The sequence below is a fragment of the Streptomyces sp. NPDC048718 genome (assembly GCF_043198875.1).
Lineage (GTDB): Bacteria > Actinomycetota > Actinomycetes > Streptomycetales > Streptomycetaceae > Streptomyces.
The window spans coordinates 1-56,787 of record NZ_JBICVG010000025.1 but is presented as its reverse complement, the minus strand read 5'-3'; the positions used below and the strand labels follow the sequence as shown (position 1 = coordinate 56,787).

Sequence of the window (56,787 nt, the reverse complement as noted above, 5' to 3'; positions counted from 1 at the left end):
TCCACGAGTTCGCGTTCCCGCTGCCGATCTACGCGATCTGCGACCTGCTCGGCGTACCGGCCGAGGACCAGGACGACTTCCGCGACTGGGCCGGGATGATGATCCGGCACGGCGGCGGGCCGCGCGGCGGCGTCGCGCGCTCGGTGAAGAAGATGCGCGGCTACCTCGCCGAACTCATCCACAAGAAGAGGGAGGAGCCGGGAGACGACCTGATCTCCGGACTCATCCGCGCCTCGGACCACGGCGAGCACCTGACCGAGAACGAGGCCGCCGCCATGGCCTTCATCCTTCTCTTCGCCGGCTTCGAGACCACCGTCAACCTCATCGGCAACGGCGTCTACGCGCTGCTGCGCGACCCCGGGCAGCGCACCCGCCTCCAGGACTCGCTCGCCGCGGGGGAGATTGGCCTGCTGGAGACCGGGATCGAGGAGCTGCTCCGGTACGACGGGCCGGTCGAGCTCGCGACCTGGCGCTTCGCGACCCAGCCGCTGACCATCGGCGGGCAGGAGATCCCGGCCGGCGACCCGGTCCTCGTCGTTCTCGCCGCCGCCGACCGCGACCCGGCCCGTTTCGACCAGCCGGACACCCTGGACCTCGCGCGGCGCGACAACCAGCACCTGGGATACGGCCACGGCATCCACTACTGCCTGGGCGCGCCGCTGGCCCGGCTGGAGGGCCAGACGGCGCTCGCGACGCTCCTGACCCGGCTGCCCGACCTGCGGCTCGGCGCCGATCCGGCCGAGTTGCGGTGGCGCGGCGGGCTCATCATGCGCGGCCTGCGGACCCTTCCCGTGGAGTTCACCCCGGCCCCTCGGAGCCACGAAAGCTGACGGCAGGTCAAAAATGTGATGTTCGCGTGATCTGCGGTGCATCGACTTGTGACGCCCGTTCGAATGCGGCTACGTTCACCCGCAGTCCACACCGTCACGCGAAAGGCACTCCGCATGCGCTCCGGGAACGGACGTCACCGTCGACCTCGCCAGGCCCCCGCTATCGTCGTCGCCGCGGGAGTGACCGGATCGGCCCTGGCCCTGCCCCTGCTCGCCACCGGGTCCGCTTCCGCCGCCGATGCCCAGACCTGGGACCGGGTCGCCGAGTGCGAGTCGGGTGGCGCGTGGAGCGCCAACTTCGGCAACGGTCTCTACGGCGGGCTCCAGTTCACCCAGGACGGCTGGGAGCGGCACGGCGGTCTCGCCTACGCGCCCAGCGCCGACCTGGCCAGCCGGGCCCAGCAGATAGCCATCGCCGAGAAGGCGTTCGCCGCCGGTGACACCCAGTGGGACACCTGCGCCCCGATCGCCGGGCTCCAGCACGACGGCAAGGCGCCCGCCGTCGACCCGGGCTCCGGCCCGCGACCCGGCGCGTCGCACTCTCCCGTCGCCGAGTCGAACCGCACCGACGGCCTGCCGTCCGAGGCCGGTCAGGGCAAGGGCAACCAGGGCAACGGCGGCCAGGGCAACCAGGGCCAGGGCAACCAGGGCGACCAGACCGGTCACGGCCAGGACGGCAACCAGGCCCACCAGGGGAACGGCCAGGACGGCCATGGCCAGAGCGGCCAGGGTGGCCCGTTCGGCCAGCCGCAGGGCAACCAGGGCGACCAAGGCGACCAGGGTGGTTACGGGCAGGGTGGCGGCCCGGCCGCCCCCGGTGGCTCCGTGGACTCGCACCCGGGCGGGACGGCCACCCCGGGCACCCCCGACGCCTCCGCCACCCCGGCTGCCCCGGCCACCCCGGCGCCGGCGGTCACCCCCTTCGCTCCGACCGCGCCGGGCGTCTCGCTCCCGCAGGCGCCGACCGGCCTCCTGGCCATCCCCGGCGTCCTCCAGCTGCCCGGCCTCCCGGGCGCCCCCGCCACCCCGAGCGTGCCCACGACCCCGGCCGCTCCGGCCGCCCCGGACACGTCCGTGACGCCGGGTCTGCCGACCGCGCCCGGGGCGACCACCCCGGGTCAGGCGAAGGGCGAGGCGAAGGGCCAGGACAAGGGGCAGGGGCAGGGCCAGAGCGACAGCAAGGGCAAGCACCGGGGTGACGCCGCGCCGGAAGGTACGGACGGCTCGGACGCCGCGCGTGAAGCGGGACGGCACGCCGCCCCGGCCGACACCGACGCCGACGACGCCGACGATGCCGCCGAGGGCGGGAAGGGCGGCGAAGGCAGCGCCGCCAAGGGTGCGGTCGTGGCTGGAAACGCCGTCACCGCGGACAAGGCGGACGAATACACCGTCAGACCGGGAGACAGTCTGACGGAGATCGCGCGACGTACGGGTCTCGCGGGCGGCTGGTCCGCGCTCTACGACGCCAACAAGAAGAAGCTCGGCTCCGACCCCGACCTCATCGTCCCTGGTCAGAGCCTCAAGCTGGGGTCGCAGAACTCCTCGTCCGACGAGTAGTCAGGGCCTGAATGTCCGTAATGCCGCAGTGAGATATGGATCTCTCTTGTCGAACGGGCGCACGGGCGCCGTGGGCTGTGATCGAATCGCCCCTCACCTGCGCAAACACCCCCTGACGGGGAGCAAGTAGGGGCGATTTTTCCGGGTTGATGGGCTTTGATCTTCTCCCCGGTCTGTGTCTACGGTCATGACCGCTCGCCACCGCGGGCCCCGTCGGGCGGTACGCCGAATCCTGCCGCCGGCCGATGGGAACAGTCGTCGCGTCATGCGCCGAAGGCAGGAGCGGGGGACCCAAGGTAAGCGCCGGGCCCGGCCGTTGAAACAGACGGCCGACGACCGGCTTGGGGTGGAGCCGCGTGCAAGGACACGCGGCCGGACAACTCACAGGTCCGAACCCGACAGCTCACCTCGTAGGCGTCGGTGAGGAGAATCTCCATGCTGTTTTCCGGCAAGGGCAAACACCGTCGTCCCTCCAAGGCCACCCGTGTCATCACGCTGACGAGCGTCGCGGGCGTCGCCGTCGCCGCCCCGCTGATGGCCGCGGGCAACGCCTCCGCCGCCACCGCCGCCGAGTGGGACCGCGTCGCGCAGTGCGAGTCCGGTGGCAACTGGTCCATCAACACCGGCAACGGTTACTTCGGCGGCCTCCAGTTCTCCGCGTCCACCTGGGCGGCGTACGGCGGCACCTCCTACGCCTCGCGTGCCGACCTGGCCTCGAAGACCCAGCAGATAGCCGTCGCCGAGAAGGTCCTGGCGGGCCAGGGCAAGGGCGCGTGGCCGAGCTGTGGCGTGGGCCTCTCCGGCGCCGCGTACTCGGGCTCCGCCTCGTCGTCTTCGTCGTCTTCTTCCTCGTCGTCGTCCTCGTCGTCCTCGGCGGGCACTTCCTCCTCTTCCTCGTCCTCGGCGAGCAAGAGCACCGGCTCCTCCGCCGGCTCGGCCACCGGTTCCATGACCGCGCCGCAGCGCTCCACCGAGCAGCCGACCACCCGCGGCACGCAGCGCCAGGCCCCGCAGGCCGCTCCGCAGGACGCCGCCAAGAAGACCGTCACCACCCCGACCGGCAAGAAGGTCAAGAAGGGCGACGGCGAGTACAAGGTCGTCTCCGGCGACACCCTCAGCAAGATCGCCAAGGAGAACGGCGTCAAGGGCGGCTGGCAGCAGCTGTTCAAGCTGAACAAGGACATCGTCGAGGACGCCGACCTGATCTACCCGGGCCAGCAGCTCCACCTGAAGTGAGTCGCGCGCTCGTGTGAGTCCCCACCTCTCGCGAGCGGCACCTCGCGTGGGTTCGGCGACTGTTCCCCGTGGTGACCCCGTGACCGTCCCCGATCGGCCCGGAGCGCGTGCTCCGGGCCGATCGCGGTTCGCCGTCGCGGTTCGCGGTTGCGGTTCATGGCCGCGGTTCATCGTCGCCGTTCACGGTTCGGGCTCCCCGAGCCGGCCGTCATCGGTCCGATTCCGGGTTCGCCCGCCGCTTTCCTCCGGATCAATACCGATGAGTAACCCAGGGGATTCGTCCCTATGTGCATGCCCCCGGGTCCTTTTTCGTCTTAGGGGGCGGGCGCCCGGTGGCCGTCGCCACCGCGCCGGTTAGGCTCTTGTCGCAAGGCGAACGAGACCTTGCGCATGCGTCACACTCAGCGTCACATCCCAGAAGGAGATGCTCGTGCCGTCCATCGACGTCGTCGTAGCCCGGGAAATCCTGGACTCCCGAGGCAACCCCACCGTCGAGGTCGAGGTCGGCCTCGACGACGGCAGCACGGGTCGTGCTGCCGTTCCGTCCGGCGCCTCCACCGGTGCGTTCGAGGCCCTGGAGCTTCGCGACGGTGACCCCAACCGTTACCAGGGCAAGGGTGTCGAGAAGGCCGTCCTCGCGGTCATCGAGCAGATCGGCCCGGAGCTTGTCGGCTACGACGCCACCGAGCAGCGCCTGATCGACCAGGCCATGTTCGACCTGGACGCGACCCCGGACAAGTCCTCGCTCGGCGCCAACGCCATCCTCGGCGTCTCCCTCGCCGTCGCGCACGCCGCCTCCGAGGCGTCGGACCTGCCGCTCTTCCGCTACCTCGGCGGCCCGAACGCGCACCTGCTGCCCGTTCCGATGATGAACATCCTGAACGGCGGCTCGCACGCCGACTCCAACGTGGACATCCAGGAGTTCATGATCGCGCCGATCGGCGCGGAGTCCTTCTCCGAGGCCCTGCGCTGGGGCACCGAGGTCTACCACACCCTCAAGAAGGTCCTGAAGGACAAGGGTCTGTCGACCGGCCTCGGCGACGAGGGCGGCTTCGCCCCGAACCTGGGCTCCAACCGTGAGGCCCTCGACCTCATCCTGGAGGCCATCAAGCAGGCCGGCTACGTGCCCGGCAAGGACATCGCGCTCGCGCTCGACTGCGCCGCCTCCGAGTTCTACAAGGACGGCGTGTACGAGTTCGAGGGCAAGTCCCGCTCGGCCGCCGAGATGACCGAGTACTACGAGGAGCTGGTCGCGGCCTACCCGCTGGTCTCCATCGAGGACCCGCTGTTCGAGGACGACTGGGCCGGCTGGAAGGTCATCACCGACAAGCTCGGCGCCAAGGTCCAGCTCGTGGGCGACGACCTGTTCGTCACCAACCCGGAGCGTCTGGCCCGCGGCATCGAGGAGGGCTCCGCCAACGCCCTCCTGGTCAAGGTCAACCAGATCGGTTCGCTGACCGAGACCCTGGACGCCGTCGAGCTGGCCCAGCGCAGCGGCTTCAAGTGCATGATGTCCCACCGCTCCGGCGAGACCGAGGACGTCACCATCGCCGATCTGGCCGTCGCCACCAACTGCGGCCAGATCAAGACCGGTGCCCCGGCCCGCTCCGAGCGCGTCGCCAAGTACAACCAGCTGCTGCGCATCGAGGAGATCCTCGACGACGCCGCGGTCTACGCCGGCCGCAGCGCCTTCCCGCGCTACAAGGGCTGACACCCGGGCGGGCCCGCGCCCGGCGCGGGTGATCTCCCGTCAGGGCCGATCTCCCGTCAAGGGTGATCCCCGGCAGGACCGATCCCCGGCAGGGGTGATCCTCCCGCCAGGGCCGATCCCTCGCCGGGGGCGATGTCCCGTCAGGGCCGATCTTCGGCTCGCCGCTTCCGTCCGTCCCCGCACCCGGTCCCGTACCGTGTGCGGGGACGTACGTTTGACCGGCCCGCGCCACGCCGCGCCGACACGCGCGCGCGTGAGTGCGTGCGTGCGTGCGTGTGGCCGTACCGGCGCACGGCGGACCGCGACGGATCGGTGTCGTACCGACGCGGACCGGCGCGGATCGGCGAAGGACCGCGACGGACGCGACGGGCCGCGACGTATGGCGCGACGGATGGGGAGACGCAGGACATGGCCGTGAAGGACCGGGACCGGTTCTCGACCGCGACCCGGATCAGGCTGCTCGGCGAGCAGACCGCCGCCCGTGTCTACCGTTCCCAGACCCGCCGCCAGGACCGCCGCTCCCGGCTCACGGGACGCGCCGCGTTCCTCGCGCTCGTCGTCTGTTCCATGGTGGTGGCGCTCGCCTACCCGATGCGGAGCTACGTCTCCCAGCAGGGCGAGATCGCCGACCAGCGGCAGAAGGCGGCCGAGGCCGCCCGCCGCGTCGAGCAGCTGCGCGACGAGAAGGCCCGCCTCCAGGACCCCGCGTACATCCGCCGGCTGGCTCGTGAGCACCTGCACTACGTACGGCCCGGCGAGACCGCCTTCACCGTGAACGACCCCGAGGCGGACAGCCGGCCGCGTTCGGACCGGGGGGCGGAAGACCAGCCCTGGTACGACAATCTGTGGGACGGCGTGGACAACGCCGACCGCCACTGACCCCCGCCCCCGCCCCACCTCCCGCTCCTTATTCTTTTCCCCCCACTCCCACCTACTTCAGCAAGGCAGACCGAGGCAGACATGGACACGCCCCCTCCGCAGACCGAGAGCACCGAGCCCACCGCCGCGGACATCGCCGCGTTCGAGGCCCAGCTCGGCCGGCCGCCCCGCGGCCTGCGCGCCATCGCGCACCGCTGCCCCTGCGGCAACCCGGACGTCGTCGAGACCGCGCCCCGGCTCCCCGACGGCACCCCGTTCCCGACCACGTACTACCTGACCTGCCCGCGCGCCGCCTCCGCCATCGGCACCCTGGAGGCCAACGGCGTGATGAAGGAGATGCAGGCCCGGCTCGCCACCGACCCGGAGCTGGCCGCCGCGTACCGCGCCGCGCACGAGGACTACATCGCCCGCCGTGACGCCATCGAGGTCCTGGAGGGCTTCCCGAGCGCCGGTGGCATGCCCGACCGGGTCAAGTGCCTGCACGTGCTCGTCGGCCACTCCCTGGTGGCGGGCCCGGGTGTGAACCCGTTCGGCGACGAGGCCCTGGCGATGCTGCCCGAGTGGTGGGCGAAGGGCCCGTGCGTCACCCCGTGCGCCGTCCCGCCGAAGGAAGAGGACGGCTGGACCGTCGACGCTGCCGAGGACGGCCACTTCGCCTTCAAGCCGCTGGACGGTGACAGCGGCACCGGCGCGGCCGAGGGGGACGCCAAGTGACCCGGGTCGCCGGAATCGACTGCGGTACGAACTCCATCCGCCTCCTCGTCGCGGACGTCCACCCGGAGACGGGCGAGCTGATCGAGCTGGACCGGCGGATGACCATCGTCCGGCTCGGGCAGGGCGTCGACCGGACGGGCCGGCTCGCGCCCGAGGCGCTGGAGCGGACCTTCGCCGCCTGCCGTGAGTACGCGGCGGTCATCGAGGAGCTGGGCGCCGAGCGGATCCGCTTCGTGGCCACCTCCGCCTCGCGCGACGCCGAGAACCGGGACGACTTCGTCCGCGGCGTCGTCGGGATCCTGGGCGTCGAGCCCGAGGTCATCACCGGCGACCAGGAGGCCGAGTTCTCCTTCACCGGCGCCACCGGCGAGCTGCCCGGCGACGACCGGCGGCTGGTCGTGGACATCGGCGGCGGCTCCACCGAGTTCGTGGTCGGCGTCCGGCACGTGGAGGCCGCCCGGTCCGTGGACATCGGCTGCGTACGGCTGACCGAACGCCATGTGCGCAACGACCCGCCGGCCGCCGACGAGATCGCCGCGATCCGCGCCGACGTCCGGGCCGCGATGGACCTGGCCGCCGAGAAGGTGCCGCTGGGCGAGGCCGAGACCCTGGTCGGGCTGGCCGGCTCGGTCACCACGGTGGCCGCGATCGCGCTGGGCCTGCCGGAGTACGACTCCACCAAGGTCCACCACGCCCGGATCTCCCGCGCCCAGGTCGACGAGGTGGTCACCCGGCTGCTCGGCTCGACCCACGACGAGCGGGCCGCGATCCCGGTCATCCACCCGGGTCGGGTCGACGTGATCGTCGCGGGCGCGGTCGTCCTCGCCGAGATCATGGAGCGCACGGGCGCCGCCGAGGTGGTCGTCAGCGAGCACGACATCCTCGACGGAATCGCGCTCTCGGTGGCGTAGGCGGCCTGGACGGCGGGTGGCCGGCGGGGCGGTCGGCGCGGGCGGAGCGTTACCTGTGGGCGTCCGGCTCCGGCCGCCCGCCGCTCGCGGATTTCCTGCCGTCCTTGCCGTCCTTGCCGTCCCTGCCGTCCTTGCCGTCCCTGCCGTCCCTGCGGTCCCCGTCGCGCTCGCCGTCCCCGCCGAACAGATCCGTCAGCAGTTCGGCCATCGACACGGTGGGGCCGCCTTCGGCCAGTACCGCCTCCGCTTCCCGGGCCGGAAGCGCGTCTTCGAGGGCTTCCCGCACGTTCTCGGAGTCGTCCGCTGTTTTGTCGTCGTCCATGGGCCCAGTGTGACCAGGCCGGTGACCTCCCCCGTCCCTTCCGTCCGGTTTGGGGGGTGTGCGGGGAGGCGTGCGCGAGGGGCACGTGGGGGTACGTGAGGGGCGTACGAGGTCACCCCCGCCCCACCATGTGATCCCGCTATCCGCCACATAGCGGTCGGCTATGACTGCCTGTGAGGGGCTTGCGAGGGGGTCGAAACAGGCCCGGAAGGGGCCCGTGAGGGCCCTTCGGTGACGTCCTGTCGAAAAGGTTCGTGAAGTTCTTCACAAGAGAAAGGCCCCCGAAAGGGCCCTGTAGGGGCCTCTGGAGGGACTTTGGTCCCTTTCGGGGGTTGCTCACGGCCCATTCCCAGGCGCGCGCAGGCATTCGCTCATTGATTCCATCGTGTGAACGCGCCCTGCCGTTCAGCGTGAAGGAAAGGCCTTCAGGCCAGTTCACATGGGGTGCCCAACGATCAAGCGGAGCCACCGGTTCCTTTGCTGGAACATGACATCCGTCACGTGGGCGGCGGAGTGTAGCAGAGGTACCCCGCAACCTTGTGAAGGGGCGCACGAGGTACCCCCTCCCGCGGGGTGGATACTCGATGCCATGAGCACCACGGAGCGTCCCAGGATCCTCGTAGTAGGCGGCGGGTACGTAGGACTGTACGCAGCTCGGCGCATCCTGAAGAAGATGCGCTACGGCGAGGCGACCGTCACGGTCGTCGACCCCCGGTCGTACATGACCTACCAGCCCTTCCTCCCCGAAGCCGCCGCCGGCAGCATCTCGCCGCGCCACGTCGTCGTCCCGCTGCGACGCGTCGTGCGTGGGGCCGAGGTGCTCACCGGCCGGGTCACCACCATCGACCAGGACCGCAAGGTCGCGACGATCGCGCCGCTCGTCGGCGAGGCGTACGAGCTGCCGTTCGACTACCTGGTCATCTCGATGGGTGCCGTCTCCCGTACCTTCCCGATCCCCGGCCTCGCCGAGCAGGGCATCGGTATGAAGGGCATCGAGGAGGCCATCGGCCTGCGCAACCACGTCCTCGAGCAGCTCGACAAGGCCGACTCGACGACCGACGAGGAGATCCGCCGCAAGGCGCTCACCTTCGTCTTCGTCGGTGGCGGTTTCGCCGGTGCCGAGACGATCGGCGAGGTCGAGGACATGGTCCGCGACGCGGCGAAGTACTACACCAACGTGAAGCGCGAGGACATGCGCTTCGTGCTGGTCGACGCCGCGGACAAGATCCTTCCCGAGGTCGGCCCCAAGCTCGGCCAGTACGGCAAGGAGCACCTGGAGAGCCGGGGCATCGAGATCTACCTCCAGACCTCGATGGACTCCTGCGTCGACGGTCACGTCGTGCTGAAGAACGGCCTTGAGGTCGACGCCAACACGATCGTGTGGACCGCCGGTGTGAAGCCGAACCCGGCGCTCGCCCGCTTCGGTCTGCCGCTCGGCCCCCGCGGCCACGTGGACACCACCGAGAAGCTCCAGGTCCAGGGCATGGACTACGTCTGGGCCGCCGGCGACAACGCCCAGGTTCCGGACATGGTCGGCCGTGACGCCGGCAACCCGAACGCCTGGTGCCCGCCGAACGCGCAGCACGCCCTGCGTCAGGCCAAGGTCCTCGGCGACAACGTCGTGTCCGGCATGCGCGGCTTCCCGCAGAAGGAGTACCGCCACGCCAACAAGGGCGCCGTCGCGGGTCTCGGCCTGCACAAGGGCGTCGCGATGATCGTCATGGGCAAGATGAAGATCAAGCTCAAGGGCCGTCTCGCCTGGTACATGCACCGTGGCTACCACGGCATGGCGATGCCGACCTTCAACCGCAAGATCCGCATCTTCGCCGACTGGACCCTGGGCATGTTCCTCAAGCGTGAGGTCGTCTCCCTCGGTGCCATGGAGACGCCGCGCGAGGAGTTCTACGAGGCGGCCAAGCCCGCCCCGAAGCCGGCCGCCCCGGCGCAGGAGCCCGCCAAGGCTTCCTGACCCGGGCGCTGTGCCGCGCGGGTACCGGCGTACCGGCGCGCACAGCACCTGAGCAGGGCTGAGCGGGATCCGCAGGATCCGCAGGTCCCAGCAGCACCTCGCAGTACCCCCGAAAGGGCCGTCCGCCATCCGTGGTGCGGGCGGCCCTTTCGTTTGCCCTTCGCCCTTCGCCCTTCGCCCTTCGCCCGTTGTCCTTTCGTATGTTTTTACGGACGCGTTGCGTCCGGGCGGGACTGAATCACCTACCGACGGTGTTCCTCTGGTGACAGGCATTTCTGGGGCACGGGATCACGGAGGTGTTGCATCATGGCCGACGCCGCATCGCGGCTGACCGCCCTCGCCGAGGACGTACTGGGAGCCCCGCTCCCCGTCCGGCTGCGGGCCTGGGACGGCAGCGAAGCAGGACCCGCGGGCGGCCCCGTACTGATCATCCGCGAGCGCCGCGCGCTGCGCAGGCTGCTGTGGAAACCGGGGGAGCTGGGTCTCGCACGCGCCTGGGTGGCCGGCGAGATCGACGTCGAGGGGGATCTGTACGACGTCCTGGACAAGCTGGCCACGGCGGTCTGGGAACGGGGCGATGAGGCGCGCGGCGCGCTCGACGCCGTACGCGATCCGAAGGTACGGGCCGCGGCCCGCGCCCTGCTGAAGCTGGGCGGTCCGCTGCCGCCGCCGAAGCCGCCCGTCGAGGAGATGCGCGGGCGCAGCGGCGTCCGGCACTCCAAGCGCCGCGACAAGCAGGCGATCAGTCACCACTACGACGTGGGCAACGAGTTCTACGAGCTGGTCCTCGGACCCTCGATGGTCTACTCCTGCGCCTACTGGGGCCAGAGTGACGAACGGGCCGTGGGGACGGAGGGTGCCGCCGGGGCCGCGGGCACCCTGGAGGACGCCCAGCGCGACAAGCTGGACCTGATCGCCCGCAAGCTGCGGCTGAAGGAGGGCGACCGGCTGCTCGACGTCGGCTGCGGCTGGGGTTCGATGGCCATCCACGCGGCCCGTGAGTACGGGGTCAGGGTCGTCGGCATCACCCTGTCCCGGGAGCAGGCCGCGTTCGCCCGCAAGCGGGTCGCCGACGAGGGCCTGACGGACCGGGTGGAGATCCGGGTCCAGGACTACCGGGACGTCCCCGACGGCCCGTTCGACGCGATCTCGTCCATCGGCATGGCCGAGCACGTGGGCGCGGCGCGTTATCGGGAGTACGCGGACATCCTGTACGGGCTCCTCAAGCCGGGCGGGCGGCTGCTCAACCACCAGATCGCGCGCCGACCGGAGGCGGACGAGTCCGCGTACCACGTGGACGCCTTCATCGACGCGTACGTCTTCCCGGACGGCGAACTCGCCCCGATGGGGCGCACCCTGACGACCCTTGAGGACGCGGGCTTCGAGGTGCGCGACGTCGAGGCGATCCGGGAGCACTACGCGCTGACGCTGCGTCAGTGGGTGGGCAACCTGGAGCGGGAGTGGAGCCGGGCGATCCGGCTGGTCTCGCCGGGGCGGGCCCGGATCTGGCGGCTCTACATGGCGGCGTCGGCGGTGTCGTTCGAACGCAACCGGATCGGCGTGAACCAGTTCCTCGCGGTGAAGACGCCGGAGTCGGGGGCCTCGGGGATGGCGCTACGGCCCCGGGAGTGGACCGAGACGGCTGCGGGGGCCGGGACGGCTGTCGGATCCGGGGCGAAGGAGATGGGGGCGGAGAAGGCCGGGGCGAAGGCGGTGGCCGGGACCGACGGCTGATCCGGGGCGACGAACTCGGTCCGAGTCCCAAGTCTCAAGTCTCAAGTCCCGATTCCTGATTCCCAAGCTCCGGGTCTCAAGTCCCGAGGTTTGTTAAACCCGTTCGGCCGATCGATACGTTCAGCCCTTCCGGCTCCGGGTAGGCGGGGTGCCAGTGCGAACCGGCACCCCGCTTTTCCATGGGCCCGGTTCGTCCCGACTGTCCCGACCACCGATCTGCCCGAACCGTCGCGCCTGTCTCATAGGGGGAACCGTGCGCCGTCGTCCCGTCACCCGTCCGCCGCTGGCCCTGCCCCGGGCCCTCGCCGCCGCCGGCCTCGCCACCACCACGCTGCTCGCCCTGTCCGCGGTCCCGGGCGGCGCCGCGTCCGCGGACAGCCCGGCGGACCTTTCCGCGGGCACCACCGTGAACAGCGCGGAGGCCGCGGTGACGGCCACCGCCACCTTCAACGACCCCGGGGGCGACGCCGCCGCCCAGAACCGCATCCGCGATCACGTCGTCGACCTGGTGAACCGGGCCGAGAGCGGCTCCACGATCAGCGTCGGCATGTACAACTTCACCGACGGCAATGTCTCCGCCGCGCTCGCCGCCGCCTCGGCGCGCGGGGTCGGCGTACGGATTCTGCTCGACCACACCACCCGCGTCACCACGGGCGGCGAGTACGACACCCTCGCCGCCGCGCTCGGCACCGACCGTACGAAGAACTCCTGGGTGTACGCGTGCCCGGCCGGCCGGGGCTGCCTCGGCGACCGGAAGCTTCCCGGCGACCCCGACGGGGCCATCAACCACAACAAGTTCTTCCTCTTCTCCGCCACCGGCGGGGCGAAGAACGTCGTCGTGCAGTCCTCGGCCAACCTGACCGGCGTCCAGCGCACCGATCTGTTCAACAACGCCGTCACGCTCCCCGACAGCGGCCTCTACGCCGTCTACCAGGCCTATTTCGCCGATCTGCTCGCGTACGGCACCTCGGCCAAGGGCCTCGACCACTACTACAAGACGCCGACCGCGAGCCCGTACAAGGCGTACTTCTTCCCGCGCAAGGAGGCCGCGGGCACCTCGTACGACTCCGACGCGAGCACCGACACCGTCAAGCTGATCCTCGACAACGTCGACTGCGCGGGCGGCGCCACCAAGGTCCGGATGGCCGCCAACCTCTTCACCCGCCGCGAGGTCGCGAGCAAGCTCGTCGCCCTGAAGAACGCCGGCTGCGGTGTGTACCTCGCGCACGACGGGGCGCCCGGCTCGATGGGCGCGGGCGTCGAGTCGATCGTCTCCGGCAAGCTCACGCAGCGGGTGCAGTGCTACGAGGACCGGGGCGCGAACGTCGCCAAGGCCGGGCTGCACTCCAAGTACCTGCTGGTGGAGGGGGTGTACGACGGGGTGTCCGGCCGCAAGCTGGTGTGGACCGGCAGCCACAACTACACCTACCCGGCGCTGCGGGCGAACGACGAGACGCTGCTGAAGATCGACGTACCGGCGCTCTACGACCAGTTCCGGGCGAACCACGACCGGCTGATGACGTACTGCGCGGGCAGCTGACACGTAGCCACGCACCCACGCACCCCCGCACCCACGCACCCCCGCACCCACGCACCCCCGCACCCACGCACCCCCGCACCTACGTACGCGCACACGCGCACGGGCCGGGTTCCCGAAGGAACCCGGCCCGTGCGGCGTACTGCCGGCCGCTACTACCGCCGACCGCTTACTGTGCCTTGATCGCCTGGAGCATGTTCAGCTTGGCCGCGCTGCGGGCCGGCCACAGCGAGGCCAGCACGCCGACCAGGGCGGCGAGCAGCAGGTAGATCCCGAGCCGGCCCCACGGCAGGACCAGCGCGTAGTCCGGCAGGCTGCTCTTGATCGTCTCGCCGACCGCCCAGCCCAGGAACGAGCCGAGGCCGATGCCGACGACCGCGCCGAAGAGGCTGATGACCACGGCCTCCAGGCGGACCATCCGCTTCACGCGCCGCCGGTCGAGACCGATCGCGCGCAGCATGCCGATCTCCTGCTGCCGCTCGAAGACCGACATCGCCAGGGTGTTGACGACGCCGAGGACCGCGATGAGCAGGGCCATCGCCAGCAGGCCGTACATGACGTTCAGCAGGCTGCCGATGGCGCCGCTGAAGGTGTCACGGATGTCCTGCTTGTCCATGACCGTCATCGCCGGGTTGTCGCCGAGCGACTTCATCACGGCCTTCTCGGCCGCGTCCGACGGGCCGCCGTCCATCTTGACGAAGATCTGCGGGATGTACGGCTTGGGGTCGTGGGCGTTGAGGACCTTGGTGTCCACGAGGATGTGCGACAGGAAGTCGGTCTCCTCGTAGACCGCGCCGACCTTCACGTCGCCCTTCTTCTTGTCGGCGAAGGTCACGGAGACGGTGGAGCCGACCTTCCAGCCGCGCTTCTTCGCGGTCGTGTCGTCGACCGCGATGGCGCCCTGGGCGAGCGAGCCGAGCGAGCCGTCGGTGACGTTCATCTTGACCAGCTGGTCGATGGCGTCCGGGGCCACACCGGAGACGGAGGCGAAGCCGCCCTTGGCGAAGTCGATGTAGCCGGACTGCTGGGGGGAGACGGCGACGGCGCCCGGGGTCTTCGCCACGGCGTCCAGGGCGGCCTGGTTGAGGCCGTCGCCGCTGGCCATGGCGATCATGTAGTCGGCCTTGATCTGGTCCGTGGTCGCCCGGTCGATGGCGCCGCCGGCGGAGGCGCCGATCACCGAGAGGCCGGTCACCAGGGTGAGGCCGATGGCGAGCGCGGAGGCGGTGGCGCCGGTGCGGCGCGGGTTGCGGACCGCGTTCTGGCCGGACAGCTTGCCCGCGACACCGAACGCCTTGAGCAGCGGACGGGCCAGCGCGATCACCGGCCGGGACAGCAGCGGGATCAGCACGATCACACCGAGGAGGGCGAGGAACGCGCCACCGGCGATGAAGGTGCGGCCGGCGCTGCCGCCCTTGCCCGCACCGAGGACGGCGCCGACCAGGCCGAGGGAGGCGAGGATCGCGCCGATGGTGTTGCGCACGACCAGGGACTTGGTGGAGGCGACCGCGTGGACGCTGCTCATGGCGGCGACCGGCGGGATCTTCGCGGCGCGGCGGCCCGGCAGCCAGGCGGCCAGCATGGTCACGAGGACACCGACGGCGAGCGAGGCGACGAGCGGGGTGGATCCGATGACCAGACCGCCGGCCGGGACCTTCAGGCCGAAGGCGGACATGGCGGACCGCAGCCCGGCGGCGAGCCCGATGCCGAGCGCGAAGCCGATGACCGAGGCGACCAGACCGACCAGACCGGCCTCCGCGAGCACGGAGCGGGTGATCTGCTTGCGCGAGGCACCGACGGCGCGCATCAGCGCGAGTTCCTTGGTGCGCTGGGCGACCAGCATGGTGAAGGTGTTGGAGATCAGGAAGATGCCGACGAAGAGCGCGATGCCGGCGAAGCCGAGCAGCATCTGGTTGATCGCGCTCATGCTGGACTCGATGTCCTTGGCCTGCTCGTCGGCGAGGGCCTGACCGGTCTTCGCGTCGGCGATGTCGCCGACGATCGGCTCCACGGCACCGAGGATCTTGTCCGCGTCGGCACCGGGTTCGGCGCGCACGGTGATCTCCAGGAAGTGGCCCGGCTTCAGGAACAGCTTCTGGGCGACGGGGGTGTCGAACAGGACGAGGCTGCCGCCCGCGTTCACGGCGCCGTCCTCGGTGGTGAAGACACCGGTCAGCTCGTACGTCTCGACGGGGCCGCTGGTGGCCACCCGGACCTGGTCGCCGACCCGGTAGCCGCCCTTCTCGGCGGTCTCCTTGTCGAGGGCGATCTGGTCGTCCTTCACCGGGCCGGTGCCGGAGGTGAAGGCGTACGCGGTGTCCTTGCCGTCCTTGCCGGGGGCGAAGTTGGTGCCCTTGTTGGACCAGCCGGAGCCGATCAGCTTGCCGTTCTTGTCCGGTACGCCGGCGAAGCCGTCGACCCGGCCGGTGGCGTCGGCGACTCCGTCGAGCGCGGCGATCTTCTGACGGGTCTTCTCGGACAGCGCCGGGGTCGCGTTGGGGTCGTTCCCGTTCGGTGTGGCGGTGATGGCTACGGCGACGTCGTCGTAGCTCTTCGCGGACTGGTTGCGGAAGGCGTTGGAGAGGGTGTCGGTGAAGACGAGGGTGCCGGACACGAAGGCCACGCCGAGCATCACGGCGAGCACGGTCATCAGCAGCCTGGCCTTGTGCGCGAGCACATTGCGCAGGGCGGTGCGGAACATGGGAGGTCCTGGGTCCTGATTCCTGAACGGAGGAAGGTGACGGGGCGGAGCGGGGCGGAGACCGGCGCCGGAGAGGGCGCCGGAGAAGGACGCCGGAGAAGAGGAGGGGCGGGCCCTCGGCTCAGCTCGTGCGGCCCTTGGCGTCGAACGCCTTCATGCGGTCGAGCACGCCGTCCGCCGTCGGGTGCAGCATCTCGTCGACGATCCGGCCGTCCGCGAGGAAGACCACCCGGTCCGAGTAGGAGGCGGCGACCGGGTCGTGGGTCACCATCACCACGGTCTGGCCGAGCTCGCGCACCGAGTTGCGCAGGAAGCCGAGGACCTCGGCGCCGGAGCGCGAGTCGAGGTTTCCGGTCGGCTCGTCACCGAAGATGATCTCGGGCTTGGAGGCCAGGGCGCGGGCCACGGCCACGCGCTGCTGCTGGCCGCCGGAGAGCTGCGAGGGGCGGTGGGACAGTCGGCCGGACAGACCGATCATGTCGATGACCCGCTGCACCCACTCCTTGTCCGGCTTGCGGCCGGCGATGTCCATCGGGAGGGTGATGTTCTCCAGGGCGGTCAGCGTCGGCAGCAGGTTGAACGCCTGGAAGATGAAGCCGATCTTGTCCCGGCGCAGCTGGGTGAGCTGCTTGTCCTTCAGGCTGCCCAGCTCGGTGTCGCCGATCCGGACGGAGCCGGAGCTGAAGGAGTCGAGGCCGGCGACGCAGTGCATCAGGGTCGACTTGCCGGAGCCCGAGGGGCCCATGATCGCGGTGAACTCGCCCTGCCGGAAGTCGACGCTGACACGGTCGAGCGCGACCACCTGGGTCTCGCCGTGGCCGTAGACCTTCGTCAGGTCGGTGGCGCGAGCGGCCACCGCGGTGGAGCGGGGCACGGTGGGAGTGGTGGTCACAGGGGGGACTCCTGTTCGTCAGGTCAATCCGGGTTGTTCAGGAACCACTCCATCGTGTCGAGCGTTAAGGCCGGGATCGTCCGTCCACATGCCCGTTCCCAGGGCCGTCTGGAGTCGCACGGTAACGGCCGCCTCTCCTCCTGAGGTATGACGGGAACCCTGATAGATGATCATGGTCGGCGGGTGCGGATTCCGGGCCGGGCCCGAGGGCGGAGTGATGGCGGGGGTGGCGGCACGGGCTGGTGGCGGGCCGGCGACGCGGGCTGGCGACGGGCCCGGCGGCGGGCTTCGCCGCAGGTCCTGCGGCGGTCCGACGGCGGTCCCGCGGAGGGCTGACTGGCGGTCCCGGTGGCGGTCCCGGTGGCGGCCTGACGGCCGTCCGGTGGCGTCGACTTGCCAAGGTCGTACCCGGACATGCGGCGAGTTTCCGTCAATCCGGTGATGGTGACGCCCCGGCCGCGACCGCCGTTCACCTTCGCCAAGGGGCTTCCACCAGCGCTGACGCTCCCTCAGCTGTCAATAAAATAAGACAACATCGGTTTGTGGTTCCTCTGATCGGGCGACGCCGCCCCGATAGGCTCGTGTGCCAGCGCGGGGCTTCGCGCCACGCCCGGATGGTGGAATGCAGACACGGCGAGCTTAAACCTCGCTGGCCTTCGGGTCGTACCGGTTCGAGTCCGGTTCCGGGCACATTCCCCGACCGCCGCACCAGGGGCGTCTCGGGTTTCTCGCACCTCCGTCGGAGTGCTTTCCCGGACTCCCCCTCAAAGGGGGAGTCCGGGGCTCCCCGACCGATTCGTGATGAAGATCCTCCCGCAGCACGAGGCCGTTTCCTTTGCCTTCGCATTACTCTGGTCGCAGCGCCGCGCCGTGCGGCCCATGGAGGAGTGAGATGAGGAGCAGCAACCCGGTCTTCTCGCGACGGGGGTTCAGCCGCGACAACGGCTACGCGGGCTTCGGCACGCAGCAGCCGCAGGCCGGGGGCCCCGCCGTCGGAACGGCCCAGCAGCCGAACGGCAACCCCTTTGCCGCCGGTACCGCGAACCCGTACGCGACCAACCCCTACGCGACGCAGGACGCCCAGTTCGGTGCCCCGCAGCAGGCGCGCGGCAATGTGATGACGATCGACGACGTGGTGAGCCGTACGGCCATCACGCTCGGCACGGTCGTGGTCACCGCCATCGCCGCCTGGCTGCTGCTGCCGGTCGACCCGGCGAACCTGGGCAAGTCGTACGGCATCGGCATCGGCTCCGCGCTCGTCGCGCTCGTCCTGTCGCTGATCCAGTCGTTCAAGCGCAAGCCCAGCCCGGCCCTGATCCTCGGTTACGCGGCCTTCGAGGGCGTCTTCCTCGGTGTGATCTCCGCCGCCGTCTCGACGTACATCGCCGACGGCGTGGTCACCCAGGCGGTCCTCGGCACCATGGCGGTCTTCGCCGGCGTGCTGATCGCCTACAAGATGCGCTGGATCCGCGTCACCCGCCGCTTCTACGGCTTCGTGATGGCCGCCGCGCTCGGTTTCGTGCTGCTGATGGCCGTCAACCTGCTGTTCTCCGTCTTCGGCGGCGGCGACGGCCTGGGCTTCCGCTCCGGCGGCCTCGGCATCGTCTTCGGCATCGTCGGCATCATCCTCGGCGCGTGCTTCCTCGCCCTCGACTTCAAGCAGGTCGAGGACGGCATCACCTACGGTGCGCCGCGCGAGGAGTCCTGGCTGGCCGCCTTCGGTCTGACCATGACGCTGGTGTGGATCTACCTGGAGGCGCTGCGCCTCCTGTCGATCCTCCAGGGCGACGACTGACCCTGTGTGAGAACTGACCCTGTGTGAGACACGGGGAGACATACGGGAAGGGCTCGTCCGGCAGCAGCCGGGCGGGCCCTTCCCGTATGCCGGGGCTCTCGCGTACGGGGGCGGGTGGGCCGGCGTGCGGGGTCCCGCCCGGGTCCCGCCCGGGACCCGGGCGGGGGCGTTGGCGAGGGGCCGCGCGGGGCGCATAGGGTCGCCGGGTGCGCGATACGACTGAACTGACCACCGCCGCCGAACGCTTCGCCGACCGGCTGCGGGCCGCCCCGCAGAGCCGCCTCCAGCGCGGCGCCGCCGCCGAGGGGCTCGCGCTCGCGCGGGAGCTGGCCGACCGGGCGCAGCGCCTGGAGTTCCCGGGCCGAGAACCCCGGACGATGCCCGACGCCGGCGTCTTCGCGGTCGCCGACCAGCTGGCGGTCGCCGCCGCCGATCTGGCCGAAACGCTGCGCACGGCCCCGCCCGGCGCCGAGGAGGCGCTGGACGAGGCCGTGCGGCTGGTACGGGAGGCGGAGGCACGCTCGGGGCTCTGAGGCGGCTGCGAGAGGCCGTGAGGGGCCTTGAAGGGGCCTGGGGGCCGGGCCTTGGGGCCGCGAGTCGGGCGTGGGGCCGTGGGAAACGCCGGGCAGGGGGTTGGGCGCGGGCGCGGTGGATGATGCGTAGTGGGCGCCGGCCGTCAGAGGCTGGCGATCACACGGTCCGCGAGGATGTACACGGTGTCCTCGGCGCTCTCACCGTACGAGAACGTGAGCGCGTACGCCCCCGAGACACCCGAACCGCCGAGCAGGACCGGGGTGCGTCCGGCCCGCAGCGCCTCGGCGAGCCGCTCGGCCGTCTCGCGGTGACCCGGCGTCATGCAGAGCGTGGTGCCGTCGGCGAAGACGTACACGTCCAGCGTGCCCAGCGGGCCGGGACGGACATCGGTCAGCGCCGTCGCCGTCTCGGCGAGCTCCTCCAGCCGGTCCACCGTGCGCTCGTGGTCCGTCGCCACCGGGGTCCGCACCGGCACGAAGTCCGGGTGCGAGGGGTGCCGCCGGCGGGCCGCGGCCAGCTCGGGGGAGTCCTCCGCGTAGTCGCCGGCGCCGGTCAGCTCCGGCAGGTCCTCCAGGGTGTCGAGGCCGTCGAGCGCGTCGAACGCGTCCAGCGCCTCGCGCGCCTCCCGGTTGTCGAGCGCGGCCGCCTCCGCCTCCATGGCCTCCAGGGCCATCGCCTCCAGACCCGCGAAGTCGGCCTGGCGCGGCACGTAATAGGGACCGTCCTCGGTGGGACCGGTGAGACCACCCAGCAGAGACGGCGCGTCGGCGGCGTCACGGGCCTCCTGCGCGGCCCAGAAGGCCCGCGCCTCGGCCAGCTCCCGCTCCCGCTCCTCGGCGAGGGCCTCGGCGACCGCGGCCCGTATCTCGGCGGTGTCCGACTGGCGCGGCTGCGGGACCGACAGGCCCGGCTCGGTGGCGAGTTCGCCACGCAGCGTGATGATCTGCTGACGGAGACCGTGGGCGGCGTGCAGAGCGGCGGCGCCGACAGCCGTGGCGGCGGCCGTGCTCACCAGCAGGGCAAGAGACAGTGCGCTCACTGACGTACTCCCGATTCCGAGTCGATCCCCCCGACTTCCTACATCAGCTTGCGGCGGGGGCGCTCCAGCTGTCAGTGCATTACGTCACGAAATGGACAGGTATTTCTGTCGGGTATTTGACCCCGAAACTGCTCTGACCTGCGAAAAGGACTCTCCCCCAGGATGTATGTCACATCCTGGGGGAGATTCGGTCACGGCTTGGACGCGGGAGGGTTGACGCTGTAGCCGGTTGGTTACGGGGCGTCGGCTCCGGGTGGGGCGGCCCAGTTCAGAGGGGTTGAGCGGGGCTTGACTCAGCTGCCACTTGCCAGCTGAGTCGCCGTCATCAGCTCAGCCGCCCTCTTTTTTGGTCGCGCTGGGCTTCGCCACCGCTGCGGGCAGGTGCCGCCCTCGTTCCTCGGGCGACCCCTACCCTCCGCTCCGGCTCAGCTCAGCCGCTCGATCACCATCGCCATGCCCTGGCCGCCACCCACGCACATCGTCTCCAGGCCGAACTGCTTGTCGTGGAACTGGAGGCTGTTGATGAGGGTGCCGGTGATGCGGGCGCCGGTCATGCCGAAGGGGTGGCCGACGGCGATGGCGCCACCGTTGACGTTGACCTTGTCCAGGTCGAAGCCCAGGTCGCGGTAGGACGGGATGACCTGCGCGGCGAAGGCCTCGTTGATCTCGACCAGGTCGATGTCGTTCGTGGTCAGACCGGCCCGCTTCAGGGCCTGGTTCGACGCCTCGACCGGGCCGAGGCCCATGATCTCGGGAGACAGGGCGGAGACGCCGGTGGAGACGATCCGGGCCAGCGGGGTCAGGCCCAGCTCGCGCGCCTTCGTGTCGGACATGATCACGAGCGCGGCGGCGCCGTCGTTCAGCGGGCAGCAGTTGCCGGCGGTGACCAGGCCGTCGGGGCGGAAGACCGGCTTCAGGCCGGAGACGCCCTCCAGCGTGACGCCGGCGCGCGGGCCGTCGTCCTTCGACACGACCGTGCCGTCCGGCAGCGTCACCGGGGTGATCTCGCGCTCCCAGAAGCCCTTCTTGATGGCTTCCTCGGCGAGGTTCTGCGAGCGGACGCCGAACTCGTCCATGTCCTGGCGGGTGATGCCCTTCCAGCGCGCCAGGTTCTCGGCGGTCTGGCCCATGGCGATGTACGCGTCGGGGACGATGCCGTCCTCACGCGGGTCGTGCCAGGTGGAACCCTCGGACGCGGCGACGGCGGCCGTACGGGCCTCGGCGTCGGCGAAGAGCGGGTTGTGCGTGTCCGGCAGCGAGTCCGAGTTGCCCTTCACGAAGCGGGAGACCATCTCGACACCCGCCGAGATGAAGACGTCGCCCTCGCCCGCCTTGATGGCGTGCATGGCCATCCGCGAGGTCTGGAGCGAAGAGGAGCAGTAACGGGTGATCGTGCAGCCCGGGAGGTGGTCCATGCCCATCTGCACGGCCACGATCCGGCCCAGGTTGTTGCCCTGCTCGCCACCCGGCAGGCCACAGCCCAGCATCAGGTCGTCGATGTCGCGCGGGTCCAGCTCGGGGACCTTGGCGAGCGCGGCCTGGATGATCGTGGCGGTCAGGTCGTCGGGCCGCAGATCCTTCAGGGAGCCCTTGAAGGCCCGGCCGATCGGAGAGCGGGCGGTCGAGACGATGACGGCTTCGGGCATCACAGCTCCAGAAAAATGCGGAGTGGGTGGACAGAAAGGGAAGTTACCCGTACGTACCGCGCGGGTCACCGGGCTTGGCGTGTGATGCGGGCCTCTTTTCTAAGCGCTCGCTCAGTAGTCCTGTCTCAGGAGTCCTGGGGGAGGGACGTCTCCTGTCCTGCGGACGCGCCCCCGTCCGTACCCGGTTCCCCGGGCCCGGTCCTTCCGGATCCGTCGGGCTCCTTGCCGTACTTGTCGCACTTCTTGGAACCGCCGGGGCCCTGGGATTCGTTCCCGGGACCGGTGCCGCCCGCTTCCCCGGTCCCGGTCCCACTCCCGGCCCGGTCCTCGTGCTCCGCCGCTTCGCCCTCCCCCTCCTTCTTCTCTCCCTTCCCGCTCTCGTGCCCGTGCCCGAAGCCGAGCCCGTGCCAGTGGCCCTTCCCCTTCCCGTCGCCGTGCCCATTGCCGTGCCCATGCCCATGCCAGTAGCCGTTCCCGTTCGGTACCGGGATCCGCCACCGCCTGCGGTGCTTGAGCAGGGCCCACGGCGTGCGGGTGGCCGCCACCTCCGTACCGGCCACCTCCGTGCCCGCCTCGCTCGCCGCCTCGGCCGCCGCCAGCGCCACCGGCAGCAGGGTCTCGTGCCGTGCCGTCTCGATCCGCTCCGGCTCCGGCCAGATCGACAGCGCCGCGCAGACCGTGGGCAGGACCGCCATCGCCGCCGTCGCGTAGCCCTCGGCCGACGGATGGAAGTTGTCCACGCCGAACATCTCGCGCGGATTGGCCTCGAACTCCGGCCCCAGCAGGTCGCCCAGCGACACCGTCCGCCCGCCCTGTTCCACGACCACGATCGTCTGGGCCGCCGCCAGCTGCCGGGAGGCCCGCCGGGCCAGCCAGCGCAGCGGCTGGTAGACCGGCTCGATCGTGCCGAGGTCCGGGCAGGTGCCGACGACCACCTCCGCGCCCGCGGTCCGCAGCCGCCGGACGGCCGCCGCGAGGCAGCGCACCGACTCGGTGGCGGGCACCCGGTGGGTGACGTCGTTCGCGCCGATCATGATCACGCACACATCCGGGGTGCCGGACGGTGGCCCGGACAGCAGCAGGGACACCTGCCGCTCCAGATCGTCCGAGCGCGCCCCGGGCAGGGCCACCACCCGCAGGTCCACCGGCCGCTCGGCCACCGCCGCGAGGCCGGAGGAGAGCAGGGCGCCGGGGGTCTGCCCGGTGCGCCGTACGCCCTGACCGGCCGCCGTGGAATCACCCAGAAGGGCCAGCCGCAGGGGCTCCTCGGTGTCGTATGACCGCCCGTAGCGCCCGTCCGGACCGGGGGGCAGCGGTGCCACCCCGTTGCCGACCGACCGCCGGGCCAGCGCCGCCTCGGCGAGCAGCACCCCCACCGCGGCGACCCCGAGCAGCCCGATGCCTCCGCCGCCGTACGCCGCTCCCGCGGCGATCCGCCGTGCCACCCTCGCCCTGGACATCGGGGCCGTCACCTCCCGTGCGTCGTGGTGCGGCCGTGAAGCGGCCGCCATGCCGTCGTGAAGCTGTGATGCCTGAAGCTGTGATGCCTTCGTGCCTTCGTGCCTTCGTGCCTTCGTGCCTTTGTGTCTTCGTACCGTGCGGCCGTCGTGCGGTTGTGATGCCGTACGGCGGTGAAGCCGTCTTGACGTGTACTGCCCCGGAAGCGGCTCCACCTACGCATTCCAGCGAATACGCTGGCTGCACCATTACGGAGACCCCGGAGACTACGGTGCAATTCCACGATTCGATGATCAGCCTCGTCGGCAACACCCCGCTGGTGAAGCTCAACAACGTGACCGCCGGCATCCAGGCGACCGTCCTGGCCAAGGTGGAGTACTTCAACCCCGGCGGTTCGGTCAAGGACCGCATCGCGGTCCGGATGATCGAGGCTGCCGAGCAGAGCGGTGCCCTTCAGCCGGGCGGCACCATCGTCGAGCCGACGTCCGGCAACACGGGTGTCGGCCTGGCGATCGTGGCCCAGCAGAAGGGCTACAAGTGCATCTTCGTCTGCCCGGACAAGGTGTCGACGGACAAGATCAACGTTCTGCGGGCGTACGGCGCCGAGGTCGTGGTCTGCCCGACCGCGGTCGACCCGGAGCACCCGGACTCGTACTACAACGTGTCCGACCGCCTCGTCCGTGAGACGCCCGGTGCCTGGAAGCCCGACCAGTACTCCAACCCGAACAACCCGCGTTCGCACTACGAGAGCACCGGCCCCGAGCTGTGGGAGCAGACGGAGGGGAAGATCACCCACTTCGTCGCGGGCGTCGGCACCGGCGGCACCATCACCGGCACCGGCCGTTACCTGAAGGAGGCCAGCGGCGGCGCCGTCCAGGTCGTGGGCGCGGACCCGGAGGGCTCGGTCTACTCCGGCGGCTCCGGCCGCCCGTACCTGGTCGAGGGTGTCGGCGAGGACTTCTGGCCGACCGCGTACGACCAGAAGGTGACGGACCGGATCGTCGCCGTGTCCGACAAGGACGCCTTCCAGATGACCCGCCGCCTCGCCAAGGAGGAGGGCCTGCTCGTCGGCGGCTCCTGCGGCATGGCGGTCGTCGCCGCGCTTGAGGTCGCCAAGGAGCTGGGCCCGGACGACGTGGTCGTCGTGCTGCTCCCGGACTCGGGCCGCGGGTACCTTTCGAAGATCTTCAACGACGAGTGGATGGCCGACTACGGCTTCCTGGAGGACACCACCTCCGCCACCGTCGCGGACGTGCTCGGTCACAAGACGCACGGTCTGCCCTCGCTCGTCCACATGCACCCGGACGAGACCGTCGGCCAGGCCATCGAGGTGCTGCGCGAGTACGGCGTCTCCCAGATGCCGATCGTGAAGCCGGGCGCCGGCCACCCCGACGTGATGGCCGCCGAGGTCGTCGGTTCGGTCGTCGAGCGCGAGCTGCTCAGCTCGCTGTTCAACCAGAAGGCCTCCCTGGAGGACCCGCTGGGCGACCACATGTCCGCGCCGCTGCCGCAGGTCGGCTCGGGCGAGCCGGTCGCCGACCTGATGGCGGTGCTCGGTGACGCGGACGCGGCGATCGTCCTGGTCGAGGGCAAGCCGACCGACGTGGTCAGCCGTCAGGACCTGCTGGCCTTCCTGGCCGCGAACCCCGGCGTGAAGTAAGCGGTACGAGCGGGAGGAGCCGTAGGCGCGGTTCCGGCCCGTACGGAGCGGGGCGGCGCGGGCCTTCGGGCGCGCCGCCCCTTTCCGTACCCGCTGTACCCGCTGTACCCGCCGTACGCGTGCGGCGCGGGCGCGTGTGCGGTGTGCGCATGCGTGTTCGCGTGAACGGAACGCGCGCGACACACGTCCGCAGCGCACGCGTAACAAGGCGGCGGGAGAGTAATCCCTGTCGGCGTCACGGACCTCCGGAGCGGCTCCCGGACCTCCATGGACGCCGGCGGACGCGGGTCACGGCCCTGACCCGGGCCCGGCGTCCGCTCGGGGGGACCGCCGTCGTCCCGACCTCTGCGCTCGCGCAGGGGGCGGCGGTCCCCACGCCGAGTCCGGCCCGGCCCTCGGCCCCCATCCCACCGCAGGCCTTGGCGGGACTCAGAAGGGGCAGTCGTCGAGCTGTTCGTTCGTGATGCGGTTTCCGGCCTTCAGTCCGTCAGGGAAGGCGAACGCGACGCACCGGAAGGAATCCTTCTTCCCCGGCACGGCGTACTTCACCACGAGGCGCGGTGGCCGGTGGTTCTCCCCCTCCCTCTCCATCCGTCGCTCCTCACCCGCCGCCCAGGTGATCTCCGCGTCGGTCAACTTGCCGTCTTTCAGCGCTTCCTGGAGGCGGAACCGGGTCAACCCCGCCTTCTTGCCGAGCGTCACTTGCTCGTCGGACGGCTGGGGCCGGTCGAAGAACGCCGGCACGGCGTAGGCGAACCACACGGCGACCACCACATACGCCAGAGCGGCCAGGCCCAGGACCGCGCCCACGCACCCGACCAGCCACTTCGCCAAAGGGGCCGCCCCGGCGCGCGGGCCCGGCTCTCGCGTCATGTCAGGAGCCCCGTGTATCCGTGTATCCGTGCGTTCACGCGGTCGCTCATCGCCGGAGCGTAGCCCGGCGTCCCCGCGTCCCCGCGTTCTCGGGGCAGAAAGCGGAGTCGGCGCCGCGCACCCCGCTGACTGCATATGCTTATGCAGAGTTCTTGGTGCGTGAATATTCGGCGGGTGGAAGGGGATGGGGACGGCATGAACGACAGCCCCGCTGGACGGTTGCAGTCACTGTTCGAAGGACACCGGCTCACACCGACGCAGCGGCGGATCGCCCACTGCATGGTGCGCAGGGCCGCCGACGTGCCGTTCCTGTCCAGCGTGGAGCTGGCCGAGCTGGCCGGGGTGAGCCAGCCGTCCGTCACCCGGTTCGCGGTCGCGCTCGGCTTCGACGGCTACCCCGCTCTGCGCCGGCATCTGCGCGAGAGCGTCCCCGCGGCCCCCGAGCGGACCACCGGCCACAACGAGTACCAGCAGGCCGTGCTCGGCGAGATCGAGAATCTGCGGCACCTCGCCGAACTGCTCGCCGACCCCGCGCCCGTCGAGCGGGCCGGCCGTCTGCTCGCCGCCTCCCGCCCGCTGCCCGTCCTCGGCCTGCGGGCCGCCTCCTCGCAGGCGCGCGGCTTCGCGTACTTCGCGGGCAAGGTCCATCCGGACGTACGGCTGCTCGACGAGGGCGGTTCGATGCTGGAGGACCGGATCGACGCGGCGGTACGGGCCGGGGCGTCGGCGCTGCTCTGCTTCGCGCTGCCGCGCCATCCGCGCGAGGTCGTGGACGCGCTGGCCTTCGCCCGTACGGCCGGGCTCACCGTGGTGACGGTCGCCGAGTCCGCCTTCGCGCCCGTCGCCGCGCACAGCGATCTGCTCATCCCCGCCGCCGTCGGTACCGGCCTCGCTTTCGACACGGCCTGTGCGCCGATGCTGCTCGGGCGGGTGCTCCTGGAGGCGATGGCGGACGAACTGCCGGACGCGCAGGCGCGGCTTGAGGAGTTCGACGCGCGGGCGGCGGCACGAGGTCTGTTCACCGACTGAGGCGGCCGGATCGGCTGGGTCGACCGAGTCGGCCGGAGCGGCCGTGCCCCCGGCCGGTCGGCCGGCTCATCGCCGACCGGCCGGGGCCACGGCCCGCGGGCACCGGGCCCGCCCTGGAGCCGGACTCAGATCTCCAGCTCGTTCTCGATCTTCTTCAGCTGGTGGCGGGCCATCGCCAGGTTCGCCCGGCTCTTGTCCAGCGCCAGGTACAGGAAGAGGCCGTTCGCGCCGCGCGTCTTGAGCAGCCGGAGCAGGTGGTACTGGCTGCCCAGGGTGATGAGGATGTCCTCGATCTCGTCGTTGAGACCCAGCATCTCCATCGCGCGGACCTTGGCCCGGACGACGTCCGTGTTGCCGGCCGCCGCCACGTTCAGGTCCAGGTCCTTGCCGCCGCCGATGGTGCCGAGGGCCATGCCGCTCGTGTAGTCGACGAGCGCCGCGCCGATCGCGCCTTCGATCTGGGCGGCTTCCTTGAGGGAGGTCTCGGTGTTCGCCATGGTGTGGTTCCGTTCTTCTTTCCGTGGGATGGGTGTGCGTTCTCGGTGTGCGATCGGTCAGGTCAGGGCGGGGTGGGCCGGCCGGGTCCGCCGCGTGAGCGGTGAGGCGTGGCGCCGGCCGACGGTCAGGGGGCGGGGCGGTCGACCGGCCGCTGGGGCAGCCGGCCGGCCGGCGCGGCGGGCCGGGTCTGCTCTCTGCGGTCCAGCGCGCCGTCGACGAGTTCGGCGATCCGGGCGCTGGACCGGCGGGCCTCCAGATGGAGCCGGCCGACGTTGATCCGGGGCTCGGCGAGCAGCGTCAGGACGGCGGCGCCGCCCGCCGCGTACGTCGCCACATAGCCGTTCTCGCCCCGGACGAGCAGCTCCTTGAAGCCGCCCTGCCCGGTGGTGTCCGCGAGCCGCTGTCCGACGCCGAGCGCGGCGGCGGTGAGCGCGGCCACGCTCTCGGCCTGGTTGCCCACGGTGTCCTGGGCCAGGACCAGTCCGTCGATGCTGGCCGCGAGTGCCCCGGTGAGCTGGGGCAGCCGGGCCCGCAGGCGTCTCAGCTCGCCGAGCACCTCGGCCTCGGCAGTCATCATGTGTCTCCTCTCGGCGCGCAGGCGCAGGGCACGCCTCATCACAGGGCTGCCTCCAGCGCGTCGCGGAGCCGGCGGAGCAGGGCGATGTCGGGGTCGGGCGTGGCGACCTCGCCGACCCAGGCGGGCACCAGGGGCGGGGTGGGGGGCGCCGCTTCGTAGGGGGTTTCCACCAGACCGGCCGCGGCGAGCCGTCGTACGTCCAGCAGTGTGTGGAAGGCGGGCCGGCCCAGGACGCGGGCGATGTCCGCCGGGGTGCGCGTCCCGTCGGCCGCCGCGAGCAGCGCCCGGTGCCGGGTGCCGACCGGCTGTCCGGGAGCGGGCGGGCGGGGGACCACGGGGGCGGTGTCGACGGCGGGGTACGGCCAGACGCTGTCGAGGAGTTCGCGGCGGCGGACCGTCTCGCGCTCCACGGCCTCGGTGTCGACCGGGCGGACCGTGCCGAACCAGTGCGCCGCCCCGGGGCGGAAGCGGGCCGGGCCGCCGGCCGGTCCGAGGGCGAAGAACGCGGCGTCGTAGACGGCGCCGAGGTGGCAGATCTCCAGCTCGCCGTCGTGCAGCCGGCCGCTGTCGACGAGATGGCGGCCGACGGCGCCGCGCGCCCCGGCCTGGTTCACGGCGTCCTCCCACCCCTCGCGGGGCAGTCGGCCGGCGGCGGTGAGCAGTACGTCGACCCCGGGTGAGCTGGGGCTTTCGGCGTGGACGATCCGGCCGTCGACGAAGTAGACGGTGCCGTGGTCGCGCAGCAGGGCGCCGGTGGCCTTCTCGGCGGCGAGCCGCAGCAGCATGGGCGAGACGGGGGTGGCGGCCTCATGCTGCTGCGGCTCGGGTGAGGGGGAAGGTGAGGAGGAGGGCGAGAAAGCGTGCCGGGGAGCGGAAGTGGAAGTGGAAGCGGGAGTGGGAGCAGCGGCGGGGAGGGCCGCGGGCACGGGAGTCGCGGGGAGGGGGAGCGGGAGGGGTGCGGGGAGGGCGAAGGAGGTCGGGGTCGCGGGGGCCGGGACGCGGACCGGGCGTATCGGGGGCAGGGCGCTCATCCGAGGACCAGCCTCTCGGCGAGGTCGCCCAGTTTGATGCGGGCGAGGGCGAGGTTGCCAGTGGAGCGGTCGAGCCAGAGATGCAGGAAGACGCTGCTGTCGAAGTCGGTCTCCACGAAGCGGATCACGTGGTAGCCGACCCGGGTGCTGACGATCAGGTCCTCGACCGGAGGGGCACCGGCTTCGGGGGGTAAGGAGTCGGCGTCCGTACCGGCCGGTGACTCGAACTCGGCTGCCGCGCGCGCCAGTTCGGCGCTCTCGGCGGCGGTCGTCTCATGGTCGCCGACCGGGGATTCGCCCGCCGATCCGAGGGCCAGGCCACTGGTCCAGTCGACCAGCCAGGCCCCGCGTGCCCCCGGCAGGCTCATGGCCTCCTGTAGGCACTCGTCGATTCCGGGCACGCGAGATCCCCTCCCGATACGGCGTGCGGGCGTAAGGCAGTAACGGTGACGCTACTCAACGTCGCGCTCCCGGTCAGGAGTTCTGGCATTTTCCAAAGGAATTTGTCAGCGGACAATCATGAGGGGATCGGCATATAACCGAAACGCACACATGTTCCCGGGCCTCACCATCCTCGGTCGCGCGGCCCGCGGCCCTGCGATCCTCAGCCCGGGCTCAATCCGGCCTCGGCCCGGGCGGCCTCGGCGCCAGGGCCCTCGGCCCCGAAATCCCGGCCCGAGCCCTCGGCGGCCCCCGGCCCTCCGGCGCCCCTTCGCCCCCCCGCGCCCCTCAGCCCCGGGTCTCCACCGCCCGCGCGATCTCCTCCAGATCCCGCGCGAGGGCCCGCGCCGTCACCCGCGTCCCCAGCCGCCCGAGGATCCGGGTGAGAGGTGTCGGGGCGCGGTCGTGGCCGGGGCGGGCCGTGTACGTCAGGCGCAGGGTGGTCGCGGTGGCGCGGGCGTGCGGCCCGTCGGGGGCGAGGGCGAGTTCGCGCGCGTAGTGCATGCCGGCCGAGTCGGCCACCGTGACGAACCGCTCGGCCGGCTCGCACACGGTCACCGTCAGCTCCTTCGTGGCCTGCCGACCGAGCGTCCGCCGGGTCTCGCGCCAGCGGGTGCCGACCGCGAAACCGCCCACGGTCAGCACCTCGACCCGGTCGACGGCGGACAGCATCCGCGGCAGCTCGGGCAGATCGGTGACCATCAGCCAGACGCGTCCGGGGGAAGCGGCCACCTTGCGCTCCACGACCACCGAGGTGCTTGCTGTCATGGGTCCATGGGAGCACCGCCGTCGCTCCCGCGCAGGGCTATGACGACAACGCGTCCGGCCGGTCGCCACCCGATTCGGCCACGATCTGGTCGAGGGTCTGGGCCCGGCGGACGGTGCTGAAGGCGACGCCGCCCTCGTCCGTCGGGGTGAATCCGTACACGGCGGTCCGGGGCAGGCTGTTGTACGCGTAGTGGTGGGCGAAGTAGTACGCGCCGGTGTCCAAGATCGCCACCACGTCGCCCGGCCGCAGCGGCGGCAGCGCGCGCCCGGTGGCCAGCAGGTCCCCGGCGAAGCAGGCGGGCCCGGCCACGTCCTGCGCGACCGGCGGCTCGCCGTGCCGGGGGCGGCCCTCCGCGTCGTACGCGAGGATCCGCAGCGGCCAGGACTCCGGGGCGTAGACGGTGCGGGTGGCGAGCTGGACGCCGGCGTGGGTGACGGCGATGGGCCGGCCGCCGGAGGTCTTGGTGTACTCGACCCGGGCCAGGATCGTGCCGTGCTTGGCCAGCAGCGACCGGCCGAACTCGGTGACCAGCGCGTACCGTCCGTCGAACAGGCCGGGGACGGTGGCGGCGAGCTGCCCCGCGTACGTGGCGTAGTCGGGGGTGTCCTCGTCGGAGGCGAAGTTCACCGGGAGCCCGCCGCCGATGTCGAGGGTGTCGATCTGCCGGCGGCCGGCCCGTTCGTTGATCTCCTCGGCGAGCGTGTGGGCCGCCTTGACGCCCTCGGCCATGAGGGGGAGCGGGACGCCCTGCGAGCCGGTGTGGGTGTGCAGCCGGGTGAGCCAGGGGCGGTCCAGATACGCCTGGACGACGGCCTCGCGGGCGCCCTCGTCGCGCAGTGCCACACCGAACTTGGAGGTGGCGGTCGCGGTCGACAGGGCCCCGATCGCACCGGCTCCGACCTGCGGATTCACCCGCAGTCCGATGGGCGGGACGGCCGCTGCCGTGTCCCGGACGAGGGCGTCGAGCCGGGCCAGTTCCTGGAAGTTGTCGGCGTTGACCGCGATCCCGAGGGCGAGGGCCTGGCGCAGCTCGTCACGCGTCTTGGCGGGGGAGTCGAGGACGGTACGGGACGGGGGCACCCCGGCCGCCCGGGCGAGGGCCAGCTCGCCGGGGCTCGCCACCTCGGCGCCGAGCCCCGCCTCGTACAGCAGTCGCAGGACGGGGACGAGCGGGGCGGCCTTCACGGCGAAGGCGTGCAGCACCGGGGCGTCGGTGACGGCGGCGAAAGCGCTGGTCAGGGCGGCGGCGGAGGCGCGGATGCCGACGGTGTCGAGGAGTGCGACGACGGGTTCGGAGGCGGAGAGGAGTCCTTGGGCGACGGCGGCGCGGACGGCGCGGTCGCGAGCGTGTTCCCGGCGGTTCGGCGAGGTCGTTCCGAGGGAGGAGGTCATGAGGGCATCCCACCACCGGGCGGGTCGCCCCCGCAGCTGTTGACTAAGTCTATTCAGCGGTCCAGGATGTGAATACCAGAGTGAATAACCGAGGAGGCCACGCCATGTCAGGACCCCGCCCCGTACGAGCCCCGCGCGGTACGGAACTGAGCGCCCTGGGATGGCAGCAGGAAGCCGCCCTCCGGATGCTCCAGAACAACCTCGACCCCGAGGTCGCCGAGCACCCCGACAAGCTCGTCGTCTACGGCGGCACCGGCAAGGCCGCCCGCGACTGGCGCTCCTTCGACGCCATGGTGCGCACCCTGCGGACGCTGAAGCAGGACGAGACCATGCTGGTCCAGTCCGGCCGCCCGGTCGGCGTCATGCAGACCCACGAGTGGGCCCCGCGCGTCCTCATCGCCAACTCCAACCTGGTCGGCGACTGGGCCAACTGGGAGGAGTTCCGGCGCCTGGAGGCCCTCGGCCTCACCATGTACGGCCAGATGACCGCCGGTTCCTGGATCTACATCGGCACCCAGGGCATCCTCCAGGGCACCTACGAGACCTTCGCCGCCGTCGCCGCGAAGAAGTTCGGCGGCACCCTGGCCGGCACCATCACCCTGACCGCCGGCCTCGGCGGCATGGGCGGCGCCCAGCCGCTCGCCGTCACCATGAACGACGGCGTCGCGATCTGTATCGACTGCGACCCGCGCGCCATCGAGCGCCGCATCGAGCACCGCTACCTGGACGTCAAGGCCGACAACCTGGCGCACGCGCTCCAGCTCGCCACCGAGGCCCGCGACGCCCGCCGCCCGCTCTCCATCGGCCTCCTCGGCAACGCCGCCGAGCTGCTGCCGCGGATGCTCGCCGAGGGCGCGCCGATCGACATCGTCACCGACCAGACCTCCGCCCACGACCCGCTCGCCTACCTGCCGGTGGGCCTCGCGTTCGAGGACATGGCGGACGCCGCCGCCAAGGACCCGGCCGGCTTCACCACCCGCGCCCGCGAGTCCATGGCCCGGCACGTCGAGGCGATGGTCGGCTTCATGGACGCCGGCGCCGAGGTCTTCGACTACGGCAACTCAATCCGCGGCGAGGCCCAGCTGGCCGGCTACGACCGGGCGTTCGCCTTCCCCGGCTTCGTCCCCGCGTACATCCGTCCCCTCTTCTGCGAGGGCAAGGGCCCGTTCCGCTGGGCCGCCCTGTCCGGCGAGGCCTCCGACATCGCCAAGACCGACAAGGCGATCCTCGACCTCTTCCCGGAGAACGAGTCGCTGCACCGCTGGATCAAGATGGCCGGCGAACGCGTCCACTTCCAGGGCCTGCCCGCCCGGATCTGCTGGCTCGGCTACGGCGAGCGCGACCGCGCCGGCGAGCGCTTCAACGACATGGTGGCCTCCGGCGAACTCGCCGCCCCGCTCGCCATCGGCCGCGACCACCTCGACTGCGGCTCCGTCGCCTCCCCGTACCGCGAGACCGAGGCCATGCTCGACGGCTCCGACGCCATCGCCGACTGGCCGCTGCTCAACGCCATGGTCAACGTCGCCTCCGGCGCCTCCTGGGTGTCGCTTCACCACGGCGGCGGCGTCGGCATGGGCCGCTCGATCCACGCCGGCCAGGTCACCGTCGCCGACGGCACTCCGCTCGCCGGCGAGAAGATCCGCCGCGTGCTCACCAACGACCCCGGCATGGGCGTCATCCGCCATGTCGACGCCGGGTACGACATCGCCGAGCGGGTCTCCGGCGAGCGCGGCGTCCGCGTCCCGATGCGCGAGGGCGAGGGCGACGGTGCGGGTGGCGGCGAGGCCGGTGCTCAGGCCGGTGCCGGTGCCGGCGCTCAGGCCGATGGCTCCGAGGTCTCCGCGTGAGCGCCTCCTTCCACGCCATGTGGACGTCGCTGCGGCCGCTGGGCCGCTGCGACGCCTCGGGCGGATACCGCCGCTACGCCTGGACCGGCGCCGACGCCGACTGCCGTCTGTGGTTCCGGATGCAGGCCGAGGCCCGCCGTCTCGACGTCGAGACCGACCGCAACGGCAACCAGTGGGCCTGGCTCGGCGACCCCGCCGCGGGCGACGCCGTCGTCACCGGCTCCCACCTCGACTCCGTACCCGACGGCGGCGCCTTCGACGGCCCCCTCGGCATCGTCTCCGCCTTCGCCGCGCTCGACGAACTGCGCGCCCGGGGCGTCTCCTTCAAGCGCCCCCTCGCCATCGTCAACTTCGGCGACGAGGAAGGCGCCCGCTTCGGCCTCGCCTGTGTCGGCTCCCGCCTCACCTCCGGGCAGCTGACGAAGGAGAAGGCGTTCGGGCTGCGCGACGCCGACGGCATCGGCCTCCCCGAGGCGATGGCCGCCGCCGGATACGACCCCGAGGCCATCGGCCCCGACCCCGAACGGCTCGCCCGGATCGGCGCGTTCGTCGAACTCCACGTGGAACAGGGCCGCGCCCTCGATCTGTCCGGCGACCCCGTCGGCATCGCCTCCGCCATCTGGCCGCACGGCCGCTGGCGGTACGACTTCCACGGCGAGGCCAACCATGCCGGCACCACCCGGCTCGTCGACCGGCACGATCCGATGCTGCCGTACGCCGAGACCGTCCTCGCCGCCCGCCGGCAGGCCGAACTCGCGGGCGCCGTCGCCACCTTCGGCAAGATCGCGGTCGAGCCCAATGGCGTCAACGCCATCCCCTCCCTGGTCCGTGGCTGGCTCGATGCCCGCGCCGCCGACCAGGAATCCCTGGACACCGTCGTCGCCGGCATCGAGACCGCCGCCCGCGAACACGCCGCCCGCCAGGGCGTCGACCTCGCCGTCGTCCGCGAGTCCTTCACCCCGGTCGTGGAGTTCGGGCACGCGCTGCGCGACGAGATCGGCCGTCTGCTCGGCGAGGCGACCGGCGCCAAGGTCCCCGTCCTCGGCACCGGCGCCGGACACGACGCGGGCATCCTGTCCGCCTCGATCCCGACCGCCATGCTGTTCGTCCGCAACCCCACCGGCGTCTCCCACTCCCCGGCCGAGTCCGCCGCCGAGGACGACTGCCTCGCCGGGGTCCGCGCACTCGCCGACGTACTGGAGGGCCTCGCGTGCCGGTGACCCCGCCCCCGACGCCGCCCGTGGCACCCGCCACGACCCCGTCCACAGCCACGGCCCCGTCCGCAGCCACGGCCCCGACCGCCGGCGCGGCCCCGGCTTCGGCCCCGACCGGCGCCACCACCTACTGGCTGGAGCACGCCTGGATCGACCCCGTCGTCGAACCGGGCGTGGCCCTGGACGTCGCGGGCGGCCGGATCACGGCCGTCCGCACGGGCGTGCCGACCCCGCCGCCCGGCGCGCAGGTGCTGCGCGGCCTGACGATCCCCGGCCTCGCCAACGCCCACTCGCACGCCTTCCACCGGGCGCTGCGCGGCACCGTCCAGGTCGGCTCCGGCACCTTCTGGACCTGGCGCGAGGTCATGTACGACATCGCCCAGCGCCTCACCCCGGACAGCTATCACGCCCTCGCGCGGGCCGTGTACGCGGAGATGGCGCTCGCCGGCATCACCGCCGTCGGCGAGTTCCACTACCTCCACCACGCCCCCGGCGGCCGGCCCTACGCCGACCCCAACGCCATGGGCGAGGCCTTGATCGCCGCCGCCGGCGAGGCCGGTATCCGCATCACCCTCCTCGACACCGCCTATCTCTCCTCCGGTTTCGGCGCCGCTCCCGAGCCGCACCAGCTGCGCTTCAGCGACGGCACGGCCGACGCGTGGGCCGCCCGCGCCTCGGCCCTCAAGGAGCGCGACGGCGTCCGGATCGGCGCGGCCGTCCACTCCGTACGCGCCGTCCCCGCCGACCAGCTCGCCACTGTCGCCCGCTGGGCCCAGGACCGCGAGGCGCCCCTGCACGTCCACCTCTCCGAGCAGACCGCCGAGAACGACGCCTGCCTCGCCCACCACGGCCGCACCCCGACCCAGCTCCTCGCCGACCACGGCGTCCTCGGCGCGCGGACCACCGGCGTCCACAACACGCATATGACGGACGGCGACATCGCGCTGATCGGCGCGTTTGCCACCGGCACCTGCATGTGTCCCACCACCGAACGCGACCTCGCCGACGGCATCGGCCCGGCCGCCGCCCTCCAGCGGGCCGGCTCCCCCCTCTCCCTGGGCAGCGACAGCCACGCCGTCGTCGACCTCCTCGAAGAGGCCCGCGCGATGGAACTGAACGAGCGCCTGCGCACCCGTACCCGAGGCCACTGGACCGCGGCCGCGCTGCTGCGCGCCGCCACGGCCGACGGCCACGCCGCCCTCGGCTGGACCGAGGCCGGCCGCCTGGAGCCGGGCGCCCTCGCCGACTTCACGACGATCGCCCTCGACTCGGTCAGGACAGCCGGGCCCCTGCCGCGTCTGGCAGCCGAGACGGCGGTATTCGCAGCGTCGGCCGCGGACGTACGGCACACGGTCGTCGGCGGGCGTACGGTCGTACGGGACGGGGTCCATACGTCCGTCCCGGACGTGCCCGGCGTCCTCGCGGACTCGATCGCCGCTCTGCGCGGCTGAAGGAGACACCTCTCATGACCACGGGCCCCGAGGCGAGGAACAGCCCGGCGGCGACCCCCGGCCCCACGAGCGCGAACAGCGCCGTGGCGACCGCCGCCACCGCCATCGTCAACATCGCCAGTCTCGTCACCAACGACCCCTCCCTCGGTGATGGATCCCCCCTGGGCCTGATCCAGGACGCGGCCGTCGTCATCGACGGCGACCGTGTCGTCTGGGTCGGTGAAACAAGCAAAGCACCCGCCACTGACAACCGGGTCGACGCCGCCGGCCGGGCCGTGATCCCCGGCTTCGTCGACTCCCACTCCCACCTTGTCTTCGCGGGCGACCGGACGGCCGAGTTCCACGCCCGGATGTCCGGCCGGCCGTACGAGGCGGGCGGCATCCGCACCACCGTCGCCGCCACCCGCGCCGCGACCGACGAGCAGTTGTCCGCCAACGTCGCCCACTACATGGCCGAGGCCCTGCGCCAGGGCACCACCACCTTCGAGACCAAGTCCGGCTACGGCCTCACCGTCGAGGACGAGGCCCGCGCCCTGCGCATCGCCGCCGCGCACACCGACGAGGTCACCTACCTCGGCGCCCACATCGTGTCCCCCGACTACGCCGACGACCCCGCCGGCTACGTCGACCTCGTCACCGGCCCCATGCTGGACGCCTGCGCCCCGCACGCCCGCTGGGTCGACGTCTTCTGCGAGAAGGGCGCCTTCGACGGCGACCAGGCCCGCGCCATCCTCACCGCGGGCCAGGCGAAGGGCCTCATGGCCCGGATCCACGCCAACCAGCTCTCGTACGGCCCCGGTGTCCAACTCGCCGTCGAACTCGGCGCGGCCAGCGCCGACCACTGCACCCACCTCACTGACGCCGACGTCGACGCGCTCGCCTCCGGCGACACCGTCGCCACCCTGCTGCCGGGCGCCGAGTTCTCCACCCGCGCCGAATGGCCGGACGCGCGACGCCTGGTGGACGCGGGCGTGACCGTCGCCCTGTCCACCGACTGCAATCCCGGCTCCTCCTTCACCTCCTCCGTCCCCTTCTGTATCGCCCTCGCCGTCCGCGACATGCGCATGACCCCCGACGAGGCCCTCTGGTCCGCCACCGCCGGCGGCGCCGCGGCCCTGCGCCGCACGGACGTCGGCCGCCTCACGGCCGGAGCCCGCGCCGACCTCGTCCTTCTCGACGCCCCCTCGCACGTCCACCTCGCCTACCGGCCGGGCGTCCCGCTGGTCTCCCAGGTCTGGCGCAAGGGTGTACGAGTGGCCTGACCAGCGCTTACGTTGGCGCGCATGAAGATCACCCCGCGCCAGTTCCGCGAATCCGCCGGCACCGAGGACTGGCGGGTCCTCGGCGAAGGAGCCTGCGCCCGCTTCCGTACGGGCTCCTTCGCCGCCGGAGCCCGCTTCGCCGCCGCCCTCGTCGACCTGCCCGAACTGGCCGACCACGCCCCCGACGTGGATCTGCGCCCCGACGCCGTGACGGTCCGGCTGGTCGCGGTGACGGACACCCTCTACGGCCTGACCGAGGGCGACCCCGCCCGCGCCCGCGCCGTCTCGGCCCTGGCCCGCAGCCACGGCCTCACCGCCGAACCGGCCGCGCTCACCGCCGTCCAGGTCACCGTCGACGCCCTGTCGATCCCGGCCGTCACCCCCTTCTGGCGCGCGCTCCTCGGCTACGACCACCGCGCGGGCAGCCCCGAGGACCTCATCGACCCGGCGCGCCGCAACGCCGCCTTCTACTTCCAGCAGATGGACACCCCGCGCCCGCAGCGCAACCGCCTCCACGTCGACGTCTGGATCCCGTACGACGAGGCCGACGCGCGCATCAAGGCCGCCCTCGCGGCAGGCGGCACCCTGGTCACCGACGCCTACGCCCCGTCGCACTGGGTCCTCGCGGACCCGGAGGGCAACGAGGCGTGCGTGGGCACTCTCTGACGCCGTTTCAGGCTGCGGGTGGCGCGGCTCGGGCGGCGCCTCAGGCCGTCCAGAGCCCGCCGCGGCGGTGCCGGGCGGGCGGGATGTCCGCCGCGTCCTCGTCCGCCGTGTACGGGTCGCCGGTGGAGTTCACCAGGCCGGCGACCACGCTCACCCGCGCCCGCAGCCGCTGCCGGGCACGGCGCTCCTCCCACGTGGCCCAGTGCCCGACGGACGGGTCCCGCTGGTAGCGCGGGAACGCGTACACCGCCACCGCCCGCCGGGTCACCCGCGGCGCCGCCCGCCGCCCCTCCCGGGCGGCGTCGGCGCGCTCGCGCGCGTCGTACCGCAGGCCGTACAGCACCAGGGCATGCCAAGGACCGCCAGGACGCTCGTCCCCTCCCTCCCCGGCGGTACGTGCGTGGGGGGTGCGGGGCGTGGGGGTGCGGAACGTGCGGCGGTGGTGGTGGGCGGTGCGCGACATCGAGACTCCTCGGCGGCGACCGCCAGGTCTCTCCTGGCGGGCTACCGGAAGCCGAGAGGCCCGTACGCCCGGAGGATGTCGTGTCCCATCCCCGTGATTCTCCCGCCGGGAAAGCCTTGGCGGGAGGGGTACGGGGCATGTGAGGGTGGCCCGCATGGGACATTCGCGGGTCAAAGCTGTGCGCCGGGCTGGCGGAGATCGAGGAAGAGATCTGGGTCGACACCGTGCTCCCGGACCCCGCGTGGCTGCGGCGAGTGGCGGACGCCGTGTCCGACCTGGTGTTCGAGGGGAACGACGGGGAGGAGTACGACCCCCTGGGGCGAGCCCGAGCCGGCGCGGTTCCCGGTGTGGGCGTGGTCGGAGGAGGCGCCGCCGGACGCCGATCTGCCGTTCCTGGCGGCGGCGGGGGACGCCCCGGCCCTGCTGGGGTGGCGGGGCCGCTGGCCTGGACCGGCCGGAAGCGTGCAGTACGACGGGGTGCAGGTGGTGTTCCATCACGACGACGTCGAACTGGACCCGCGGCGGCGCACCCCCACCCACACCGTCTTCCTGCACGTCCACCGGGACTGCCCGCCCGAGCGCGTTCGCGAACTGGCCGCCCTCGCGGGCTGCGCACCGCTCGGCGAGGCGCGGATCGGCTGGTAGGCGGGGGCGAGCCGAGGGGGACCCGATTCGTGGCTGCGGATCGGCGGACGATCTGCGAGGGTCTCGCGCTGTGACGACTGACGGTGTGATTCTCCGCCGCGCGGGCAGCGCCGACGCGCCCGCGATGGCGGATGTGTGGCTGCGTTCCTTCTCCGCCGCACTGCCCTCGGTGCGCCGCGCGCACGACGACGCCGAGGTGCGGGCCTGGTTCTCGACCCTGGTGGTGCCATCCCACGAGACCTGGGTGGCGGTCGCCGACAGCGGTGTGGTGGGGCTGCTGGTACTCGACGGCGGCGAACTCGAACAGCTCTACCTCGACCCGGCATGGCGCGGGAGGGGCCTGGGTGATCGGTTCATGGCCCTGGCCAAGCGACGGCGCCCGGACGGGTTGGCGCTGTGGACGTTCCAGGTCAACGCGGCGGCGCGACGCTTCTATGAGCGGCACGGCTTTCGCGAGGCCGGGCGGACGGACGGGGCGCGCAACGAGGAACGAGAGCCGGACATCCGCTACGCATGGGGTAGCGGGAAGCAGTACCGGACCGAGGACGCCGTCGCCCCGCCCGCTCCTCTGTTGTGAGATGAGGATCGGCGGCGCGGGCGACGCGCGGGACGGGGTAGCCGTGGCCGGCGAGGTCGCGCATGACGTGGGCCTCGGGTTCCGCGTCGCCACCGTCGTGGTGGCGGTGCGGGACCCGGCCCTCGTACGGCGTCTGGAGCGCGTACACATCGGCGGACCGTCCGGGCCCCGGCAACCCACCCTCAGGGCGGGGAGGTTGGGGCCTGCGCGTTTCGCGCTCCGGCTCCGCCGCTCACGTCATTCCTCCAGCGTAAGTCCCTTGCGCAGCCGCGCCAGTGTCCGGGAGAGCAGGCGCGAGACGTGCATCTGGGAGATGCCCAGCTCGTCGCCGATCTCCGACTGGGTGAGGCCCGCGGTGAAGCGGAGGGAGAGGATGCGGCGCTCGCGCAGCGGCAGCGAGGCGATCATGGGCTTGAGCGACTCGACGTACTCGATGCCCTCGATGCCGTGGTCCTCGTAGCCCAGGCGGTCCGCGAGGGTCGCGCCGTCGGGCTCGGTCTCCTCGGGCGGGGCGTCGAGCGAGCTGGCCGTGTACGCGTTGGCGGCGGCCATGCCCTCGACGACCTCCTCCGGGGAGAGCCCGAGCTCCTCGGCCAGCTCGTCGACGGTCGGGGACCGGTCGAGCCGCTGGGCGAGCGCGTCGCCCGCCTTGGCGAGGTCGAGACGGAGCTCCTGGAGCCTGCGCGGGACGTGCACCGACCACGAGGTGTCGCGGAAGAACCGCTTGATCTCGCCGATGATCGTCGGCATCGCGAAGGTGGGGAACTCGACGTTGCGGGCGAGCTCGAAGCGGTCGATCGCCTTGATCAGGCCGATGGTGCCGACCTGGATGATGTCCTCCATCGGTTCGCTGCGGGTGCGGAACCGTGAGGCGGCGAACTTGACCAGGGCCAGGTTCAGTTCGATCAGGGTGTTGCGGACGTACGCGTACTCGTGCGTGCCCTCCTCCAGTTCGCCGAGACGGGCGAAGAGGGTCTTCGAGAGCGCGCGGGCGTCGTGCGGGGCGATCTCGTCGACGGGAGGGATCGGCGGGATCAGCGTGGTCGAGTCCGACGGGGTCGCATCCGACAGGGCCGACGGGGTCGGCGGCTGCGGCGAGTTCGCCGCGGCCGGCGAGCTCGGGGAGTGCGGAATCGACGGGATCGGCGACGTACCGACGGGTTCCGTGACGTCGAGCCGGGGGGACATGGTCTCCTCCATTGCTGGTCTTTTGCTGCGGTTTGCGGCGCCTCCATGGCCGGCCGTGTGGCGGGTGTCCCTACTAGCCCTACCCAATTCATGGCGATGGTTGCAAGTGGCAATTGTCCGTTTAGAGATGATTTAGGGTGGAGCGCATGTGCGCGGAGAGAGCCCGGACTTGTATGGTTCGACGCATGTACCGCCAGCACATTGGCAGCGCACCCGGGCGATTTCGGGTCGACGTCAGAACCGTGGGGGCGAGCGAGGTGCTCGCCCCGGTGGGTGAGCTCGATCACCACACCGCCGAACTGTTGCGTGCGCCACTCGACCAGGCCCTCGACGAGGGCCGGGTCCGTCTCGTACTCGACTGCTCGGGGCTTGAGTTCTGCGACTCCACCGGGCTGAACGTGCTGCTCGGGGCCCGGCTGAGAGCCGAGGCCGCGGGCGGCGGGGTCCATCTGGTGGCGATGCGGCCCACGGTGGCCCGGGTCTTCGAGATCACCGGGGCGGATGCCGTCTTCACCCTGCACGACACGATCGAATCCGCCCTCCCTGGCTGAACCGGGCCCGCTTCCGGCCCTTGGGTCCCGCGCCGCGCAGCTCGTGCCGCGCGTCGGGCCCGTGATCCCGTCCCGCCTTTCTTGTTGCCCGCGTTGAATCGGTGAGGTGAAGCACTGATGGAGACTGCCTCCGGCGGCCCCGACGTCCGCCAGCTCGCACTCGGGGCCACCGCCGGCACCGTGCCGCTCGCCCGCGACTTCACCCGGACCGCGCTCCACGACTGGGGCTGGCTCCCGGCCGCCACCGCCGACCGCCGGGCCGCCGCCGAGGACGTCCTGCTCGTCGTCTCCGAACTGGTCACCAACGCCTGCCTGCACGCCGAGGGCCCGGAGAGTCTGCGGGTGCTGCGGCTCGCCGAGGTGCTGCGCCTCGAAGTCGTCGACCGGGGCGCCGGTCAGCCTTCCCCTCGCACCCCGCACCGGGCCGGACGGCCCGGCGGGCACGGCATGTTCATCGTGCAGCGCCTGTGCCGTGCGTGGGGGATCGAGCGCACCCCTGGCGCCCCCGGCAAGACCGTCTGGGCCGAACTCGCCGCACCCGCGTAGATCCGGCGTCCCGCGTGGATCCGGCGTCCGGTGTGGATCCGGTGCAGGTTCGGTGCGGGTTCGGCGCAGGTGCGGGTTCGGTGTGGATCCGGTGTGGATCCGGCGGGGGTCCGGTGCGGGCCCGGTGCGGGTCCGGCGTCCGACGTGGATCCGGCGCGGGTTCCGCGCGGGCCTTGTGACGGGTCATGCGCAACCGCGCGCGACGGGTGTGCGGCGCGCGTGGCGGACGCGCGCTTCCCCTTCCCTCCTCGACGCCCGGGGCGTACCTTGACGGCGCATCTGATGCTCCGTCAGGAATCGTGCCGTGAGGGGTGCTTGTGGTGCCGAACCGGAGGAGAGCGGCGAGCGCGCCGACGATGGCGGTGACGATGACGATGACGGCGAGGGTGACGGCGAGAGCGACAGCGGTGGTGGCGGTAGCGGCGGCGGCCGGATCCGCCGTCCTGTTCGCGGCCCCCGCCGCCCGCGCCACCGTCGTCGACGTGAACTACGCCTGCGAGACGAAGATCGGCCCCAAGAGCGCGGTCTCGCCCGTCGACGTCACGGCCGAGAAGAAGGGCGACGCGTACACGATCACGATGTCCTTCGACAAAGGCGTCTCCGACAGCCCCGTCGAACTCCCGAAGGGCGTCATGACCCCGCGCGCCGAACTCGTCGTCGGCGGCGGCGACAGCGGCAAGGTCCGGGTCGAGGGCGTGCCGAACGCGGCGGCCATCCCGCCCAGCACCCCGATCAGGATCGGAAAGCTGACGGGTACGTACACCCCGAAGAAGAGCGGCAAGGTCACCTTCACCGCCGGCACTCTCACCGTCCACGCCCTCGGCATGGACGCCGCCGTCTGCAAGCCGTCCAACCATCCTTCTCCCTCGCTGGAGTTGAGTGTCACGGCGGCCTCGGGCGGGGCGGGCGGATCCGGTGGTGGCGGTGGTGGCGGTACGGGATCGGGGGCGGGCGGCGGCCGGTTGCCCAGGACGGGCCCCCTGGACTCGGCCCTCGCGCTCGGCACCCTCGGCGGCACGGTGCTGCTGACCGGCGCGGCCGGAGTGCTCTGGCTCACCCGGCGCCCGTCACGGCACACGGCGCGCTGATGGGGGCGGTACGGGCGGCACGCGCGGTGAGGGTGTTACGGGCGTTACGGGCGTTACGAGGGGTGCGGGCGGCGCGGTACGGGCTCGCGGCCCTCGCGCTTCCCGCCCTCCTCGCCGCCGCCCCCGCTCCCGCACTCGCCGGGGCCCCCGCACCCGCCGGGTGGAGCGCCGGGCCCGCCGCCGGCCGGCCGTACGTCTACCTGGAAGGCCCCGCCGGCAGCGTCCTGACCGACACCCTGTCCGTCACCAACCCCACCACCCGCCCGCTCACCGTCCGGCTCACCGGCCGGGCCGGGCAGGCCGACGAGCCGGACGCCCTCTCTTTCGCCTTCGCCGCCCGCACCGTGACCGTCCCCGCCCGCACCCGCGCGGACGTGCCCTTCACCGTCACCGTCGGCGCGGGCACCCCGCCCGGCGATCATCAGGGCTCGATCCGGGCGACGGCCGGGGCGCCGGCCCGTACCGCCGCCGTCCCGCTCCACCTGCGGGTCGGCGGCCCGCACCTGGCCGCGCTGACCATCGAGGACGTCCGTGTCCAGCACCCCGGCGGCTCCGGGATCGTGCGCTACACCCTGGTCAACCGGGGCAGCACCACCCTCGCCCCACGCCTCGCCGTCCGCGCCGAAGGCGTCCTCGGCACCGTCCTCGACCGGCCCGAACGCCCGCTCCCGCTCACCCTGCGCCCCGGCGAGCGCGTCACCCGCACCGAACCGTGGCCCGACCCGCCCGCGCTCGACGCGGTCACCGTCCACCTGACGGCCACCGCCCCGGGCGCCCCGCCCGCGACCGTCCGCGTGGCCGCCACCTTCGCCTCCGCGCCGGGCCTCGCCGCCGCGACGGCCGTCCTCCTCGCGGCGGCGGGCGCGGTCGCGTACGCCGCCAGGCCCGCGTCACGGATACGGATACGGATACGGATACGGATGCGGATACGGAGGCGACGATGACCCGCCCACGGCCCACGGCGCCGTGCGCGGCGCTCCGGCTCGCCCTGTCCGCCTTCCTGCCTCCCCTGCTGGCGGCCCTCACCGCCCTCACCGCCGTCGCCCTCCCCGTCGTGCTCGCGCCGCCCGCCTCAGCCTCGGTCTCCGCCGCCCGGGCCGCCGAGCCGCCCGCCGTCGTGCTGTCGCGGAAGGAGGGCGGCAAGGGCGGCACCCTGACCGTCAGCGGCTCCGGCTGGCGGCCCGGCGCCCTGCTCATGCTGCTGATCTGCGGCCAGGGCGCGCCCGGCACGGGCGTCATCGGTGGCACCAACTCCTGCGCCAACACCGACGGCCGGGCCGCCACCGTCGATGCCCAGGGCGCGTTCAGTACGCGGCTGCCGGTCGCCGAGCCGCCCAAGCCCTGCCCGTGCGTGGTCCATGTGGCCGTCGTCGCCGGAGCCGGACCCCAGGGCCCTGGAGGTACGGACACGGTGGACGTGGCGTTCACCGTCGCCGGGCATCCGACCGCCCCGCTGCCTGCCGCCGGCGACAACGGCCGGCTCGCGGTCCTCACCACCGCCCGGCTCGAAGGCTCGGGCGGAGTCCTCGTGTGGTTCGGCGCGCCCGCCCGCCGGAATGTGGTCGTGACCCTCGGCAACCTCGGCCAGAGCGCCGTCAAGAACCCCGTCTTCGAGGTCGGCGCCCGGCATGGGGTCCTCTCGCCGACCTACGAGGAACAGCAGTGGCACGGCACGATCGCACCCGGCCGGAAAGCCTTGGTGAAACTGCCCGTCGAGCTGCCGGCCGGCGCCCACGGCGACTACCGGGTCTCCGTCAGATACGGCGGAAAGGTGCTGGTCGAGCAGCCGTGGACGGTCGGGCGGCCCTGGGGCGTGACGCTGTTCTGGCTGCTGCTCGCGCTCGTCGTCCCGGCGGCCCTGTTCCGTATCGGCATGGCGATCGTCGACCGGGTCCGCCCACCGGACGACCGTGCCCCGGCCCCGGCCCGTACCCGGGCCCCGGCCCGTACCCGGGCCCCGGCCCGTACCCGGGCCCCGGCCCGTACCCGGGCCCCGTCCCGTACCCGGGCCCCGTCCCGTACCCCAGCCACCGCCACCGCGCCCGCCCGCGCCCCCACGTCCACGGACGCGCCGACCGCGGGCCTGCCGTGGTTCACCCCCGACTCCGCACCGTCAGACAACAGCCCGACGACGAAGGGACGGTCGTGAGGACGACACGTACGACGACACGTACGACGAGACGGAGGATCGGCGCGGCCGGCGTCGCGATGATGCTCGGCGGCGCGGGGATCCTGCTGGCCGCCGGCCCCGCCGCCGCGGCGGCGGTCTCGTACCCGACCGAGTGCGTCCCGCCCGCCGTCTCCGGCCTGCCACCGGTCGAGGGGACGACCTCGGTGCGGCTCACCGCGCCCGCCGAGGCCACGGTCGGCGACGAGGTGGAGGTGGTGTGGACGACGGTCGCCGCCGCCTCCAAGAACCCCGACTTTCTCGACCTGGAGAAGGACACCGTCCAGCCCAGTGGAGTGGTCAGGCTGGGTGGCGCGGCGAGCGGCACGCTCACGATGACAGGCCCCCGCGAGAACCCGCCGATCCCGAAGAACAGCCCGATGATCCTCTCCACCATGAAGGGCACGCTGAAGCCGACCGCGGCGGGCGAGATCACGCTGACGCCGGACGCGTACACGATCAACGTCTCCAAGCCCCTGCCGACCGACACGAAGTGCGGCCCGAAGCAGCCGGTCGCGCCCGCCGCCACGATCAAGGTGTCGGCGGGCGGGGGATCGACCACCTCGGGTGGGACGACCGCATCAGGCGGGACAACGGCATCAGGCGGTGGCACGGCCGCCGGCGGCGGTACGGCGGCCTCCGGAGGCACGTCCTCCTCGGGCGGCACATCCGGTACGTCCGGCACATCCGGTACGACATCGAGCACCGGCGGCTCCAGCGGCTCGACCAGCACCAGCGGCACCAGCGGCACCTCCGGCTCGACCGGCGGGTCCGGCGGCGGCTCGACCGACTTCCCCGGCGAGGAGGTCGCGGTGAGCTTCGCCTGCCAGGCCCCCGGCCCCTCCTCCATCACCTCCAAGGTGACGATCGGCGCCAAGAAGAACGGCGGCTCCTACGCCCTCACCGTCAAGACCGCCAAGGGCGTCATGGACAGCCCCGCCGCCCTGCCCAAGGGCGCCCTCAAGCCCTCCATGGACGTACGGCTCGGGGGCGCCGACTCCGGCTCGGTGAAGGTCACCGGGCCCGGCAACCCGGAGCCGCTGGAGGCGGGCAAGCCGGTCGACCTGACCGATATGACCGGGACGTACACCCCGGGCGCGACCGGCAGGACCACCCTGGCGCCCGGGAAGCTGACCATCAGCGTCTCGCTGGGCGGCACGCCGATCGTGATCCCGTGCGAGGTCAAGGGCGCGGCCGGGGCGTCGCTGACCCTGGACACCGAGAAACAGGCCGGAGGCGCCTCCGGCGGCACCACGAGCGGCACCACCGGCGGATCGACCACCTCCGGCACCACCGGCGGATCCGGCACCACCAGCGGTACGAGCGGCGGCGGCCTCGCCGAGACCGGCGCCGCCGACCACGGCGCCCTGCGCGCGCTCGCACTCGTCGCGGGCACCGTGATCCTCCTCGGCGGCGCGGTGTTCACCTTCACCCCGTGGGCGCGGCTGCGCCGCTGACGTACGAGACAGAGGGAAAGACGGTTCAGCAGGGAAAACGGCGGAGGGCCGCCGCACCGTATCGGTGCGGCGGCCCTCCGTGTGCCGTTCAGGCGAGGTGCAGAGGCGCGAGGTGCGTCAGTGGACGGTGCCCATGAGCGCCTGGACCTTCTTGCGGTACATGTAGATCGCGAAGCCGGCCGCGACGGCGAGCGACGCTTCCATCGCGATCATCCCGGTGCCGTTCAGGTCCACACCGGCCAGCGAGAGCAGGCTGGTGGAGCAGTCACCGGCGGTGACGGCGAGGAACCAGACACCCATCATCTGGGAGGCGTACTTCTTCGGCGCCATCTTCGTGGTGACGGAGAGGCCGACCGGGGAGAGGCACAGCTCACCGATGGTCTGGATCATGTAGATCGAGACGAGCCAGAGCGGGGAGACCTTGGTGCCGTCGCCGGCCATGTTCATCGGGACGATGAAGATGAAGAAGGAGGCGCCGACCAGGACCAGACCCATCGAGAACTTCACGATGGTGTTCGGTTCCTGGTTCTTACGGGCCAGCCACAGCCACAGCCAGGCGAAGACCGGCGCGAGGCTCATCACGAACAGCGGGTTCAGCGACTGGTACCAGGTGGCCGGGAAGCCCAGGCCGAAGACGGTGCCGGTGGTCTTGCTGTCGGCGAACAGCGACAGGGTGGAACCACCCTGGTCGTAGATCATCCAGAAGATGGCGGCGGCGACGAAGAACCAGATGTAGCCGGTCATCTTCGACTGCTCGGACTTGTCGAGGTCCTTGTCCCGCTTGATGCGGACCAGGACGGCGACCGGGATCAGCAGACCGGCGAGGGTGATCGGGACGAGCGCCCAGTTCAGCGTGTAGACGCCCATGCCGACGACGACGCCGTAGAAGGCGGCGGCGGCGACCAGGACGACGGCGACCTTGACCAGCATGCTGTTGCGCTCGGCGGCGCTCAGCGGGTTCGGGACGACGGCGCTCTTCTCGCTGAGGTGCTTCGTGCCGAAGAGGAACTGGATCAGACCGACACCCATGCCCGCCGCGGCGAGCAGGAAGCCGAGGTGCCAGTTGACCTTCTCGCCGACGGTGCCGACGACGAACGGCGCGATGAAGGCACCCAGGTTGATGCCGATGTAGAAGAGCGTGAAGCCACCGTCACGGCGCGGGTCGTCCGGGCCGTCGTAGAGGTGGCCGACCATCGTCGAGATGTTGGCCTTGAGCAGACCGGAACCGGCGGCGACGAGCGCGAGACCGACGAAGAACGCGGCCTGGCCCGGCAGGGCCAGCGAGCCGTGACCGGCCATGATGACGAAACCGGCGATGGCGACCGTCTTACGGGCACCCCAGACGCGGTCACCGAACCAGCCACCGGGCATGGCCATGAGGTAGACCATCGACACGTAGACCGAGTAGATCGCCACAGCCGTGGCGCCGGTCATGGCCAGTCCACCGCCCTGGCTGCCCCGGGCGGCGTCGGCGCCTCCGGAGACCAGGTACAGGACGAGAAGGGCCCGCATGCCGTAGTAGGAGAAGCGCTCCCACATCTCGGTCATGAAGAGGGTGGCCAGGCCGCGAGGGTGGCCGAAGAAGGTCTTCTCGGAACCGGGGGTTCCGGTGGAAGCCTTCGCCAGGCTGGACGCCATGTCGATCCTTGCTCTGTCGGGACGCGTGCTTCGTGAGCGGTGTGCGCCCGGTGGGGGAGGCCGGCACCGGCAGGAGAGCGGTCGCGCTCCACCGGGATCCACGCCCTCGCGACGCCTCATCGCGTCCAAGGACCCGGCCCACAGGTCATTCAAGGTTCTCAAGCCCGCCGACGGCGGCCTTGTGCAGAAAGAGACCCTTGGCTCGCAACACGGCCAAAGGTCCCCGATTACCGCAACAGAACTCAGGCCACCATACGACACGACAGTGCCGGATATGGAAGGACTTGAGAGATGGATCACAGGCTCTGAGGGAACCGCCGACCTGCAATCGAAGGTGTTCGTCACCTTACGGGGCAAGATCCACAGGGCCCCCTCCGGCCCTTGGGATCACGCCCCGGCGGGGGCGCCGCGCGGACTACCATCACCTCATGACCCGTGTACTGCTCGCCGAGGACGACGCCTCCATTTCGGAACCGCTGGCCCGCGCCCTGCGGCGCGAGGGATACGAGGTCGAAGTGCGGGAGGACGGTCCCACCGCTCTCGACGCCGGACTTCAGGGCGGGATCGACCTGGTCGTGCTCGACCTCGGACTGCCCGGCATGGACGGCCTGGAGGTGGCCCGGCGGCTGCGCGCCGAGGGGCACACGGTGCCGATCCTCGTGCTCACCGCCCGCGCCGACGAGGTCGACACCGTCGTGGGACTCGACGCCGGCGCCGACGACTACGTGACCAAGCCCTTCCGTCTCGCCGAACTCCTCGCCCGCGTACGGGCGCTGCTCCGGCGCGGCGCCGCCGAGCCGGCCGCCGCGCCCACCACCCACGGCGTGCGGATCGACGTCGAGTCGCACCGCGCGTGGATGGGCGACGAGGAACTCCAGCTCACGGCCAAGGAGTTCGACCTGCTGCGCGTCCTGGTCCGGGACGCGGGCCGGGTGGTCACCCGCGACCAGCTGATGCGCGAGGTCTGGGACACCACCTGGTGGTCGTCCACCAAGACCCTCGACATGCACATCTCCTGGCTCCGCAAGAAGCTCGGCGACGACGCGGCCAACCCGCGCTACATCGCCACGGTCCGGGGCGTCGGCTTCCGTTTCGAGAAGAATTAGAGGAACGGAAGGGCTCGGGGACTGGAGGGGGCCGGAAAGCCGGAAGGAATCGGAGAACCGAAGCCTCCGCCTCCGCGGCGGAGCGAGCCGCGGTCACGCGTACGAGCGCGACAGCGCCCGCGACGCCTTCCGCCCGAGGCACCCGAGCCGCCCGAGCCGCCCGCCCCGCCCGAGAACGACAGACAGAACGAGAGAACTGGGTACGTGACCAGGTGCGCCGCCGTCTGATCAATTCCACGCTCGCCGTGGTGCTCGTCGTCATCGCCGTCTTCGGCGGCTCGCTCGTGTTCGTCGAGTCCCGCACGATCACCGCGGGCGCCCAGGAGAGCGTGGACTCCGAGGCCCTGCGGATCGTGTCGATCGTCGACAGCCGGCTGATCGGCGGCGAACCGGTCACCCCCGCCATCCTGGCGGACCAGAGCGGTGCCAAGCGGTACGCCCATGTCTCCATCCCCGGCCGCGACCCGATCGAACTCGGCACCCGCCCGGACGGCGGGGTCGTCCGAGGCCACGCCGAGGGCGAGCGCGGCGAGGTCGTGGTGGTCGAGGAACCCCGCTCCACGATCACCGCCGAGGTCGTCCGCACCTCCCTGACCACGGGCGGAGTGGCGCTGCTGTGCGTCGTGGCGGCCGTGCTCCTCGCCGTGCGCCAGGCCAACCGGCTCGCCTCCCCGCTCACCGACCTCGCCGAGACCGCCGAACGCCTCGGCTCCGGCGACCCCCGCCCCCGCCACAAGCGGTACGGGGTGCCCGAGCTGGATCGGGTCGCCGACGTCCTGGACGCCTCCGCCGAACGCATCGCGCGGATGCTCACCGCCGAGCGCCGGCTCGCCGCCGACGCCTCCCACCAGCTCCGTACGCCCCTCACGGCGCTCTCCATGCGCCTGGAGGAGGTCGCGGTGGCCGACGACCTGGAGACGGTCCGGGAGGAGGCCACGATCGCGCTCACGCAGGTCGAGCGGCTCACGGACGTGGTGGAGCGGCTGCTGACCAACGCGCGCGACCCGCGTACCGGCTCCGCCGTCGCCTTCGACCTCGACGAGGTCGTCAAGCAGCAGATCGAGGAGTGGCGGCCCGCCTACCGCAGCGCGGGCCGGGCCATCGTGCACTCCGGCAAGCAGGGCATGCGGGCCGTCGCCACCCCGGGCGCGGTCGCCCAGGTGCTCGCCGCGCTGATCGAGAACTCGCTCATGCACGGTGGCGGCACGGTCGCGCTGCGCACCCGGGTCACCGGCAACCAGTCCGTGATCGAGGTCACCGACGAGGGCGCGGGCGTCCCCGCCGACCTCGGGGCGCGGATCTTCGAGCGGGCGGTCAGCGGGCGCAGCTCCACGGGCATCGGGCTCGCGGTCGCCCGGGACCTCGCGGAGGCGGACGGCGGCCGGCTGGAACTGCTCCAGCAGCAGCCGCCGGTCTTCGCGCTCTTCCTGAGCCGCGAGGTGCGCGGCCGTACGGAACCGGAGCCGGAGCGCCCGGTCCGGTAAACGGGCCGCGCGGGCCCGCAGGCCCGCAGACCGCGGGCGGGGGCTGCTCGGACTCGCTCAGCCCCGCTCAGACCCGGTCGGGCTGTTTGCGGGTGTCGCGGGTGGCCTGGCGCGGGGTCTTCTCCAGCAGGGCCTCGGCACTCCGTACGGCCGTCCCGGACGCGGGCGCCGCCCCCGCCCCGGACGGCTTCCCCGCACCGGACGACTCCACCGGCATCGCCTTGAAGACCCAGCTGCGGTACGACCAGAAGCGGAACAGCGTCCCGACGCCGATGCCGAAGAACTTGAAGAAGTTGCTCTGCAGCGGGGTGTCCCAGCCCGCGCCGTACGTCGCCGCGTACAGGACACCGTTCTCGATGACCATGCCGATCGCGCTGAACACCAGGAACAGCGTCATCTCGCGGGTACGGCCGGACTTGTCGCAATCGCGGTACGTGAAGTAGCGGAACCCCACGTAATTGCAGAGGATGGCCACGACGGTGGCGATCAGGCTGGCCCGCACCACCGGCAGGTCGGAGAAGTGCCGCACCAGGTTGAAGACGCCCATGTTGACCAGGACGCCGAGACCGCCGACCAGGCCGAACTTGGCGACCTCGCGGGCGAGGCGCTCGATCCGCGGACGCAGTGTGCCGGGTTCACTCATCGTGATGGCTCTCTGTCCTGTCCGTTCGGGAGTGCTTCGAAAGCGCTTCGGGTCTTCGGGGCCTGGGCCTGGGGCCAGGGCCGGGGGACTGCGCGGAGCCTTCGGGGGTGCGCCGGGGCGCGCGGAAGAAGGCAATGACCACGCCATGCTAACCATCCGGACGCCCGCCCGCCCCCCTTGCCCGCGATCCGCGCCCGCGTACGCGCGATCCGTGCCCGAGCCCCGCCCGCCCCCGCTCGCGCTGTCGCAAAACACAGCCGGACGAGTGGCCGGAACTTGTGCGGATACCCTAAGAGGGTGACGTTCCCGGTAGTCGGCATGGTCGGTGGCGGGCAGCTCGCCCGTATGACCCACGAGGCGGGCATCCCCCTCGGCCTGAAGTTCAAGCTCCTCAGTGACACCCCGCAGGACTCGGCGGCCCAGGTGGTGAGCGAGGTCGTCATCGGCGACTATCGCGACCTGGACACGCTGCGCGACTTCGCGCGGGGCTGTGACGTGATCACCTTCGACCACGAGCACGTGCCCGCAGAGCACCTCGCGGCCCTGGAGGCGGACGGCGTCGTCGTCCGGCCCGGCCGCGCGGCCCTCGCGCACGCCCAGGACAAGGGGGTGATGCGGGCCAGGCTCGACGAGATCGGCGCCCCGAGCCCACGCCACCGCCTCGTGGCCGACCCGGCCGACGCGGCGGCCTTCGCCGCCGAGGGCGACGGATTCCCGATCATCCTCAAGACCGTGCGCGGCGGCTACGACGGCAAGGGCGTCTGGTTCGTCCGTACGCCCGAGGACGCCGAGGACGCGTTCCGCGCCGGCGTCCCCGTCCTCGCCGAGGAGAAGGTCGACTTCGCGCGCGAGCTCGCCGCGAACATCGTCCGCTCCCCGCACGGCCAGGCCGTGGCGTACCCGGTGGTCGAGTCCCGCCAGGTCGACGGCGTCTGCGACACCGTGATCGCCCCCGCGCCCGGGCTCTCCGAGGAGCTGTCCGGCCAGGCGCAGGAACTGGCGCTGCGCATCGCCAAGGAACTCGACGTCGTCGGCCACCTCGCCGTCGAACTCTTCGAGACCCGCGACGGCCGCATCCTCGTCAACGAGCTGGCCATGCGTCCGCACAACTCCGGTCACTGGACCCAGGACGGCGCGATCACCTCGCAGTTCGCCAACCACGTCCGCGCCGTGCTCGACCTCCCGCTGGGCGACCCGCGCCCGCGCGCGCGGTGGACCGTGATGAGCAATGTGCTCGGCGGCGACTTCCCGGACATGTACGCCGCGTATCTGCACTGCATGGCCCGCGACCCGCAGCTCAAGATCCACATGTACGGCAAGGACGTGAAGCCCGGCCGCAAGGTCGGTCACGTCAACACCTACGGCGACGACCTGGACGACGTGCTGGAGCGCGCCCGTCACGCCGCCGACTACCTGCGAGGGACGATCGTTGAGTAACACGCCCGCCGGACACCCGCTCGTCGGCATCGTCATGGGCTCCGACTCGGACTGGCCCGTGATGGAAGCGGCGGCCGAGGCTCTCGACGAGTTCGAGATCCCGTACGAGGTCGACGTCGTCTCCGCGCACCGGATGCCGCGCGAGATGATCGCGTACGGCGAGGAGGCCGCCGGACGCGGTCTCAAGGCGGTCATCGCGGGCGCCGGCGGCGCGGCCCACCTGCCGGGCATGCTCGCCTCGGTCACCCCGCTGCCCGTCATCGGCGTACCCGTACCGCTGAAGTACCTCGACGGCATGGACTCGCTGCTCTCCATCGTGCAGATGCCGGCCGGTGTCCCGGTCGCCACCGTCTCGGTCGGCGGCGCCCGCAACGCGGGCCTGCTCGCCGCCCGGATGCTCGCCGCGCACGACCCGGCGCTCCAGGAGCGGATGCGGGAGTTCCAGCGGAAGCTGAACGACCAGGCGACGGAGAAGGGCAAGCGGCTCCGTCAGAGGGTCGAGGGCTCGGCGTCCTTCGGGTTCGCCCGATGAGCGCGGCGGGCGCGGTGGGCGCCGCGGAGCCGGCCAGTGGGGCGGACCCGGCCGGCGGGGCGGACCCGGCGGGCACCCAGAGCACCCCGGGTGCCTCGGCTGCCTCGGGCGCGCAGAGTGCTCCCGGTGTGAGCGAGGCGGCCTCCGCCCGGCTCGCCGAGGCGCTGGAACTCCTCGCCGAGGCCCCCGTCGTCGACGGCCACAACGACCTCCCCTGGGCGCTGCGCGAGCACTGCGGCTACGACCTCGACAAGCTCGACGTCTCCGGCGACCAGCGCGGCGTCCTCCACACCGACCTCGCCCGGCTGCGGGCCGGCGGCGTCGGCGCCCAGTTCTGGTCGGTGTACGTACCGGGCCGGCTCGCCGGCGACCACGCCGTCAGCGCCACCCTGGAGCAGATCGACGCCGTCGATCAGCTCCTCGCCCGCTACAGCTCCGAGCTGGCGCCCGCGCTGACCGCCGACGACATGGAAGCGGCCCGCGCCGAAGGCCGGATCGCCTCCCTGAAGGGCGCCGAGGGCGGCCACTCGATCGACAACTCCCTCGCCACCCTGCGTGCCCTGCACGCGCTGGGTGTCCGCTATATGACGCTCACCCACAACGAGAACAACGACTGGGCGGACTCGGCCACCGACACGCCCCGGCACGGCGGGCTCACCCCGTTCGGCCGCGAGGTCGTCCGCGAGATGAACCGCACCGGCATGCTGGTCGACCTCTCGCACGTCGCCGCGACGACGATGCGCGACGCGCTCGACACCTCCGCCGCGCCGGTGATCTTCTCGCACTCCTCGTCGCGCGCGGTCTGCGACCACCCGCGCAACATCCCGGACGACGTCCTGGAGCGGCTGCCCGGCAACGGGGGCGTGGCGATGGCGACCTTCGTACCGAAGTTCATCCTGCCCGCCGCCGTGGAGTGGACGGCCCGCGCGGACGCCAACATGCGCGCCCACGGGCTGCACCATCTGGCCACCACGCCCGACGCGATGGCGGTCCACCGCGCCTTCGAGGCGGAGAACCCGCGCCCGATCGCGACCCCGGCCACGGTCGCCGACCACCTCGACCACATGCGCGAGGTCGCGGGCATCGACCACATCGGCATCGGCGGCGACTTCGACGGCACCGCGTTCACCCCGGCGGGCCTCGACGACGTCGCGGGCTACCCGAACCTGATCGCGGAACTTCTCACCCGCGGCTGGTCGCCGGCCGACCTCGCCAAGCTGACCTGGTCCAACGCGGTCCGTGTGCTGCGCGACGCGGAGGCCGTGGCCCGCGACCGGCAGAGCAGGCAGAGCCCGTCGGTGGCGACCATCGCCTCGATGGCCTGAGGCGGGCGGGGCGCCCGAGGCACCCGAGGTATCCGGGGCGCCCGAGGCACCCGAGGTATCCGGGGCGCCTGAGGTGTCCCCGGCGCCGGTCGGTGACAGGCGTGTGGACCGCTGAGGGGCCCGGTCCCGTACGGACATCCGTACGGGACCGGGCCCCTCAACCGTGATTCGGCAGGTCAGGCGGTCGGGCGCCCCATCGCGCGGTACGTCCAGCCGGCCTCGCGCCAGCGGGCCGGGTCGAGGGCGTTGCGCCCGTCGAGGATGACCGGCGAGGCGACGACGCCGGCCAGCTCGGCCGGGTCGAGCGCGTCGCGGAACTCGCGCCACTCGGTGAGGTGCAGCACCACGTCCGCGCCGCGTACGGCGTCGATCGCCGAGTCCGCGTAGCCGAGGGTGGGGAAGACCCGGCGGGCGTTGGCCATGCCCTTCGGGTCGTAGACGGTGACCTGGCCGCCCTGGAGATGGATCTGACCGGCCACGTTCAGCGCCGGCGAGTCGCGGACGTCGTCCGAGTCGGGCTTGAAGGTCGCGCCGAGCACGGCGACCCGCTTGCCGAGGAAGCCGCCGCCGAGCGCCTCGCGCGCCATCTCCACCATGGACGCGCGGCGCCGCATGTTGATGGAGTCGATCTCGCGCAGGAAGGTCAGCGCCTGGTCGGCGCCCAGCTCGCCCGCGCGGGCCATGAAGGCGCGGATGTCCTTGGGCAGACAGCCGCCGCCGAAGCCGATGCCGGCCCGCAGGAACTTCGAACCGATCCGCTCGTCGTGCCCGATCGCCTCCGCGAGCTTGGCCACGTCGCCGCCGCCCGCCTCGCAGACCTCCGCCATCGCGTTGATGAAGGAGATCTTGGTGGCGAGGAAGGAGTTGGCCGCGGCCTTGACCAGCTCGGCGGTCGGGTAGTCGGTGAGCACGAGCGGCGAGCCCTCGGCCAGCGGCACCGCGTACACCTCGCGCAGCACCTTCACGGCCCGCTCGCCCATCGCGCCCTCGGGCACGCCGACGACGATGCGGTCCGGGTGCAGGGTGTCCTGCACCGCGAAGCCCTCGCGCAGGAACTCCGGGTTCCAGGCCAGCGCCACCCCCTCGGGCAGCAGACCGCCGAGCCGCTGGGCCGAGCCGACCGGCACGGTCGACTTGCCGACCACCAGGGCGTCGCCGCGGACGACCGCGGCGAGGGAGGTGAAGGCGGAGTTGGCGTACGACATGTCGCAGGCGTACTCGCCGTGCTTCTGCGGCGTGTTCACGCACACGAAGTGGACGTCGCCGTCGAAGGCCGCCAGGTCGTCCCAGGAGGTGGTGAAGCGCAGCCGGCCGGTGGATCCCTCGATCGTGTCGACGTGGCGGGCGAGGAGTTCCTCCAGGCCCGGCTCGTACATCGGGACGCGTCCCGCGGCGAGCATCTCGATCTTCTCGGGGGCGATGTCGAGGCCGAGGACTTCGAAGCCCAGCTCCGCCATGGCCGCGGCGTGGGTGGCGCCGAGGTAGCCGGTGCCGATCACGGTGATCTTGAGGGCCATGCGAACTCCAGTGAGGTCGGGCGGAATGCCTGCCCGAGCATAGTCGGGGCCGCGCGGAACCCTGGATCGGGACCTGATCTCGCCCTACCATGCGGGTTACCTGACGGTAATGAACAAGCCTGGGAGAGTGTGCCGGTGGCGGGATCCGCTGATTTCGACCTGTATCGCCTGTCCGAGGAGCACGAGATGCTCCGGGAGACGGTCCGCTCGCTGGCGGAGGCGAAGATCGCTCCGTTCGCCGCCGCGGT

48 protein-coding genes, 1 tRNA gene, 2 pseudogenes and 1 riboswitch (1 of these 52 only partly in view) are annotated in these 56,787 nt (G+C 72.0%); of the genes and pseudogenes, 33 read left to right on the top strand and 18 right to left on the bottom strand.

Annotated elements, in window-relative coordinates; translation table 11 throughout:
- From ACGFRB_RS31895 to ACGFRB_RS31865, 7 genes are all read left to right on the top strand, one after another.
- Window positions 1-830, top strand: the 3' portion of a protein-coding gene (locus ACGFRB_RS31895; protein ID WP_393247998.1) for a cytochrome P450. The gene continues 424 nt to the left of window position 1, outside the view; the window shows 830 of its 1,254 coding nt (coding positions 425-1,254); its start codon lies off the left edge, out of view; its stop codon occupies window positions 828-830.
- A 180-nt stretch (window positions 831-1,010) separates the two neighbouring features.
- Window positions 1,011-2,387: a transglycosylase family protein gene (locus ACGFRB_RS31890; protein WP_393247996.1), complete on the top strand. Its 1,377-nt coding sequence runs from the start codon at window positions 1,011-1,013 to the stop codon at window positions 2,385-2,387.
- A 258-nt stretch (window positions 2,388-2,645) separates the two neighbouring features.
- Window positions 2,646-2,819, top strand: a riboswitch (cyclic di-AMP (ydaO/yuaA leader).
- A gap of 3 nt (window positions 2,820-2,822) precedes the next feature.
- Complete coding sequence (locus ACGFRB_RS31885) at window positions 2,823-3,623, top strand: transglycosylase family protein (protein WP_393247994.1); 801 nt, start codon at window positions 2,823-2,825, stop codon at window positions 3,621-3,623.
- Between the two features lie 430 nt (window positions 3,624-4,053).
- Window positions 4,054-5,334 (top strand): phosphopyruvate hydratase, encoded by a 1,281-nt coding sequence (eno, locus tag ACGFRB_RS31880; RefSeq protein WP_361231434.1) that lies wholly within the window; start codon window positions 4,054-4,056, stop codon window positions 5,332-5,334.
- Window positions 5,335-5,742: 408 nt separating this feature from the next.
- The gene (locus tag ACGFRB_RS31875; RefSeq protein ID WP_361231436.1) at window positions 5,743-6,213 is read left to right on the top strand and encodes a septum formation initiator family protein; all 471 of its coding nucleotides are present in this window, start codon (window positions 5,743-5,745) and stop codon (window positions 6,211-6,213) included.
- An 81-nt stretch (window positions 6,214-6,294) separates the two neighbouring features.
- Window positions 6,295-6,927, top strand: coding sequence for a DUF501 domain-containing protein (locus ACGFRB_RS31870; protein ID WP_393247992.1), 633 nt, complete (start codon window positions 6,295-6,297; stop codon window positions 6,925-6,927).
- Entirely contained in the window at window positions 6,924-7,838 is a 915-nt protein-coding gene (locus ACGFRB_RS31865) for a Ppx/GppA phosphatase family protein (RefSeq protein WP_363003173.1), read from the top strand. The genes ACGFRB_RS31870 and ACGFRB_RS31865 overlap by 4 nt, the downstream gene beginning before the upstream one ends.
- Before the next feature lie 49 nt (window positions 7,839-7,887).
- Here ACGFRB_RS31865 and ACGFRB_RS31860 read toward each other — a convergent pair.
- Window positions 7,888-8,118, bottom strand: a pseudogene (locus tag ACGFRB_RS31860) (hypothetical protein); the annotation flags it as partial.
- 631 nt (window positions 8,119-8,749) lie between these two features.
- Here ACGFRB_RS31860 and ACGFRB_RS31855 point away from each other — a divergent pair.
- The 3 genes from ACGFRB_RS31855 to ACGFRB_RS31845 all read left to right on the top strand — a co-directional run bounded on the left by ACGFRB_RS31855 (window position 8,750) and on the right by ACGFRB_RS31845 (window position 13,403).
- Window positions 8,750-10,129 (top strand): NAD(P)/FAD-dependent oxidoreductase, encoded by a 1,380-nt coding sequence (locus ACGFRB_RS31855; RefSeq protein ID WP_363003175.1) that lies wholly within the window; start codon window positions 8,750-8,752, stop codon window positions 10,127-10,129.
- A gap of 306 nt (window positions 10,130-10,435) precedes the next feature.
- The gene (locus ACGFRB_RS31850; protein WP_393247990.1) at window positions 10,436-11,863 is read left to right on the top strand and encodes a class I SAM-dependent methyltransferase; all 1,428 of its coding nucleotides are present in this window, start codon (window positions 10,436-10,438) and stop codon (window positions 11,861-11,863) included.
- Window positions 11,864-12,116: 253 nt separating this feature from the next.
- The gene (locus tag ACGFRB_RS31845) at window positions 12,117-13,403 is read left to right on the top strand and encodes a phospholipase D-like domain-containing protein (RefSeq protein WP_393247988.1); all 1,287 of its coding nucleotides are present in this window, start codon (window positions 12,117-12,119) and stop codon (window positions 13,401-13,403) included.
- Window positions 13,404-13,569: 166 nt separating this feature from the next.
- Here ACGFRB_RS31845 and ACGFRB_RS31840 read toward each other — a convergent pair whose 3' ends face one another.
- Both ACGFRB_RS31840 and ACGFRB_RS31835 read right to left on the bottom strand, forming a co-directional pair.
- A complete protein-coding gene (locus ACGFRB_RS31840; protein WP_393247986.1) occupies window positions 13,570-16,101 on the bottom strand; it encodes an ABC transporter permease in 2,532 nt (843 codons plus the stop codon).
- A gap of 121 nt (window positions 16,102-16,222) precedes the next feature.
- Window positions 16,223-16,993 (bottom strand): ABC transporter ATP-binding protein, encoded by a 771-nt coding sequence (locus ACGFRB_RS31835; RefSeq protein WP_363003183.1) that lies wholly within the window; start codon window positions 16,991-16,993, stop codon window positions 16,223-16,225.
- 608 nt (window positions 16,994-17,601) lie between these two features.
- On the opposite strand from ACGFRB_RS31835, the gene ACGFRB_RS31830 reads away from it, so the two are divergent.
- From ACGFRB_RS31830 to ACGFRB_RS31820, 3 genes are all read left to right on the top strand, one after another.
- Window positions 17,602-17,683: transfer RNA gene (locus ACGFRB_RS31830), tRNA-Leu, on the top strand.
- 202 nt (window positions 17,684-17,885) lie between these two features.
- Window positions 17,886-18,788 (top strand): Bax inhibitor-1/YccA family protein, encoded by a 903-nt coding sequence (locus tag ACGFRB_RS31825; protein WP_363003185.1) that lies wholly within the window; start codon window positions 17,886-17,888, stop codon window positions 18,786-18,788.
- Window positions 18,789-18,994: 206 nt separating this feature from the next.
- Window positions 18,995-19,321: a hypothetical protein gene (locus tag ACGFRB_RS31820; RefSeq protein ID WP_393247984.1), complete on the top strand. Its 327-nt coding sequence runs from the start codon at window positions 18,995-18,997 to the stop codon at window positions 19,319-19,321.
- Between the two features lie 143 nt (window positions 19,322-19,464).
- Here ACGFRB_RS31820 and ACGFRB_RS31815 read toward each other — a convergent pair whose 3' ends face one another.
- The 3 genes and pseudogenes from ACGFRB_RS31815 to ACGFRB_RS31805 form a co-directional block, all read right to left on the bottom strand.
- On the bottom strand, window positions 19,465-20,361 hold the full coding sequence (locus ACGFRB_RS31815; RefSeq protein WP_393247982.1) for a hypothetical protein: 897 nt from the start codon (window positions 20,359-20,361) through the stop codon (window positions 19,465-19,467).
- A 425-nt stretch (window positions 20,362-20,786) separates the two neighbouring features.
- Window positions 20,787-22,007 carry an acetyl-CoA C-acetyltransferase gene (locus ACGFRB_RS31810; protein WP_363003191.1) on the bottom strand — a complete coding sequence of 407 codons (1,221 nt, stop codon included), beginning with the start codon at window positions 22,005-22,007 and terminating at the stop codon, window positions 20,787-20,789.
- Window positions 22,008-22,492: 485 nt separating this feature from the next.
- Window positions 22,493-23,467: pseudogene (locus ACGFRB_RS31805) on the bottom strand (SGNH/GDSL hydrolase family protein); the annotation flags it as partial.
- Between the two features lie 269 nt (window positions 23,468-23,736).
- On the opposite strand from ACGFRB_RS31805, the gene ACGFRB_RS31800 reads away from it, so the two are divergent.
- Window positions 23,737-25,125, top strand: coding sequence for a cystathionine beta-synthase (locus tag ACGFRB_RS31800; protein ID WP_361231459.1), 1,389 nt, complete (start codon window positions 23,737-23,739; stop codon window positions 25,123-25,125).
- Window positions 25,126-25,554: 429 nt separating this feature from the next.
- On the opposite strand, the gene ACGFRB_RS31795 is transcribed toward ACGFRB_RS31800, so the two are convergent.
- Window positions 25,555-25,998: a hypothetical protein gene (locus ACGFRB_RS31795; RefSeq protein ID WP_393247980.1), complete on the bottom strand. Its 444-nt coding sequence runs from the start codon at window positions 25,996-25,998 to the stop codon at window positions 25,555-25,557.
- Between the two features lie 195 nt (window positions 25,999-26,193).
- Between ACGFRB_RS31795 and ACGFRB_RS31790 the strand changes: the two genes are divergently transcribed.
- Entirely contained in the window at window positions 26,194-27,027 is an 834-nt protein-coding gene (locus ACGFRB_RS31790; RefSeq protein WP_361231465.1) for a MurR/RpiR family transcriptional regulator, read from the top strand.
- A 125-nt stretch (window positions 27,028-27,152) separates the two neighbouring features.
- Here the strand turns inward: ACGFRB_RS31790 and ACGFRB_RS31785 are convergent, their stop codons facing one another.
- The 6 genes from ACGFRB_RS31785 to ACGFRB_RS31760 all read right to left on the bottom strand — a co-directional run bounded on the left by ACGFRB_RS31785 (window position 27,153) and on the right by ACGFRB_RS31760 (window position 31,735).
- On the bottom strand, window positions 27,153-27,524 hold the full coding sequence (locus ACGFRB_RS31785; RefSeq protein WP_361231467.1) for a hypothetical protein: 372 nt from the start codon (window positions 27,522-27,524) through the stop codon (window positions 27,153-27,155).
- A gap of 125 nt (window positions 27,525-27,649) precedes the next feature.
- Window positions 27,650-28,141, bottom strand: coding sequence for a roadblock/LC7 domain-containing protein (locus ACGFRB_RS31780; RefSeq protein WP_363003196.1), 492 nt, complete (start codon window positions 28,139-28,141; stop codon window positions 27,650-27,652).
- A complete protein-coding gene (locus ACGFRB_RS31775; RefSeq protein ID WP_363003198.1) occupies window positions 28,141-28,887 on the bottom strand; it encodes a transcriptional regulator in 747 nt (248 codons plus the stop codon). The genes ACGFRB_RS31780 and ACGFRB_RS31775 overlap by 1 nt, the downstream gene beginning before the upstream one ends.
- Before the next feature lie 242 nt (window positions 28,888-29,129).
- Window positions 29,130-29,534 (bottom strand): roadblock/LC7 domain-containing protein, encoded by a 405-nt coding sequence (locus ACGFRB_RS31770; RefSeq protein ID WP_363003200.1) that lies wholly within the window; start codon window positions 29,532-29,534, stop codon window positions 29,130-29,132.
- A gap of 328 nt (window positions 29,535-29,862) precedes the next feature.
- Window positions 29,863-30,342: an SRPBCC family protein gene (locus ACGFRB_RS31765; RefSeq protein WP_363003202.1), complete on the bottom strand. Its 480-nt coding sequence runs from the start codon at window positions 30,340-30,342 to the stop codon at window positions 29,863-29,865.
- Between the two features lie 37 nt (window positions 30,343-30,379).
- Window positions 30,380-31,735 carry a diaminopimelate decarboxylase gene (locus tag ACGFRB_RS31760; protein ID WP_393247977.1) on the bottom strand — a complete coding sequence of 452 codons (1,356 nt, stop codon included), beginning with the start codon at window positions 31,733-31,735 and terminating at the stop codon, window positions 30,380-30,382.
- Between the two features lie 104 nt (window positions 31,736-31,839).
- On the opposite strand from ACGFRB_RS31760, the gene hutU reads away from it, so the two are divergent.
- The 5 genes from hutU (at window position 31,840) to ACGFRB_RS31735 (ending at window position 38,175) form a co-directional block, all read left to right on the top strand.
- A complete protein-coding gene (hutU, locus tag ACGFRB_RS31755; RefSeq protein WP_393247975.1) occupies window positions 31,840-33,582 on the top strand; it encodes a urocanate hydratase in 1,743 nt (580 codons plus the stop codon).
- A 17-nt stretch (window positions 33,583-33,599) separates the two neighbouring features.
- Window positions 33,600-34,802: an allantoate amidohydrolase gene (locus tag ACGFRB_RS31750; protein WP_393248034.1), complete on the top strand. Its 1,203-nt coding sequence runs from the start codon at window positions 33,600-33,602 to the stop codon at window positions 34,800-34,802.
- 128 nt (window positions 34,803-34,930) lie between these two features.
- The gene (locus tag ACGFRB_RS31745; protein ID WP_393248032.1) at window positions 34,931-36,247 is read left to right on the top strand and encodes a formimidoylglutamate deiminase; all 1,317 of its coding nucleotides are present in this window, start codon (window positions 34,931-34,933) and stop codon (window positions 36,245-36,247) included.
- Between the two features lie 14 nt (window positions 36,248-36,261).
- Window positions 36,262-37,509 carry an imidazolonepropionase gene (gene hutI / locus ACGFRB_RS31740; protein WP_393247973.1) on the top strand — a complete coding sequence of 416 codons (1,248 nt, stop codon included), beginning with the start codon at window positions 36,262-36,264 and terminating at the stop codon, window positions 37,507-37,509.
- A gap of 21 nt (window positions 37,510-37,530) precedes the next feature.
- Window positions 37,531-38,175, top strand: coding sequence for a VOC family protein (locus ACGFRB_RS31735; RefSeq protein WP_393247971.1), 645 nt, complete (start codon window positions 37,531-37,533; stop codon window positions 38,173-38,175).
- A gap of 40 nt (window positions 38,176-38,215) precedes the next feature.
- Here ACGFRB_RS31735 and ACGFRB_RS31730 read toward each other — a convergent pair whose 3' ends face one another.
- Entirely contained in the window at window positions 38,216-38,638 is a 423-nt protein-coding gene (locus ACGFRB_RS31730) for a hypothetical protein (RefSeq protein ID WP_393247969.1), read from the bottom strand.
- A gap of 345 nt (window positions 38,639-38,983) precedes the next feature.
- On the opposite strand from ACGFRB_RS31730, the gene ACGFRB_RS31725 reads away from it, so the two are divergent.
- Window positions 38,984-39,283, top strand: coding sequence for a hypothetical protein (locus ACGFRB_RS31725; RefSeq protein WP_393247967.1), 300 nt, complete (start codon window positions 38,984-38,986; stop codon window positions 39,281-39,283).
- 124 nt (window positions 39,284-39,407) lie between these two features.
- On the top strand, window positions 39,408-39,860 hold the full coding sequence (locus tag ACGFRB_RS31720) for a GNAT family N-acetyltransferase (protein ID WP_393248030.1): 453 nt from the start codon (window positions 39,408-39,410) through the stop codon (window positions 39,858-39,860).
- Between the two features lie 237 nt (window positions 39,861-40,097).
- Here ACGFRB_RS31720 and ACGFRB_RS31715 read toward each other — a convergent pair whose 3' ends face one another.
- Window positions 40,098-41,048, bottom strand: coding sequence for an RNA polymerase sigma factor SigF (locus tag ACGFRB_RS31715; protein WP_393247965.1), 951 nt, complete (start codon window positions 41,046-41,048; stop codon window positions 40,098-40,100).
- A 185-nt stretch (window positions 41,049-41,233) separates the two neighbouring features.
- Between ACGFRB_RS31715 and ACGFRB_RS31710 the strand changes: the two genes are divergently transcribed.
- The 6 genes from ACGFRB_RS31710 (at window position 41,234) to ACGFRB_RS31685 (ending at window position 46,857) form a co-directional block, all read left to right on the top strand.
- Entirely contained in the window at window positions 41,234-41,599 is a 366-nt protein-coding gene (locus ACGFRB_RS31710; protein ID WP_393247963.1) for an STAS domain-containing protein, read from the top strand.
- Between the two features lie 117 nt (window positions 41,600-41,716).
- The gene (locus tag ACGFRB_RS31705) at window positions 41,717-42,145 is read left to right on the top strand and encodes an ATP-binding protein (protein WP_363003222.1); all 429 of its coding nucleotides are present in this window, start codon (window positions 41,717-41,719) and stop codon (window positions 42,143-42,145) included.
- A 368-nt stretch (window positions 42,146-42,513) separates the two neighbouring features.
- The gene (locus ACGFRB_RS31700; RefSeq protein WP_393247961.1) at window positions 42,514-43,233 is read left to right on the top strand and encodes a peptidase; all 720 of its coding nucleotides are present in this window, start codon (window positions 42,514-42,516) and stop codon (window positions 43,231-43,233) included.
- Window positions 43,234-43,295: 62 nt separating this feature from the next.
- Window positions 43,296-44,177, top strand: coding sequence for a hypothetical protein (locus tag ACGFRB_RS31695; protein WP_393247959.1), 882 nt, complete (start codon window positions 43,296-43,298; stop codon window positions 44,175-44,177).
- The gene (locus ACGFRB_RS31690; RefSeq protein WP_393247957.1) at window positions 44,174-45,382 is read left to right on the top strand and encodes a hypothetical protein; all 1,209 of its coding nucleotides are present in this window, start codon (window positions 44,174-44,176) and stop codon (window positions 45,380-45,382) included. The genes ACGFRB_RS31695 and ACGFRB_RS31690 overlap by 4 nt, the downstream gene beginning before the upstream one ends.
- 59 nt (window positions 45,383-45,441) lie before the next feature.
- Window positions 45,442-46,857: a hypothetical protein gene (locus ACGFRB_RS31685; RefSeq protein WP_393248028.1), complete on the top strand. Its 1,416-nt coding sequence runs from the start codon at window positions 45,442-45,444 to the stop codon at window positions 46,855-46,857.
- 117 nt (window positions 46,858-46,974) lie between these two features.
- Here ACGFRB_RS31685 and ACGFRB_RS31680 read toward each other — a convergent pair whose 3' ends face one another.
- Complete coding sequence (locus ACGFRB_RS31680) at window positions 46,975-48,495, bottom strand: peptide MFS transporter (protein ID WP_393247955.1); 1,521 nt, start codon at window positions 48,493-48,495, stop codon at window positions 46,975-46,977.
- Window positions 48,496-48,923: 428 nt separating this feature from the next.
- On the opposite strand from ACGFRB_RS31680, the gene ACGFRB_RS31675 reads away from it, so the two are divergent.
- Entirely contained in the window at window positions 48,924-49,601 is a 678-nt protein-coding gene (locus ACGFRB_RS31675) for a response regulator transcription factor (protein WP_363003232.1), read from the top strand.
- Between the two features lie 212 nt (window positions 49,602-49,813).
- Window positions 49,814-51,085, top strand: coding sequence for an ATP-binding protein (locus tag ACGFRB_RS31670; RefSeq protein ID WP_363003234.1), 1,272 nt, complete (start codon window positions 49,814-49,816; stop codon window positions 51,083-51,085).
- Window positions 51,086-51,152: 67 nt separating this feature from the next.
- Here the strand turns inward: ACGFRB_RS31670 and ACGFRB_RS31665 are convergent, their stop codons facing one another.
- Entirely contained in the window at window positions 51,153-51,728 is a 576-nt protein-coding gene (locus ACGFRB_RS31665; RefSeq protein ID WP_393247953.1) for a GtrA family protein, read from the bottom strand.
- 318 nt (window positions 51,729-52,046) lie between these two features.
- Between ACGFRB_RS31665 and ACGFRB_RS31660 the strand changes: the two genes are divergently transcribed.
- The 3 genes from ACGFRB_RS31660 to ACGFRB_RS31650 are packed head-to-tail and all read left to right on the top strand — an operon-like array spanning window position 52,047 to window position 55,022.
- Window positions 52,047-53,165 (top strand): 5-(carboxyamino)imidazole ribonucleotide synthase, encoded by a 1,119-nt coding sequence (locus ACGFRB_RS31660; RefSeq protein WP_393248026.1) that lies wholly within the window; start codon window positions 52,047-52,049, stop codon window positions 53,163-53,165.
- Window positions 53,166-53,199: 34 nt separating this feature from the next.
- Entirely contained in the window at window positions 53,200-53,697 is a 498-nt protein-coding gene (gene purE / locus ACGFRB_RS31655; protein WP_363003286.1) for a 5-(carboxyamino)imidazole ribonucleotide mutase, read from the top strand.
- Entirely contained in the window at window positions 53,694-55,022 is a 1,329-nt protein-coding gene (locus ACGFRB_RS31650) for a dipeptidase (protein ID WP_393247951.1), read from the top strand. Before purE ends, ACGFRB_RS31650 begins: the two co-directional genes overlap by 4 nt.
- 176 nt (window positions 55,023-55,198) lie before the next feature.
- Here ACGFRB_RS31650 and ACGFRB_RS31645 read toward each other — a convergent pair whose 3' ends face one another.
- Window positions 55,199-56,539: a UDP-glucose/GDP-mannose dehydrogenase family protein gene (locus tag ACGFRB_RS31645; protein ID WP_363012701.1), complete on the bottom strand. Its 1,341-nt coding sequence runs from the start codon at window positions 56,537-56,539 to the stop codon at window positions 55,199-55,201.
- Window positions 56,540-56,787: the final 248 nt, after the last annotated feature.

Bases quoted from the DNA above. Each gene is read 5' to 3' on its own strand.
- ACGFRB_RS31885 (WP_393247994.1), top strand. From the start codon at position 2,823: ATGCTGTTTTCCGGCAAGGGCAAACACCGTCGTCCCTCCAAGGCCACC.
- ACGFRB_RS31875 (WP_361231436.1), top strand. From the start codon at position 5,743: ATGGCCGTGAAGGACCGGGACCGGTTCTCGACCGCGACCCGGATCAGG.
- ACGFRB_RS31870 (WP_393247992.1), top strand. From the start codon at position 6,295: ATGGACACGCCCCCTCCGCAGACCGAGAGCACCGAGCCCACCGCCGCG.
- ACGFRB_RS31855 (WP_363003175.1), top strand. From the start codon at position 8,750: ATGAGCACCACGGAGCGTCCCAGGATCCTCGTAGTAGGCGGCGGGTAC.
- ACGFRB_RS31850 (WP_393247990.1), top strand. From the start codon at position 10,436: ATGGCCGACGCCGCATCGCGGCTGACCGCCCTCGCCGAGGACGTACTG.
- ACGFRB_RS31840 (WP_393247986.1), bottom strand. From the start codon at position 16,101: ATGTTCCGCACCGCCCTGCGCAATGTGCTCGCGCACAAGGCCAGGCTG.
- ACGFRB_RS31825 (WP_363003185.1), top strand. From the start codon at position 17,886: ATGAGGAGCAGCAACCCGGTCTTCTCGCGACGGGGGTTCAGCCGCGAC.
- ACGFRB_RS31810 (WP_363003191.1), bottom strand. From the start codon at position 22,007: ATGCCCGAAGCCGTCATCGTCTCGACCGCCCGCTCTCCGATCGGCCGG.
- ACGFRB_RS31795 (WP_393247980.1), bottom strand. From the start codon at position 25,998: ATGACGCGAGAGCCGGGCCCGCGCGCCGGGGCGGCCCCTTTGGCGAAG.
- ACGFRB_RS31790 (WP_361231465.1), top strand. From the start codon at position 26,194: ATGAACGACAGCCCCGCTGGACGGTTGCAGTCACTGTTCGAAGGACAC.
- ACGFRB_RS31785 (WP_361231467.1), bottom strand. From the start codon at position 27,524: ATGGCGAACACCGAGACCTCCCTCAAGGAAGCCGCCCAGATCGAAGGC.
- ACGFRB_RS31780 (WP_363003196.1), bottom strand. From the start codon at position 28,141: ATGAGGCGTGCCCTGCGCCTGCGCGCCGAGAGGAGACACATGATGACT.
- ACGFRB_RS31775 (WP_363003198.1), bottom strand. From the start codon at position 28,887: ATGCTGCTGCGGCTCGCCGCCGAGAAGGCCACCGGCGCCCTGCTGCGC.
- ACGFRB_RS31765 (WP_363003202.1), bottom strand. From the start codon at position 30,342: ATGACAGCAAGCACCTCGGTGGTCGTGGAGCGCAAGGTGGCCGCTTCC.
- ACGFRB_RS31760 (WP_393247977.1), bottom strand. From the start codon at position 31,735: ATGACCTCCTCCCTCGGAACGACCTCGCCGAACCGCCGGGAACACGCT.
- hutU (WP_393247975.1), top strand. From the start codon at position 31,840: ATGTCAGGACCCCGCCCCGTACGAGCCCCGCGCGGTACGGAACTGAGC.
- ACGFRB_RS31750 (WP_393248034.1), top strand. From the start codon at position 33,600: ATGTGGACGTCGCTGCGGCCGCTGGGCCGCTGCGACGCCTCGGGCGGA.
- hutI (WP_393247973.1), top strand. From the start codon at position 36,262: ATGACCACGGGCCCCGAGGCGAGGAACAGCCCGGCGGCGACCCCCGGC.
- ACGFRB_RS31735 (WP_393247971.1), top strand. From the start codon at position 37,531: ATGAAGATCACCCCGCGCCAGTTCCGCGAATCCGCCGGCACCGAGGAC.
- ACGFRB_RS31730 (WP_393247969.1), bottom strand. From the start codon at position 38,638: ATGTCGCGCACCGCCCACCACCACCGCCGCACGTTCCGCACCCCCACG.
- ACGFRB_RS31720 (WP_393248030.1), top strand. From the start codon at position 39,408: ATGGCGGATGTGTGGCTGCGTTCCTTCTCCGCCGCACTGCCCTCGGTG.
- ACGFRB_RS31715 (WP_393247965.1), bottom strand. From the start codon at position 41,048: ATGTCCCCCCGGCTCGACGTCACGGAACCCGTCGGTACGTCGCCGATC.
- ACGFRB_RS31710 (WP_393247963.1), top strand. From the start codon at position 41,234: ATGTACCGCCAGCACATTGGCAGCGCACCCGGGCGATTTCGGGTCGAC.
- ACGFRB_RS31705 (WP_363003222.1), top strand. From the start codon at position 41,717: ATGGAGACTGCCTCCGGCGGCCCCGACGTCCGCCAGCTCGCACTCGGG.
- ACGFRB_RS31700 (WP_393247961.1), top strand. From the start codon at position 42,514: ATGACGATGACGGCGAGGGTGACGGCGAGAGCGACAGCGGTGGTGGCG.
- ACGFRB_RS31690 (WP_393247957.1), top strand. From the start codon at position 44,174: ATGACCCGCCCACGGCCCACGGCGCCGTGCGCGGCGCTCCGGCTCGCC.
- ACGFRB_RS31685 (WP_393248028.1), top strand. From the start codon at position 45,442: ATGATGCTCGGCGGCGCGGGGATCCTGCTGGCCGCCGGCCCCGCCGCC.
- ACGFRB_RS31680 (WP_393247955.1), bottom strand. From the start codon at position 48,495: ATGGCGTCCAGCCTGGCGAAGGCTTCCACCGGAACCCCCGGTTCCGAG.
- ACGFRB_RS31675 (WP_363003232.1), top strand. From the start codon at position 48,924: ATGACCCGTGTACTGCTCGCCGAGGACGACGCCTCCATTTCGGAACCG.
- ACGFRB_RS31665 (WP_393247953.1), bottom strand. From the start codon at position 51,728: ATGAGTGAACCCGGCACACTGCGTCCGCGGATCGAGCGCCTCGCCCGC.
- ACGFRB_RS31660 (WP_393248026.1), top strand. From the start codon at position 52,047: ATGGTCGGTGGCGGGCAGCTCGCCCGTATGACCCACGAGGCGGGCATC.
- purE (WP_363003286.1), top strand. From the start codon at position 53,200: ATGGGCTCCGACTCGGACTGGCCCGTGATGGAAGCGGCGGCCGAGGCT.
- ACGFRB_RS31650 (WP_393247951.1), top strand. From the start codon at position 53,694: ATGAGCGCGGCGGGCGCGGTGGGCGCCGCGGAGCCGGCCAGTGGGGCG.
- ACGFRB_RS31645 (WP_363012701.1), bottom strand. From the start codon at position 56,539: ATGGCCCTCAAGATCACCGTGATCGGCACCGGCTACCTCGGCGCCACC.